This is a genomic window from Acinetobacter sp. M5A5_2a, from assembly GCF_053345265.1.
Genome location: NZ_JBKEZV010000001.1, coordinates 115,343 through 173,013, shown reverse-complemented (window position 1 = coordinate 173,013; position 57,671 = coordinate 115,343). Strand labels below are relative to the sequence as shown.

Annotated in this window: 56 protein-coding genes (2 of these 56 running past the window's edge); 18 read left to right on the top strand and 38 right to left on the bottom strand. The window is 37.5% G+C overall.

Annotated elements, in window-relative coordinates; genetic code table 11:
- On the bottom strand, positions 1–857 hold the 5' portion of the coding sequence (locus ACLBWE_RS00845; RefSeq protein WP_198078600.1) for an alkane 1-monooxygenase. 367 nt of this gene lie to the left of the window's left edge; the window shows 857 of its 1,224 coding nt (coding positions 1–857); its start codon is at positions 855–857; the stop codon falls past the left edge of the window.
- A 189-nt stretch (positions 858–1,046) separates the two neighbouring features.
- On the opposite strand from ACLBWE_RS00845, the gene ACLBWE_RS00840 reads away from it, so the two are divergent.
- The gene (locus ACLBWE_RS00840; protein ID WP_447600550.1) at positions 1,047–1,991 is read left to right on the top strand and encodes an AraC family transcriptional regulator; all 945 of its coding nucleotides are present in this window, start codon (positions 1,047–1,049) and stop codon (positions 1,989–1,991) included.
- Positions 1,992–2,039: 48 nt separating this feature from the next.
- On the opposite strand, the gene ACLBWE_RS00835 is transcribed toward ACLBWE_RS00840, so the two are convergent.
- From ACLBWE_RS00835 to ACLBWE_RS00825, 3 genes are all read right to left on the bottom strand, one after another.
- Positions 2,040–3,905 (bottom strand): SurA N-terminal domain-containing protein, encoded by a 1,866-nt coding sequence (locus ACLBWE_RS00835; protein ID WP_447600548.1) that lies wholly within the window; start codon positions 3,903–3,905, stop codon positions 2,040–2,042.
- A gap of 131 nt (positions 3,906–4,036) precedes the next feature.
- Positions 4,037–4,309, bottom strand: a complete 273-nt coding sequence (locus ACLBWE_RS00830) for an HU family DNA-binding protein (protein WP_001043034.1) — start codon at positions 4,307–4,309, stop codon at positions 4,037–4,039.
- 168 nt (positions 4,310–4,477) lie between these two features.
- Entirely contained in the window at positions 4,478–4,933 is a 456-nt protein-coding gene (locus ACLBWE_RS00825; RefSeq protein ID WP_005041005.1) for a phasin family protein, read from the bottom strand.
- Positions 4,934–5,141: 208 nt separating this feature from the next.
- On the opposite strand from ACLBWE_RS00825, the gene ACLBWE_RS00820 reads away from it, so the two are divergent.
- The 8 genes from ACLBWE_RS00820 to fdx all read left to right on the top strand — a co-directional run bounded on the left by ACLBWE_RS00820 (position 5,142) and on the right by fdx (position 11,253).
- Positions 5,142–5,789, top strand: a complete 648-nt coding sequence (locus tag ACLBWE_RS00820) for a hypothetical protein (RefSeq protein ID WP_005041007.1) — start codon at positions 5,142–5,144, stop codon at positions 5,787–5,789.
- A gap of 109 nt (positions 5,790–5,898) precedes the next feature.
- Positions 5,899–6,372, top strand: a complete 474-nt coding sequence (locus ACLBWE_RS00815) for an Rrf2 family transcriptional regulator (RefSeq protein WP_003651563.1) — start codon at positions 5,899–5,901, stop codon at positions 6,370–6,372.
- A 1-nt stretch (position 6,373) separates the two neighbouring features.
- Positions 6,374–7,591 carry an IscS subfamily cysteine desulfurase gene (locus ACLBWE_RS00810; protein WP_005041010.1) on the top strand — a complete coding sequence of 406 codons (1,218 nt, stop codon included), beginning with the start codon at positions 6,374–6,376 and terminating at the stop codon, positions 7,589–7,591.
- Between the two features lie 67 nt (positions 7,592–7,658).
- Positions 7,659–8,045, top strand: a complete 387-nt coding sequence (iscU, locus tag ACLBWE_RS00805; protein WP_003651560.1) for a Fe-S cluster assembly scaffold IscU — start codon at positions 7,659–7,661, stop codon at positions 8,043–8,045.
- Between the two features lie 30 nt (positions 8,046–8,075).
- Entirely contained in the window at positions 8,076–8,396 is a 321-nt protein-coding gene (iscA, locus tag ACLBWE_RS00800) for an iron-sulfur cluster assembly protein IscA (protein ID WP_003651558.1), read from the top strand.
- Positions 8,397–8,480: 84 nt separating this feature from the next.
- Positions 8,481–8,999, top strand: a complete 519-nt coding sequence (gene hscB, locus ACLBWE_RS00795) for a Fe-S protein assembly co-chaperone HscB (RefSeq protein WP_003651556.1) — start codon at positions 8,481–8,483, stop codon at positions 8,997–8,999.
- 38 nt (positions 9,000–9,037) lie between these two features.
- The gene (hscA, locus tag ACLBWE_RS00790; RefSeq protein WP_005041014.1) at positions 9,038–10,897 is read left to right on the top strand and encodes a Fe-S protein assembly chaperone HscA; all 1,860 of its coding nucleotides are present in this window, start codon (positions 9,038–9,040) and stop codon (positions 10,895–10,897) included.
- Between the two features lie 17 nt (positions 10,898–10,914).
- On the top strand, positions 10,915–11,253 hold the full coding sequence (fdx, locus tag ACLBWE_RS00785) for an ISC system 2Fe-2S type ferredoxin (RefSeq protein ID WP_003651552.1): 339 nt from the start codon (positions 10,915–10,917) through the stop codon (positions 11,251–11,253).
- A gap of 44 nt (positions 11,254–11,297) precedes the next feature.
- Here the strand turns inward: fdx and ACLBWE_RS00780 are convergent, their stop codons facing one another.
- From ACLBWE_RS00780 to ACLBWE_RS00745, 8 genes are all read right to left on the bottom strand, one after another.
- Positions 11,298–12,764: an adenylate/guanylate cyclase domain-containing protein gene (locus tag ACLBWE_RS00780; protein ID WP_004642669.1), complete on the bottom strand. Its 1,467-nt coding sequence runs from the start codon at positions 12,762–12,764 to the stop codon at positions 11,298–11,300.
- A 56-nt stretch (positions 12,765–12,820) separates the two neighbouring features.
- Complete coding sequence (locus tag ACLBWE_RS00775; protein ID WP_002117900.1) at positions 12,821–13,255, bottom strand: HIT domain-containing protein; 435 nt, start codon at positions 13,253–13,255, stop codon at positions 12,821–12,823.
- A gap of 201 nt (positions 13,256–13,456) precedes the next feature.
- Complete coding sequence (mfd, locus tag ACLBWE_RS00770) at positions 13,457–16,918, bottom strand: transcription-repair coupling factor (RefSeq protein ID WP_447600540.1); 3,462 nt, start codon at positions 16,916–16,918, stop codon at positions 13,457–13,459.
- A gap of 134 nt (positions 16,919–17,052) precedes the next feature.
- A complete protein-coding gene (locus tag ACLBWE_RS00765; RefSeq protein ID WP_045432652.1) occupies positions 17,053–17,409 on the bottom strand; it encodes a hypothetical protein in 357 nt (118 codons plus the stop codon).
- Positions 17,410–17,491: 82 nt separating this feature from the next.
- Positions 17,492–18,424 carry a Dyp-type peroxidase gene (locus ACLBWE_RS00760; protein ID WP_347018359.1) on the bottom strand — a complete coding sequence of 311 codons (933 nt, stop codon included), beginning with the start codon at positions 18,422–18,424 and terminating at the stop codon, positions 17,492–17,494.
- A gap of 133 nt (positions 18,425–18,557) precedes the next feature.
- Positions 18,558–19,340: a glutathione S-transferase N-terminal domain-containing protein gene (locus tag ACLBWE_RS00755; RefSeq protein WP_080758433.1), complete on the bottom strand. Its 783-nt coding sequence runs from the start codon at positions 19,338–19,340 to the stop codon at positions 18,558–18,560.
- Between the two features lie 21 nt (positions 19,341–19,361).
- Positions 19,362–19,868: a ribonuclease E activity regulator RraA gene (rraA, locus tag ACLBWE_RS00750; protein ID WP_056479683.1), complete on the bottom strand. Its 507-nt coding sequence runs from the start codon at positions 19,866–19,868 to the stop codon at positions 19,362–19,364.
- 12 nt (positions 19,869–19,880) lie between these two features.
- Complete coding sequence (locus ACLBWE_RS00745) at positions 19,881–20,546, bottom strand: nucleoside-diphosphate sugar epimerase (RefSeq protein WP_045432658.1); 666 nt, start codon at positions 20,544–20,546, stop codon at positions 19,881–19,883.
- 212 nt (positions 20,547–20,758) lie between these two features.
- Here ACLBWE_RS00745 and rpsT point away from each other — a divergent pair, with 212 nt between their 5' ends.
- Entirely contained in the window at positions 20,759–21,025 is a 267-nt protein-coding gene (gene rpsT / locus ACLBWE_RS00740; protein ID WP_003651535.1) for a 30S ribosomal protein S20, read from the top strand.
- A gap of 57 nt (positions 21,026–21,082) precedes the next feature.
- Here rpsT and ACLBWE_RS00735 read toward each other — a convergent pair whose 3' ends face one another.
- Positions 21,083–21,817, bottom strand: coding sequence for a histidine phosphatase family protein (locus tag ACLBWE_RS00735; RefSeq protein ID WP_004642661.1), 735 nt, complete (start codon positions 21,815–21,817; stop codon positions 21,083–21,085).
- Between the two features lie 57 nt (positions 21,818–21,874).
- Positions 21,875–22,732, bottom strand: a complete 858-nt coding sequence (locus ACLBWE_RS00730) for a 3'(2'),5'-bisphosphate nucleotidase CysQ family protein (protein ID WP_005041033.1) — start codon at positions 22,730–22,732, stop codon at positions 21,875–21,877.
- Between the two features lie 297 nt (positions 22,733–23,029).
- Between ACLBWE_RS00730 and ACLBWE_RS00725 the strand changes: the two genes are divergently transcribed.
- Positions 23,030–23,398 (top strand): hypothetical protein, encoded by a 369-nt coding sequence (locus tag ACLBWE_RS00725; protein WP_127491629.1) that lies wholly within the window; start codon positions 23,030–23,032, stop codon positions 23,396–23,398.
- Between the two features lie 58 nt (positions 23,399–23,456).
- Here the strand turns inward: ACLBWE_RS00725 and ACLBWE_RS00720 are convergent, their stop codons facing one another.
- The 7 genes from ACLBWE_RS00720 to ACLBWE_RS00690 form a co-directional block, all read right to left on the bottom strand.
- Positions 23,457–24,116: an SOS response-associated peptidase family protein gene (locus ACLBWE_RS00720; protein ID WP_447600535.1), complete on the bottom strand. Its 660-nt coding sequence runs from the start codon at positions 24,114–24,116 to the stop codon at positions 23,457–23,459.
- 106 nt (positions 24,117–24,222) lie between these two features.
- Positions 24,223–25,956: an ABC transporter ATP-binding protein gene (locus tag ACLBWE_RS00715; protein ID WP_447600533.1), complete on the bottom strand. Its 1,734-nt coding sequence runs from the start codon at positions 25,954–25,956 to the stop codon at positions 24,223–24,225.
- Positions 25,957–25,969: 13 nt separating this feature from the next.
- The gene (locus ACLBWE_RS00710) at positions 25,970–27,112 is read right to left on the bottom strand and encodes an ABC transporter permease (RefSeq protein ID WP_447600531.1); all 1,143 of its coding nucleotides are present in this window, start codon (positions 27,110–27,112) and stop codon (positions 25,970–25,972) included.
- A gap of 7 nt (positions 27,113–27,119) precedes the next feature.
- Entirely contained in the window at positions 27,120–28,058 is a 939-nt protein-coding gene (locus tag ACLBWE_RS00705) for an ABC transporter permease (RefSeq protein WP_003651522.1), read from the bottom strand.
- A gap of 12 nt (positions 28,059–28,070) precedes the next feature.
- Positions 28,071–30,083, bottom strand: a complete 2,013-nt coding sequence (locus ACLBWE_RS00700; protein ID WP_447600528.1) for a M3 family metallopeptidase — start codon at positions 30,081–30,083, stop codon at positions 28,071–28,073.
- Between the two features lie 20 nt (positions 30,084–30,103).
- Positions 30,104–31,924 (bottom strand): ABC transporter substrate-binding protein, encoded by a 1,821-nt coding sequence (locus tag ACLBWE_RS00695; protein ID WP_447600526.1) that lies wholly within the window; start codon positions 31,922–31,924, stop codon positions 30,104–30,106.
- 18 nt (positions 31,925–31,942) lie between these two features.
- On the bottom strand, positions 31,943–33,721 hold the full coding sequence (locus tag ACLBWE_RS00690; RefSeq protein WP_447600524.1) for an ABC transporter substrate-binding protein: 1,779 nt from the start codon (positions 33,719–33,721) through the stop codon (positions 31,943–31,945).
- Positions 33,722–34,503: 782 nt separating this feature from the next.
- Between ACLBWE_RS00690 and ACLBWE_RS00685 the strand changes: the two genes are divergently transcribed.
- The 5 genes from ACLBWE_RS00685 (at position 34,504) to ACLBWE_RS00665 (ending at position 39,796) form a co-directional block, all read left to right on the top strand.
- Entirely contained in the window at positions 34,504–37,179 is a 2,676-nt protein-coding gene (locus ACLBWE_RS00685) for a TonB-dependent receptor (protein ID WP_447600522.1), read from the top strand.
- 110 nt (positions 37,180–37,289) lie between these two features.
- Positions 37,290–38,006 carry an energy transducer TonB gene (locus ACLBWE_RS00680; RefSeq protein ID WP_447600520.1) on the top strand — a complete coding sequence of 239 codons (717 nt, stop codon included), beginning with the start codon at positions 37,290–37,292 and terminating at the stop codon, positions 38,004–38,006.
- Between the two features lie 40 nt (positions 38,007–38,046).
- A complete protein-coding gene (locus ACLBWE_RS00675) occupies positions 38,047–38,925 on the top strand; it encodes a MotA/TolQ/ExbB proton channel family protein (RefSeq protein ID WP_447600518.1) in 879 nt (292 codons plus the stop codon).
- 15 nt (positions 38,926–38,940) lie between these two features.
- Positions 38,941–39,363 (top strand): ExbD/TolR family protein, encoded by a 423-nt coding sequence (locus ACLBWE_RS00670; RefSeq protein WP_127491611.1) that lies wholly within the window; start codon positions 38,941–38,943, stop codon positions 39,361–39,363.
- 19 nt (positions 39,364–39,382) lie between these two features.
- Entirely contained in the window at positions 39,383–39,796 is a 414-nt protein-coding gene (locus ACLBWE_RS00665; RefSeq protein WP_347018373.1) for an ExbD/TolR family protein, read from the top strand.
- Positions 39,797–39,848: 52 nt separating this feature from the next.
- Here the strand turns inward: ACLBWE_RS00665 and ACLBWE_RS00660 are convergent, their stop codons facing one another.
- The 4 genes from ACLBWE_RS00660 to ACLBWE_RS00645 form a co-directional block, all read right to left on the bottom strand.
- A complete protein-coding gene (locus tag ACLBWE_RS00660) occupies positions 39,849–40,316 on the bottom strand; it encodes a GNAT family N-acetyltransferase (protein WP_447600515.1) in 468 nt (155 codons plus the stop codon).
- 98 nt (positions 40,317–40,414) lie between these two features.
- Positions 40,415–42,580 (bottom strand): malate synthase G, encoded by a 2,166-nt coding sequence (locus ACLBWE_RS00655; RefSeq protein ID WP_447600513.1) that lies wholly within the window; start codon positions 42,578–42,580, stop codon positions 40,415–40,417.
- A gap of 366 nt (positions 42,581–42,946) precedes the next feature.
- On the bottom strand, positions 42,947–44,089 hold the full coding sequence (gene zapE / locus ACLBWE_RS00650; RefSeq protein ID WP_003651500.1) for a cell division protein ZapE: 1,143 nt from the start codon (positions 44,087–44,089) through the stop codon (positions 42,947–42,949).
- A gap of 77 nt (positions 44,090–44,166) precedes the next feature.
- Positions 44,167–45,189: an AraC family transcriptional regulator gene (locus tag ACLBWE_RS00645; RefSeq protein WP_056479642.1), complete on the bottom strand. Its 1,023-nt coding sequence runs from the start codon at positions 45,187–45,189 to the stop codon at positions 44,167–44,169.
- Between the two features lie 121 nt (positions 45,190–45,310).
- Here ACLBWE_RS00645 and ACLBWE_RS00640 point away from each other — a divergent pair, with 121 nt between their 5' ends.
- On the top strand, positions 45,311–46,858 hold the full coding sequence (locus ACLBWE_RS00640) for a flavin-containing monooxygenase (RefSeq protein ID WP_447600510.1): 1,548 nt from the start codon (positions 45,311–45,313) through the stop codon (positions 46,856–46,858).
- Positions 46,859–46,907: 49 nt separating this feature from the next.
- Positions 46,908–47,819, top strand: coding sequence for a lysine exporter LysO family protein (locus tag ACLBWE_RS00635; protein WP_447600508.1), 912 nt, complete (start codon positions 46,908–46,910; stop codon positions 47,817–47,819).
- On the opposite strand, the gene pyrF is transcribed toward ACLBWE_RS00635, so the two are convergent.
- The 13 genes from pyrF to gspI all read right to left on the bottom strand — a co-directional run.
- Positions 47,816–48,514, bottom strand: a complete 699-nt coding sequence (gene pyrF, locus ACLBWE_RS00630) for an orotidine-5'-phosphate decarboxylase (RefSeq protein ID WP_005041069.1) — start codon at positions 48,512–48,514, stop codon at positions 47,816–47,818. The two genes, ACLBWE_RS00635 and pyrF, sit on opposite strands and share 4 nt — an antisense overlap.
- A 185-nt stretch (positions 48,515–48,699) precedes the next feature.
- On the bottom strand, positions 48,700–49,065 hold the full coding sequence (locus ACLBWE_RS00625) for a lipopolysaccharide assembly protein LapA domain-containing protein (protein ID WP_005041071.1): 366 nt from the start codon (positions 49,063–49,065) through the stop codon (positions 48,700–48,702).
- A gap of 25 nt (positions 49,066–49,090) precedes the next feature.
- Entirely contained in the window at positions 49,091–49,393 is a 303-nt protein-coding gene (locus ACLBWE_RS00620) for an integration host factor subunit beta (RefSeq protein ID WP_003651488.1), read from the bottom strand.
- 156 nt (positions 49,394–49,549) lie between these two features.
- Positions 49,550–51,223 carry a 30S ribosomal protein S1 gene (gene rpsA / locus ACLBWE_RS00615; RefSeq protein ID WP_005041073.1) on the bottom strand — a complete coding sequence of 558 codons (1,674 nt, stop codon included), beginning with the start codon at positions 51,221–51,223 and terminating at the stop codon, positions 49,550–49,552.
- Between the two features lie 111 nt (positions 51,224–51,334).
- Positions 51,335–52,015 carry a (d)CMP kinase gene (gene cmk, locus ACLBWE_RS00610; protein WP_447600504.1) on the bottom strand — a complete coding sequence of 227 codons (681 nt, stop codon included), beginning with the start codon at positions 52,013–52,015 and terminating at the stop codon, positions 51,335–51,337.
- Positions 52,016–52,025: 10 nt separating this feature from the next.
- Positions 52,026–52,466 (bottom strand): SRPBCC family protein, encoded by a 441-nt coding sequence (locus tag ACLBWE_RS00605; RefSeq protein WP_416657689.1) that lies wholly within the window; start codon positions 52,464–52,466, stop codon positions 52,026–52,028.
- Between the two features lie 67 nt (positions 52,467–52,533).
- Entirely contained in the window at positions 52,534–53,037 is a 504-nt protein-coding gene (tadA, locus tag ACLBWE_RS00600) for a tRNA adenosine(34) deaminase TadA (RefSeq protein WP_424609882.1), read from the bottom strand.
- Between the two features lie 5 nt (positions 53,038–53,042).
- The gene (locus ACLBWE_RS00595; protein WP_003651483.1) at positions 53,043–54,167 is read right to left on the bottom strand and encodes an enoyl-CoA hydratase/isomerase family protein; all 1,125 of its coding nucleotides are present in this window, start codon (positions 54,165–54,167) and stop codon (positions 53,043–53,045) included.
- The gene (gene ung, locus ACLBWE_RS00590) at positions 54,164–54,877 is read right to left on the bottom strand and encodes a uracil-DNA glycosylase (protein ID WP_005041081.1); all 714 of its coding nucleotides are present in this window, start codon (positions 54,875–54,877) and stop codon (positions 54,164–54,166) included. Before ung ends, ACLBWE_RS00595 begins: the two co-directional genes overlap by 4 nt.
- A 49-nt stretch (positions 54,878–54,926) precedes the next feature.
- Complete coding sequence (locus tag ACLBWE_RS00585; RefSeq protein WP_003651480.1) at positions 54,927–55,523, bottom strand: 6-pyruvoyl trahydropterin synthase family protein; 597 nt, start codon at positions 55,521–55,523, stop codon at positions 54,927–54,929.
- Positions 55,524–55,752: 229 nt separating this feature from the next.
- Complete coding sequence (gspK, locus tag ACLBWE_RS00580; protein ID WP_447600500.1) at positions 55,753–56,712, bottom strand: type II secretion system minor pseudopilin GspK; 960 nt, start codon at positions 56,710–56,712, stop codon at positions 55,753–55,755.
- Positions 56,712–57,467: a type II secretion system minor pseudopilin GspJ gene (gspJ, locus tag ACLBWE_RS00575; RefSeq protein ID WP_447600498.1), complete on the bottom strand. Its 756-nt coding sequence runs from the start codon at positions 57,465–57,467 to the stop codon at positions 56,712–56,714. Before gspJ ends, gspK begins: the two co-directional genes overlap by 1 nt.
- Positions 57,467–57,671: the 3' portion of a type II secretion system minor pseudopilin GspI gene (gene gspI / locus ACLBWE_RS00570; RefSeq protein ID WP_447600496.1), read on the bottom strand. The gene runs 176 nt beyond the window's last position; the window shows 205 of its 381 coding nt (coding positions 177–381); the start codon falls outside the window, past its right edge; it ends in the stop codon at positions 57,467–57,469. The genes gspJ and gspI overlap by 1 nt, the downstream gene beginning before the upstream one ends.

Sequence of the window (57,671 nt, the reverse complement as noted above, 5' to 3'; positions counted from 1 at the left end):
AATAAACCATAGTGCTCAATATAGTTAATAATTTCGAAAAGACTAATACCATAAAAAGCTTGGGTCGCTAAATATGGAATTGTACCTTTACCAAAGATTCCAATCATGGATCCATGAAAAGCAGCGGTCATTCCCCAGCCTTGTAATAATTCATTATCTGAAGACCAGAATTCTTTACCTTTACGTTTTAAACGATTTTTTTCAATTTCTATTGCAGATTTAAAAGAACCAATAACTGTACGTGGCCAGAACTCATAGAATGTTTCACCCATACGTGATGAAGCTGGATCTTCTGGTGTTGCTGCACGCTTATGGTGACCGTAAGGATGTTCAATACGGAAATGGTTATAACCTGTAGGAACTAAAGCAAGATGAGATAGAATATGGTCTATACGATCATGCTTATGACTTAACTCATGGGCTGTATTAATCGCAATACCATTGATTGCACCCATTGAGATACCAAGTAAAATCTTATCAATAAAAGATGTCGTTTTACGACTTGTTAAATAACATGCATAAACATTTGCAGCATACTGTAGAGGAATAAAGCTCTTCACAAGACGAGAATAATATGGATCTTTTTCTAAAAGCTTAATTTCTTCATCTGTCGGATTTCGAGCATCTTTCCCAATAATAGTATCAATTGCTGGAATCACGACATGTAATAAAAGTGGACCACCTAAAGCAAAGACTTTCTTTAAAGGGCGTGGACCAAACTGATAACCTGCTAAAATACCTAAACCGATAGCAGGTAAAGCAGGACTAATCATCCATAAAAAGCGTTTGCGATCTATTTCACGCATAGACGCAGGCACTGGCATAAGTTCTTGCTGAACATTTACTGGTGCATTCATAGCTATATTTCCTTTTTCTATATGTCTATATAGTTAAAGAAATAGTGTTTAGTTAACAGTAGTAACCGTCCAAAAAACCTATGTTAAAGTCTTTGGCATTTTCTTCCACTTTTCTGTCCTAAAAACACATGTTGATCTATTCTTGTAGCTCACTATAATTTTATTAAAATAATGATTGATCATTTAAATATGGATGCACTAAGTAAATTTTTTGATGATATTCACCTTAATAAGTCTGAATACATCTATTTAAAAGCGCAAGGAGAATGGGCTTTTAAAACACAAGATCAATCTGCTCTACTTGCTTATATTGTTTTAACTGGTTCAGTATATATACAACTTAATGCTTCAGAAAAAATAACTGCGACTGCTGGTGATATTATTTTAATTCCTTCTGGGAAAGCACATAGTGCGACTGACTCAAAATCAACAGCGAGTAAGTTGGTAGATTTTCTGGATATCACTTCGCTTTTTAACGGTCACAGACAAGACGCAATCGAGTTTGGTACTTCATCTCCAGATAATACATTATTGCTATGTTTACGTTGCCAAATCGATACTCATATGGCTGGGCCACTCATTAATGCACTGCCATCCATCATGCATATTCAGCATGAAAATCAAACCAACCCACCTGAATGGCTACAAATTGGACTCTATTTTCTAGCCATTGAGACTCAAAAAATCAGGCCGGGTCATGACAAAATTATTGATCATTTAGTCAGTATTTTGCTCATTGAATGTATCCGTGATCATATTCAACAAATGACAGATCAACAAAACTGGTTAAGTGCCTTAACTCATCCTGAACTGAGCAATGCACTATCTGCTATTCATAGCCAACCTGAAGTCACATGGACAGTTGAATCTTTAGCTGAACAATGCTGTATGTCACGTTCTAAATTTGCGAATATATTTAACAGTATTATTGGTGAGCCACCCCTCACATATTTACAGCACTATCGTTTTCGCTTGGCAAGTCAGTATTTACGCACAAGCAACTTATCAATTCAGCAAATTTCAAATAAGGTCGGCTATTCATCCGAAACAGCATTTAGTCAGGCATTCAAACGAATTTTTTATTTATCTCCTAAACAATATAGACAGCAATATATTGGACACAGCTTAGATTAACTGCCAATAAAAAAAGCGCCGAGGCGCTTTTTTTATTGAATCAAATTATTATTTAATTTTCGCATGTGATTTTAAATATTGACTGTAATCTTCTAATATTTGTTGACCACGCGATTGACGATAAAGTTGCTTTAACTGCTGTAACTGATCAGCAGGAATAGCATTCGCAGCAGATGAATTTATATTTGAAACAGCAACAACAACCAGCTCATTTGGTAAATTCGCTGTTGAAACAGACCACATACCTGGCTTAGGTGTAGCTGCACTAAATGCTGCACGCTCAATTTCACGCTTTAATCCTTGTGAACGACTAAATACGCCAGCCGATTCAAATGCTACTTTATTTTTAGCAACAACTTGATCTGCTGGTTGAGTTTTAAATTCAGCCAACATTGTAGCAATTTTTGCTTGAACAGCTTTACGCGCTTTTTCATCGATAACTTTTGCTTTCGCTTCATTCATCGCTTGTGCTAAAGGTTTTACACCAGCAGCATGATAATCACGTACTTTAACCCATACCGTATCACCATTCGCTAATTGAATATTAGATGATGTATTACGGTCACCATTTTTCACGTCATCATTAAACAATTTAATTTTAACGTTTGGATCACTTAAATATGGATTTTGTGTAAGTAAAGTTACGCCATTTAATGATTCAACTTTTGTACCTTTTACTTCTTGCACAACAGCTTCTAAAGAATCATTACCAACAATCGTTTCATTTAAACTATTTACGGTATCTGAATAAACAGTCGCAACTTTATTCTTTTCAACCTCAGCAGTTAAACGCGCCTTCTCTGCTTCGAATGAAGGGATTTGATTAGCTTGAGTTTCTGCCTCAATAATATGATAACCATATTGAGTTTTTACTGGTTGAGAAATTTGTCCATTTTTTAAGCTTACTACAGTTTTATCAAACGCATCGGAAAAAACACCCGGCGCATATGCTTCAACTAAACCGCCTTTTGCTTTCGAACTTGGATCTTCAGAGAACTGAGATGCAGCTTGTGCAAATGTAAGACCGCCTTGAATTTTCGCATATACTTCTTTAGCAAGTTTTTGAGCTGCTGCATCATCACGAGCATCTGTAGTAATTAAAATATGCTTCACAGTCCGTTTAGCATCTTTTTTCTGAGTTTCAACGAACTTGCTATATGCTTGCTGAAGTTCAGCTTCAGTTGCAGGAGCTGGTTTAGCCATCAGTGATGGAGACACAACAACATAATCCACATCAACAGAAGCTTGTTGTTTAAACTCATTTTGGTGTTTGTTGTAATAATCTGTAGCTTCTTGATTAGAGGCAGTTAAACCAGTTTTATAACCATCTAATTTAATACTAGCCAAATGTAATGTACGTTGTTCAGTTTGCAAATTCGCAATTTGCATTAAATCAACTTTACTTACCAAAGAGTAATCAGAAAAAGTTGAAGTTAGCATTTTTAAAGCATGATCTTGACGAAGGCTAGATATTAAGCCCTGACTTGTCATACCAATAGAACGTAAATAATTTTCATAGAGTTTTTGCGAGAATTGTCCATTCTCTTGCAAACTAGGCTGCTGAGCTAACATCTGCTCAATTTGAGTATCACTCAGTGAAATACCTAGTTTTTCAGCTTGTTGAATTAGTAAATTACGTGACACTAAAATATCGAGTGCTTTAGCCTGAATAACAGGCAAATTAAGTAAACTCTCATCACCTTTAACAGCAGCTAAATATTGTTCTTTGTAAGACTGAGTTAAAGTTTCAAGGTCTTTTTTAGATATTTCTTGGCCATTTACTGTCTTTGCAACATCAGCCTTGTTTCCCCTATTAAAATATCCTTCAATACCTACAAGTGCTAAAGGGGTCAAAAACAAAATTAGAAGGACTTTGCCGAGCCAACCCTTAATGACTGTACGAAACGATTCCATAAGTATTCCAATATTTTATTTCGAGGCGAATTTTAACTGAAAAACCACAATCAATGAATGAGCAATATTGGTCAATTCAGATTTTTAATAAAAAACGCGCCTATATTGGCGCGTTTAATCATCTTAAAAGATTAAGCTACTGAATCTTTAAGACCTTTACCAGCTTTGAAGCTAGGTACTTTTGTTGCTTTAATTTGAAGCTCTTCACCAGTTTTAGGGTTACGACCAGTACGTGCAGCACGTTCTTTAACACTGAAAGTACCAAAACCAACTAAAGTTACTGTGTCACCTTTTTTAAGTGCTTCAGTAATTGACGCAATTGTCGCATCGAGTGCCTTGCCTGCATCAGTCTTAGATACTCCCCCTTTTTCAGCAATTGCATCGATTAATTCTGATTTATTCATGAATAAAACATCCTCTTAATATCGTTTGTTTAAGGTCCAAGGCTATAGTTTAAAAGGCCATGACGCCTTTATAGCAATGCTTTGGGGGAAAACGCAATACTAGAGCAGGGCTTTTAGCGAAAATAAATGCTAAAAAACTGTTATATATTTGCTAAATCCCAACATTTTTTACTTTTTATTCAATTTTTCTTTCAACTGCTGGTTTTCTTCTATTAAAGCATCCACCTTAATATGAAGCTGTACCAAGAGCTGTTCAATGTGCTGTAAATCCTTCGGAGTCACCAATCCAATCCGGTTTAAAGAATGGTTAACACTGGTATCAAGAATTTTTTCTACTTTATCTTTTGTTTCAGATACAGATTCTTTTGCTTTTTCTGTGACCTTACCAACAGTAGTGTCTGCTAAGTCTCCTGTTTTAGATTCCAGTTCTTCACCTACTTTGACCAAAGAGTCAAATAGCTTATTACCTTCTTCTTCTGCGCGTGAAAAAGCCCCTAGCCCTGCTAACCAAATTTGCTTGGTATACTTTCTAAAATCCAAAGCCGACTTTCTTGAACCTCTTGATTTTAATTTGTTTTTTTCTTCTGACTCTTCTGTCGGGGTATCTATATTTGCATTATCCATTGATCTAAGCTCCTAATCAGATGAGAGAGATGATGACTGATTTGACCACAAAATATTTCTATAATATCAAAGTAAAGACTTGATCCATTTACAAAACTGTTCTACAAAGCAATTAAGTCGTGTAAATATATTTAACAGGACATTTATTAAAGTTTGGGATAGGATGTCCCATTCTTCGGTTAACTGCTATTTGTAAGGATAAACTTTTATGAGTGAAACGCAACAAAGACAAAAACATCCCCGTCTGTTGCTGAATATTGTTCTAATTATTTTAGAAACTTTCTTTTCATTTATTCTCACCCACGATGGTGTTCTTCGCTTGCAAGCGAAAAAGTTTATTTCAAACAAAACAACTATTCGTATCAATAGCTACCTTCCTTTTTTTGACTTTTATGTTCAATTTACAGAAAAGGGTTTGTTGTTCGATATCCACTCCTTTGACCGACGTATTGATCTTGAAATCAATAGTACGCTTATCGATTTGATTAAGATTTTCGCTTTTTCAAACCAGCGTAGTCTTAAGAACATGCGTATTGATGGTGATGAAGAAACGAAAAAAGAGTTATTAGATTTAATTTCTCATCTTACTCTGCCTAAACTGTTAGCTGACTGGAAGCAATGGTTTAACACACCAGATGATGAAGCTGAAACCCTTGCTTCACGTAAACGCATTGCTCCATTGCTTGAAAAAATTGATCAACAACGTTCAGAAATCAATTCACTTCATGTGGAAATCAAACAATATCAAAATCGAATTACTCGCTTACAACAACGTCAACGCAACATTAACTTAGGCTTTGGTATAATTAGCCTGATATTTATTGTTTTTTTCATATATAATTTGTGGGTTGCTTAAATTATTTTTCCATTTTGTTCCTGCACTTGAATTAAAAATAAAAAAACTTGACTATTTTAGTCGGGATTCATAAAATCCTATTATCTAGTCTTAACATGTGTATCGAATCATGCGCCTTACAACTCGCGGTCGCTACGCAGTGACTGCTCTACTTGATTTAGCTTTGCAGCCAACTGAACAAACGATCACGCTCGCCGAAATTGCCGCACGTCAATCTATTTCAGTTGCTTACTTAGAGCAGTTATTCGCTAAACTTAAGCGTCATGGGTTAGTTTCTAGTGTCCGTGGTGCAAATGGTGGTTATCATTTGGCTCGAAACGCTGATGAAATTACTGTGTTAGAAATTATTGAAGCCGTAAATGAAACCGTTGATGCAACACGTTGCGACCACAAAGCTAACTGCCAAAATGGTGCAATGTGTCTTACTCACGATTTATGGCAAGAACTCTCTCATCATATTGCCGACTATTTAGCAAAAATCTCTCTTGCCGACCTCATTAGCCGAGACAACGTTCAAACTGTTGCATTGCGCCAAAATGTGACTGGCACAGATTCAGCTCTTTTATCGGGTACAGGTATTTGATATGAAACGTCCAATTTATCTTGATTACGCAGCAACCACTCCAGTAGATCCGCAAGTTGCAGAACGTATGATGGAGTGTTTAACTTTCGACGGTACCTTTGGTAATGCTGCATCTCGTTCCCATGCTTATGGCTGGCAGGCAGAAGAAAAAGTTGAATATGCGCGTGAGCAAGTCGCAAATTTAATTAAAGCCGATCCACGTGAAATCGTTTGGACTTCTGGTGCTACCGAATCAGACAACCTTGCACTTAAAGGCGTAGCTCAATTCTATGCTTCTAAAGGCAAACACATTATTACAAGTAAAATTGAACACAAAGCTGTTCTAGATCCTTGTCGTGAATTAGAAGAACAAGGTTTTGAAATTACTTATTTAGAACCAGAACCACAAACAGGTTTAATTACCCCTGAAATGGTAAAAGCTGCACTTCGTCCTGATACTGTCCTTGTTTCTCTTATGATGGTAAACAACGAAATCGGTACAGTTACAGATGTAGCAGCAATTGGTGAGTTAACACGTGCCAATAAAACCTTCTTTCATGTAGATGCTGCTCAAGCTGCTGGTAAAGTTGAAATCGATTTATCTACCATGAAAATTGATCTTATGAGTTTCTCAGCTCATAAAATTTATGGTCCAAAAGGTATCGGTGCATTATATGTACGTCGTAGCCCACGTGTTCGTTTAAAAGCACAAATTCATGGCGGTGGTCATGAACGTGGTATGCGCTCTGGTACTTTAGCAACTCACCAAATTGTTGGTATGGGTGAAGCTTTTGAACTTGCTGGCAAAAGATTGCATGCAGAACAAGAACGCATTCGTAAACTACGTGACAAACTTTGGAATGGTTTACAAGGCCTTGAACAGGTTTTCTTAAACGGCCATCCAACTCAAAACGTTGCTAACTATTTAAACGTCAGCTTTAACTTTGTTGAAGGTGAATCTTTAATGATGGCACTTAAAGATGCTGCTGTATCAAGTGGTTCTGCTTGTACTTCTGCAACTTTAGAGCCTTCATATGTTCTTCGCGCATTAGGTTTATCTGATGAGCTAGCGCACAGCTCTATCCGCTTCAGTTTTGGTAAATACACAACTGAAGAAGACATTGATCATGTGCTTACAATTACCAAAGCCGCTGTTGAGAAATTACGTGAACTTTCTCCGCTTTGGGATATGTATAAAGAAGGTATCGATCTTTCTACAGTTGAATGGGCTGAACACTAATTCATTGAAATTAGTATTTTTACCCTCATATTAATATTAGGCTGACCCCGAGGTTTGGAGAAGCGACATGGCTTATAGCGAAAAGGTAATTGATCATTACGAAAACCCTCGTAATGTTGGTGTTTTAGATAAAAACTCTGAAAATGTTGGTACAGGTATGGTCGGTGCACCTGCGTGTGGTGACGTAATGCGTTTACAAATCCAAGTAAATGATAACGGTGTAATCGAAGAAGCACGTTTTAAAACTTATGGTTGTGGTTCTGCAATCGCCTCAAGTTCTCTTGTAACCGAATGGTTAAAAGGCAAAACTCTTGATGAAGCTCAAACCATCAAGAATATTGATATTGCGACTGAGCTTGCACTTCCACCAGTAAAAGTTCACTGTTCTGTACTAGCTGAAGATGCGATTAAAGCTGCGATTGAAGATTACCGCACTAAAAAATCTAAAGCGTAATTTGTTACCATTGTAAACGTTGGAGTTTTCATGATTCATTTAACTGAAAATGCTGCGACTCATATTAGCAATTACCTTAAAAATCGAGGTAAGGGTGAAGGCATTCGCGTGGGTGTGAAAACTTCTGGTTGTTCTGGATTGGCCTATGTTCTTGAGTTTGTAGACTCTATTGATGAACATGACCAAGTTTTCGAACAATTTGGCGTTAAGGTATTTGTAGATCCAAAAAGCTCAGTATATTTAGAGGGCTTAGAAATGGACTACGTTAAAAATGGCCTTAATGAAGGGTTCGAATTTAACAATCCTAACAAAAAAGGTGAATGTGGCTGTGGTGAATCTTTCACTGTCTAAGCTTTCTCCTTTCATCTCTCATTAAAACAGTGTCTTTTTATAGCACTGTTTTAATGTATTTAATTAATGTGGACCTCATTTCCAATGAATCATTTTGAGTTGTTCAATTTACCCGTAGCACTCGATATCGATTTGGCGAGCTTAAAATCTAGTTTCTTGAATTTGCAGCAGCAGTATCATCCAGATAAAGCTGAAGATAAAGATCAGGCGTTGATCAAATCAAGTGAAATCAATCAAGCTTTTAAAACTTTGTCGCAAGTAGATAGCCGCGCTGCTTATCTATTATCACTCAAAAAGCAAGATCACCACCTCGATCAATCCATTAGTGATTTTGAGTTCTTACAATCAGCTTTAGAAATTCGTGAGCAGCTTGATGAAGCAACTTCACAAGAGCATCTGACCACACTTAAACAAGAAGTGTTTCAATGGATGGATGGCCTAGTTCGCGAATTTAAAATTGATTACGCAGATGAGGACTGGGGCGAAGCTCGAGATACTGTACGTAAATTACGTTTCTTTCAGCGCGTTCTTAACGACATTGAAAAAGCAGAAGATCAAATGTTGGATGACGAAGACAACTTTGATTTAGACGACGATTTTTAATTTTGCTTTTTCCAAATTATATTCAAGGGATTTAACTCATGGCACTTTTGCAAATTGCTGAACCGGGTCAATCCAGTGCCCCACATCAACACCGCATTGCGATTGGTATCGACCTAGGAACAACACATTCTTTAGTTGCGACAGTGTTATCAGGCAAACCTAAAGTACTCAATGACGAAAAAGAAAGAAGGCTCCTTCCTTCTATTGTGCACTATGGAAATGATGCAACTCACTATGGTGAAGAAGCAAAGCCTTTCCTTATTGCCGATCCTAAAAATACAATTGTTTCCGTAAAACGTTTTATGGGTCGTTCAAAAGCAGATATTAAATTTCAACACCCATATGAGTTAGTGGGTTCTGAAAATGAAATGCCAGCTTTTGAAACACGTGCTGGTCGTAAAACCCCTGTTGAAATTTCTGCTGAAATTTTAAAGCAATTAAAAGACCGTGCTGAAGCTAGCTTACAAAATCCAATAAATGGTGCAGTGATTACTGTTCCAGCCTATTTTGATGAAGCTCAGCGACAAGCAACACGTGATGCTGCTCAGCTTGCTGGCTTAAATGTATTACGTTTATTAAATGAGCCAACCGCCGCTGCTGTGGCTTATGGTTTAGACCAAGAAACTAATTTAGCTACAGATCATAACTATGTAATTTATGATTTAGGTGGTGGTACTTTCGACGTATCAATCTTGCGTTTCTCACAAGGTGTCTTTGAAGTATTAGCTACAGGTGGCCACACTGCTTTAGGTGGTGATGACTTAGATCGTCTCATTGTTAAATGGGCCAAAAAGCAGCTCAATATCGATACTCTTAACGATGAAACTTATGCAGTATTTATTGTTGCTGCTCGTCAAGCAAAAGAACAACTATCTACACAAGAATCAGTTCAGTTAAAACTACTTGAAAACGTACTAACACTTGATCGTCCAACTTTTGAAAGCATTATTCAAGTTGCTTTAGATAAAACAATCAGTGTTTGTAAACGCGTTTTACGTGATGCGAAACTTGAGTTAACTGATATTCAGAATGTTGTTTTAGTTGGTGGCTCTACACGTTCTTATGCTGTTCAGCAAGCAGTTCGTAATGTATTTAATCAAGAACCACTTTGTACGATCAATCCTGATGAAGTAGTTGCAATTGGTGCTTCTATCACGGCTAACCAGCTTATTGGTAATAGCCAAGATGGCTCATTACTTTTAGATGTCACTCCTCTTTCACTTGGCTTAGAAACCATGGGTGGATTAGTAGAACGTCTTATTTCACGTAATACCGCTATTCCAGTCGCTCGTCGTCAAGAATTCACAACTTATCAAGATGGCCAAACTGCCATGCTTATTCATGTTGTTCAAGGTGAACGAGATTTGGTAGAACATTGTCGTTCATTAGGAAGATTTGTCCTTCATGGCATTCCTCCAATGACTGCTGGTCAAGCACGGATTGAGGTTACCTTTCAGGTAGATGCTGATGGTTTACTTACAGTTTCTGCTCGTGAAACAACTTCAGGTGTACAGGCTCAAATTGATATTAAGCCATCTTATGGCCTATCAGAATCTGATACTGAACGCTTATTAATTGAAGGTTTCCAGCACGCAGAAGAAGATAAAAATCTGCGTCATTTAAAAGAAACCAAAGTTGAAGCCCAACGTGAACTTGAAGCTTTAGAACAAGCTCTCAAAGTTGATGCTGATTTACTCAATGATGAGCAGCTTGAAGCGCTTAAAACTGCTGAAAATTTGCTAAAAGTACAGCTTGAAGGCAATGATATTCAAGCAATTGAAAAAGCTGTAGAACAACTTAAAGTACATAGTGATGCTTTTGCCGCACTACGTATGAATCGACATATTGACCACGCCTTAAAAGGTACAAAACTTGAAGATTGGTCAAATTCAAACTAAAGGTATAGGTGATCAATATGCCCCGCATTAAAGTACTTCCTCATGCTCAGATCTGCCCTGAAGGCGCAGAATTTGAAGTCGAACAAAATGCAAATCTTTGCCAAAGTTTGCTTGATCGAGGAATTAAAATTGAACACGCTTGTGACATGTCGTGTGCTTGTACAACTTGTCATGTAGTCGTTCGCAAGGGCTTTGACAGTCTAGAAGAAATGGATGACGTTGAAGCAGATCTTTTAGATCGGGCTTGGGGTCTTGAACCAGATTCTCGTCTCTCTTGCCAAGTGAAGATTGTTGATGAAGATTTAGAAATTGAGATTCCTAAATACACAATCAATCACGCTTCCGAAAATCATTAAAATAAAAAAGCTGCTTTAAAAGCAGCTTTTTTTTACTTCATGTTTTAAACTTGATCTTGTTGATCAATTTCAACTGGCTTAACTTCATCTTCAAGTCTTAACCGTGCAATGCCTTGAGTATTAATTAAAGTTTGTTGAACTTTAAGTCGTTGAACCATTTTCTCAAGTACTTCTACCAATTCTGGATATTCATAATTTTGTACTTCTTCTAAATTAAGTACTAAATGAAAGCCTTTATACTCATAGTCAAACCATTGTTGATGATCCGACTTATTCCCCGTGTACTTCTCCATCACCTGCCATGTCTTTACTGCACCTTGAATACCTTTTAAGTAAATTGGCGTTTTGGGAGCACAAAGAAAATCACTTTTGATTATTTGATAAGTATCATCCGAAATTAAGATTTCATCTATTTCAGCAGCATATTGTAAACGAGCTGCCAAATTCACATCACGACCTACAATGGTATAAGCCATACGATGCGTTGCCCCATAATTTCCTACGTGGCAGTAACCGGTACTAATTCCCATACGAATGTGCAAGGCTGAATAGCCCATTTTTTTCCATCGTTCACGTAACAATTTCATTTGCTGACGCATAGCGATTGCCATTTCTACACAGGCTTTAGCATCTTGTTCTACACCCTGAGAATTCGGATCACCAAAAAATATGAGGATAGCATCCCCCATAAATTTATCGACAGTAGCTTCATACTGCTTCGCAATTTCCGTCATATGGCTTAAATAATCATTAAGCAAAAATGCCAAATCATCAGGAATCAATGTTTCTGATAACTCTGTAAAGCCCTGAATATCAGAGAAAAACACAGTCATTTTTTTTCGTTTATATTCAATTTTTGCTTCCGCTTCACCGCGCATAATAGACTGCCACAACTGTAGCGGTGCATAACGACTTAACTGATTAGCAAAAGCAATATAGCGCGTCATTTGATCATAGTAATGTTGGCGCTGCTGACTGATTTTTTTAACCCAACGATGTTGGTAATAATTTCCAATGGTGATAAACATGACCAAACCTAAGAGTGTAATTACAGTTAACTCTTGGCTAGTCGGTTCAAAATATGTATAAAAACCAAATAGGAAAAAAGTACTTAAATAAAAAATAATCGCGCCTAGCAAGCTAGTCAAACAAATGACTGCGAAAGAAATACGACTATTAATTGCAGAATAAAATAATGCAAAAAGTGCAATAAATGTAGGCACCAAATTAAGATGCAGACCCGCTAAGGTAACCGCCACAACAATTGCATCAATTGCAAAAAAAACACTTTTTTGTGTTTTCTTATCAAATTGGTATTGAAGCCAGTGCTCTAACTTTGAGCTAATAAAAAGCAAAAATAGGAAGAAAGGTGGAACGTAGATCTGATAATTTGTATTAGGTGAGGTAAAAGCATAGATCACTAAAATTAAGGACAGAATTGAATATCCCATCAAGCGATGAAAATATGCAAACTGCTTAGGCTCTCTATCGATAAACCTCTCTAATTGCACCCTGTCCTCCATACCTCAATGTAGCCACATTCATATAAATGTGGCATTGCATTGATTTAATCCATGCGCCAATCAAAAGGCATATCACCTTGACCACGTAAAGCAAGCATAAGGGTTTGACGCATGTGAGCCAGTACATCATTTGTGTATGGAACAGCAGGTGTGCCCCAAACTGGCTTAGGCCATGCAACATCATTTTGATAACGCACGACGTGATGGAAATGCAACTGAGGCACCATGTTACCTAGAGCTGCAACATTCATTTTATCAGCACGGAATACTCGAGATAGCTGGCTAGACAACCAACTTGATTCGCGTAAAAACTGCTCTTGATCAGCTTGGCTCAATTCATATAATTCTGTGATTCCCGGCACACGAGGGATTAAAATCAGCCACGGGAATTGCATATCATTCATTAAACGACATGTTGAAAGCGGGAAATCGCCTACAAAAAAAGTATCTTGAGCAAGTTGTGGATGCAAACTAAACATATCTTTTATAAATGACAATAAACAATAATGGCTAATACTATCACATCAGTTTTGATGTGAGTATTGCTAGTGTCTGGTTTGATTACAAATAACAATGATTTTATGCACTTATTCACCACTCGATCCGATAAATCATGCATAAAACCATGCTATCAACTTACATAAAATTCACATGCAGTAAAAAATGCTTCAAAACATCATTTATACATGTATTTCAGTTAATAATTTCGCTAACAAATCGTTAATGAACTGGATACGTTTTTCATGTTCTTCAAGCTGAACCATAACCTTCAAACGCTGCCCACCATCCATGCGGTAATAGGTCGGATTTTTTTGCATTAACTGAATAATACTGATGGCTTGAACTGGAGTATCCGGTGAAAACTCTATATTACCGCCTTGTGTATTGATATCAATTTTGGTAATACCCAACTGCTCTGCTTTCAATCTAATTTGATGAACACTAAATAAGTGTTTTACAGATTGTGGTGGAACACCAAAACGGTCAATTAACTCCATACGGATATTGTCGAGTTTTTCTTGAGTATCTGTATTACTAATACGCTTATAAAACAACAAACGCTGATGAACATCACCTAAATACTCATCTGGAATAAGTGCTGGAATATGTAAAATAATTTCTGCAGTTAATGACAAAGGTGCATCAAAATTCGGCGTTTTGCCTTGCTGAATTGCCTTAGTGGCTTTCTCAAGCATTTCCATATACAGACTATATCCGATTGCCTGCATTGAACCACTTTGTTGCTCACCTAAAAGCTCACCCGCACCGCGAATTTCTAAATCTTCTGTAGCTAGCATAAAACCAGCACCTAAAGTTGAAGCACGCTGGATTGCATCTAAACGCTTCTCTGCATCACCTTTTAAATGTTTTATAGAAGGAACCAGTAAATAAGCATAAGCTTGGTGGTGTGAGCGTCCCACACGACCACGTAATTGATGTAATTGAGCTAAACCAAGTTTGTCAGCCCTTTCTATCAAAATTGTGTTGGCATTTGGAACATCAATTCCGGTTTCAATAATGGTTGAGCATACCAATACATTAAATTCTTTGTGATAGAACTGCTGCATGACTTGTTCAAGCTCTCTTTCTCTCATTTGGCCATGAGCTACTGCCACACGAGCTTCAGGCACAAGAACACGGATGTTTTCAGCAGCCCTTTCAATCGTATCGACTTCATTATGTAAGAAGTATACTTGGCCACCACGTAGTAATTCACGCAAGATGGCTTCTTTAATAGAAGCTTCCGTATGTTCTTGTACAAATGTTTTAACTGCTAAACGACGGGCTGGTGGAGTAGCAATGATAGATAGATCACGCATTCCCGAAAAAGCCATATTTAAAGTTCGTGGAATTGGTGTTGCGGTAAGCGTCAACATATCGACATCTGCACGCAATGCTTTGATACGCTCTTTATCACGCACACCAAATCGATGTTCTTCATCGACCACCATTAGGCCCAAGTCTTTAAATTGCACATTTTCTTGTAAAAGTTTATGTGTTCCCACCACAATATCCACTTTACCAGCAATTAAATCTTCAATATTTTTTGTATGGGCTTTATTTGAGCCAAAGCGTGACAACACTTCTATACGCACAGGCCAATCAGCAAAACGATCTTTAAAAGATTCATAATGTTGTTGTGCAAGTAAAGTTGTAGGTACTAAAACAGCAACTTGCTTACCGTTTTGCACAGCAACAAACGCAGCTCGCATTGCTACTTCAGTTTTACCGAAACCAACATCGCCACAAACAAGTCGATCCATAGGTCTAGCTTGTTGCATATCGTGAAGCGTGGCTTCAATAGCATTCGCCTGATCGAGCGTTTCTTCGTAAGCAAATCCACTGGCAAATTGCATATAAAGCGATTGATCGAGTTCAAAACCAAAACCAGGTTTTGACTGACGACGTGCTTGGATATGTAACAATTCAGCTGCAACATCATGAATTTGTTCTAAAGCTTTGCGTTTAGCTTTACTCCATGCATCACTTCCAATTTTATGCAGTGGAGCTAAATCTGGGTCTCCACCACTATAACGACTAATAAGATGCAAATTAGTCACAGGCACATAAACTTTTGCGCCTTCAGCATAATTTAGTTGCAAGAATTCATAATCTTGCCCTTCAATTGCTAAAGTAACTAATCCTGCATAGCGCCCCACACCATGATCAATATGGACAACAGGAGCATCAATACTTAATTCAGTCAAACTGCGAATTAAGAACTCTTCTGAAACTTCTTGCTGACGTTTACGACGACGCTGAACTACCCGATGTTCATATAACTGATTTTCTGAAATAACCGACAATTGGTCTGTTAAAAGTAAACCACGGTCTAGCGGTGCATTTGTAATAGCAATCGCAAACTGACTTGTCTGAAATTGTTCAAAACTGTCTACGCCTGGGATATCTCCTAAACTGGCACGTAAACCATCTCTTAAGCTTTCACGTCGACCTGCACTTTCTGCAACCAACAAGACCGGATGATTTGCTTCATCAATATATTTTTTGACTACCGCGAATGGTTTTTCTTTTTTTGGATCAACTGGTAACTTGGGTGGCTGCTCTACCTTAAGATTTAAAGCGCCAGCTTTTTCTTCAACTATTTCTGCGCTCACCAACATACGCGGAAATTGATTTAAAGCACTGAGCACATGATTTGGAGCAATAAATAATTCTTCAGGAGGAAGAATTGGTTGATCTACGTTATGACGCCTGTCTTCATAACGACGAAAAACTTCTTTCCAAAAATTAGTTAAATCAGTATCTATATCATTGGTTGTAATTACAATGCAATTCTTTGGGAAGTACGTTGTAAGTGTACTTTGCGATTGCATTTGTGCTTTATCAAAAAACAATGGCAAATAAAATTCAATTCCTGGTGAAGCAATTCCCTCTAGGACATCTTGATAAATCGGGTTTTTCTTAGGATTAGCCGTAGGGAAAAGTTCAGAATACCGATCTCTAAAAATTGAACGGGCTTCTTTTAGTGGAAATTCTTTTGCTGGTAAAACTGTAAAACTTTTTAAAGGCTTCGTTGTTCTTTGCGTTTCTGGATCAAAGAATTTTAATGTATCAATTTCATCATCAAACAGATCAATACGAATAGGCGCTTCTTGCCCTGACGCAAAAATATCCATAATACTGCCACGTACAGCAAACTCACCATGATCATAAACAGTGTCTACCAAATGATAACCGGCTTGTACTAAACGTAACTTTTGCTGTTCTAAATCGAATTTCTGTCCAACATGAATATCAAAGTGTTCACCCAAAACCCATGAATACGGTGCAACTCTTTGAGCTAAAGTACTTGCTGAAATGAGCAATACACCCTTCTGAGGCATATTAGATAAAATTGCGAGACGTTCTGAAACAATATCTTGATGAGGCGACAAGCGATCATACGGCAAGATTTCCCAATCGGGAAAAATTGTCGGTTTTATGCCATAAAACTCAAGTTCACTTTCTAATTGAGCAACATGTTGGTTATTTCTGGCGACTACAACAAGTAAAGAAGGATGCTGAACAGCAATTTCTTTAAATAATAATGCAGCAGATGAACCTAATAACGACCCCACCCAACGCTTTTCACCGGCTTTGAGCTGTTGTAAATTCAATTGAGAGATTTCTTGTTGAAACATGTATATGGCTTTTATCAGCTAAGAAGATATGAGCCTAATAGTAGCATGATGTTTTTAGTGAAATGAGTTATTTTTTTGAAAATCAAACTACTAGTTAGCTCTACTTTTTATATTTTTTAATCAATCAACTATGATTATTTATCACGCAAAAACAAAACGTAATATTGATTTAATATTTGTATAATCGCTTTAAGCTGAAGTAGCTTTTCTTGTGTATTTCCTAATCTTTCTACATAACGTTGGGTTGCGATTTCCAGATCAATCTTTTCATTAATTTGTGGAGTAATTAGGAATAATTTCTGAAGATTATCAAAATTTTGCAATTTACGGTTTGAGAAATACTCAAGATGTTCTGACCATTTCTCATTAATCAGCACATCCTTGATTATAGGACCGCGTTCAGAATCAAATTTTAATAGATTCTCTCGCAAGTAAATTTGTTCTGGTGTTTCTTTTGAGCCTTGAAAAAGCTGCGTTATCTTTTTAAACATTTCATCACATCATATTAATTTTCAATTCAAGCAATGGAAGTAATCTAGTTACTTCCATCATTTAAGCCTTTTAGTTTAACGACTAGTCATCACCTAAATCATCAAGAAAATCGACCGTTGGTACAAAAAATAAGGTACCAGTCTGAGCAGTACTAAAGTCAAGCAACCGATCAAGATTGCCCTGCTCATTTCCCAAGAACATGTTTTCAAGCATTTGTCGGGTTGTACTAAATTTACGCGAGTAACCAATAAAAAATGTGCCATATTCATTTTTTGAAGGATTTGAGAAAGGCATATTAGCTCGCATAATTTTAAGCTCATTACCTTCTGCATCATGCGCTTTACTGACTACATTATGTGCAGTTAGTGGCTTTTCATCATCACCTAACTCAATATCATTGAACTTTTTACGGCCAATCACTTTTTCTTGCTCTTCATCACTCAATCCACGCCATTTTTCCATGTCGTGTGTATATTTCTGGATAAAAGCATAACTTCCCCCGATAAAGTCAGGATCTTCATTGCCCACTAATGCCCATTGCGCTGCAATAACTGGTTCTGGATTCTCTGTCCCATCTACGAAGCCAATAATTGCCCGTCCATCAAAATAACGGAAACCATGCACTTCATCAATTGGATAAGTCACTTTACCAAGTTGTTGATTGATTATATTACCCAGCTCATAACATAAAGCCTGACGATCAGCACGAATATGAAAAAATAGATCACCAGCTGTTGAAACAGCCGTGTATTTCGGCCCTTTAATTTCTTTAAATGTTTCTAATTCTTGAGGCTTCGTTTGCTCTGGAAATAAGATATCCCATGCATTTGAACTAAAACCTAGTGTGGCATTAAACTTACTATCTGGATAACGATTAGTTAGACTTCTAGTTAATGCTGAAAAATTACTAGCAAAATCTTTTACTTTTTCTATTACAGAATCACCTTGAGTGAGTCCCAATACGATAAATAGTGCATTTTCACCAGGACTGCTCGTTACAGGTTGAATTCTCATACATTCCATAAAATATGCCTTATTTGGGTATTTAAACTCTTTAATTTAGCATATTCATGTTCTTATGAAATCTGATCTTTCTAAGAGTTTAAGTAAATTGACTTAAACTCTTACTAAAGCCTATCTTAATTAATCAACGACCATATTGCTTCTTTAAATATTTTACGATTTGAGCAGACTCAAACATCTTCACTCCCGTATTTGGGTCTACCAAATAAGGTACCTGCATTTTACCTTGCATAACAGGCAATATTTTTTCTCGTTTTCCACCTTTTAGAGGCACATATTTACCCGGTTTTAAGCGAAAAATAGCTGGGCCTTGATCTTGCCATCTTTCTTTTGCAACATTATGCAGAATATAAGGAAGCTCCAACTCACAGAGTAGACTTCTTACAACTCGTGAATAAGGACTTGCCTCAAAACTCCATAACTCAAGTTTTTGTTCAGGTACAGCTCTATTAATGATTTTTTTATTTATCCAAACTCCCCGAGCACCATTTAATATGGTCCCAGCAAATGCAGCATAAGGGACGTTTGGGTAACTCGAAAATTTCTGAGGCGTCTTCCCAGTCTTACCGTAGTGTTTAAATAAATGATGAATAATTTCTTGTGACTCATATAAGTAGTCACCTGTATTTTCATCTACTAAAAAAGGAAACCGTAATTTGCCACCTTTTTCTTTTACGACCGAACGATGTTTTGTCCCACCTTTAGGACATGGATAAATTTCTACATCCAGATTTAAAAGTGTAAGGACTTCACGGACACGACGGCAAAATGGTGAACCTTCAAATTCATATAACTTCAAGGCTTTTACAGGTTGCTGAGGAAATGCGGTACCTGTTACACCCCGACCACCTTCAGCAATTGCAGAGACAACTGCCTGTAATACTTTAATTTGATGATTCACCATCATGCGATCCTTTATAAACTGTGATTACACTAATTTTTCTTTTGAAATCACAATTCCATTATTATCAGCATAGATATAATCGCCTGATTGAATTGTGACACCACCAAAATACAAAGTGGTATCTACTTCGCCAATGCCTTTACGATTACTTTTTTGGGGAATTGCTGCCAATGCATGTATACCTAAATCAAGGCTAGCAATGGCATCGACATCGCGTACACAGCCATAGATTACGACACCATTCCAGTTATTTTTAACTGCCGATTCTGCAATCAGGTCACCCATAAGCGCACAACGCATAGATGCACCACCATCTACAACGAGTACCTTATCTGTACCATCTGTTGCCAATAACTCTTTTACGCGCGAGTTATCTTCAAAACACTTTACTGTTACAACCTGTCCCCCAAAAGTTTTACGCGCTCCATAACTTTGAAAGAACTTTCCATCCATTGAGGGAATTACAACTTGTAAGTCTTTTTCAGGGTTATCATCTAATAAATCACATGTTACAAACGGTACTGTCGACACTTCCATTCTCCCTTATCGAGTTTTCTGTATGCTCAGATTATCATATCGTTTGAATGCTTCAATTTGCGTTAGCGCCGCTACGACCATGGTATGAGCCAATTGCTCCGCCGTCACAGGTTTATATTTGAATGGTTTTTGCCATTTATTCTCAATAAATTTAAATAGACTTTGCCCCAAATCCTCTATAAGCCGTACATCACTGCGCTTACCAATCAGTAAAGAGGGTCTAAAAATAGATAATTTTTCAATTCCCAAACTCTCAATATAATCTTCCAACTGTCCTTTCACTTTATTGTAGAAAATTGGTGAGTTTGCATTTGCACCAAGGGCACTCACCAATAAAAGGTGAATATGTTTATCTTGTACCAAATCTGCCAAATGGGCATTGATTTCATAATCTACCGCGTAGAAGCCTTGCTTTGAGCCCGCATTTTTTAATGTTGTTCCCAGACAGCTAAATGCATGGGTATAACCATTCACATCTTCATCATTCAACATTAAGAAATCTTCTATGATGAGCTGGTTAACTTTGTCATATGTATTAAATACTTGAGATTCTTTTCTAACCACCAGCGTAATGGCTTCAAATTCTGGAGCCTGCTGGAGCTTTTCAACAAGTGCTAATCCGACCAACCCTGTTGCGCCGAGCACAATCGCTTTTTTCTTACTTGCTGTCATTTTTTATCCATCCCTCTTTAACTTTGTTTTAAATTTAACCTTTTCTTACCGTTTTAACAGCCCCTAAAACAGCTTAAAACGTTCTCAAGGCTTGACTTCACGGTGTCTATTCATCACAATATGGCACTTGTTTACGGGCTGGTGATGGTTGCACCAGTTTACTGGATTGACCACAGCCCGCCCAGACCAACTTATTTTCAAGGAGTGCAAGAGTGGCAAACTCTGCTCAAGCTAAAAAACGTGCGCGTCAAAACGTTACTGCACGTAAACACAACGCAAGCTTGCGTTCTATGGTTCGTACATACATCAAACGTACTTTAAGTGCAATTGCTGGTGGTGATCATGCTGTTGCTACAGAAGCTTACCAAAAAGCTGTTCCTGTAATCGACCGTATGGCTGATAAAGGCATCATCCACAAAAATAAAGCTGCTCGTCATAAGAGCCGTTTAAATGCTCAAGTTAAAGCGTTAGCTAACTAATTAAAGCATGTAAAAAAAGCCCAATAGGGCTTTTTTTATTATCTATCATTTTTGAGCTTATAGCGTTTTTCCAAATTTGGCTACATTTAGCTCATAGGCCTTACCTCTCCAAATCCATTTTAATTTGCAATTTGGAAATTCTTCGCCTTCAAACCATACAAATAGGCCTTCCATCATTTCAGGCCAATCTTCTTTCTTAATTTCATTTTCACCAGAAATTACAGCAACAATTGCAGCAATAATAGTGTCATGGCTGACAGCTAAACTAAGCCCACCTTGAGTTTTAGGATGCGTATGATAAATAAGCTCTAGTACATCTAAAACACCAGTAATTGGGTGTTTCATACCAGGTAATGCATTATTTACAAAACTATTAATAAAACCCAAAGCACCTTGCTTTTTAAAATAAGGGGCAGCTTGTTGTATGTCTAGTACAAAACTCCCTGGCTCAACCAGTAATCCTTGCTCAATAATTTCAATCGTATGTGTATTAAATTCAGGACTTACGGCATCAGCCCCTTCGATCATGAGTGCAGCCGTATCGACACAACGTTGTATTGGACTTGAAATACAATGCTGAATAACACGATCTGTATTTTTAATTAAATAGTTACCCCATGCCTGCGCAAGCTCACGCCCTTGAGGAGTGAGTTGGAGGTCATATCCAGCTAAGCCCTGCCCATCCACAAGTTCTCTTAGAGAATGACGCGTAAATAAGGTTACAGGAGTTGAAGCATCGGGCAATAAATCAATTGCTTCAAACATACTTTTAGGCAATAAATCGAGTGCCATTTTTATCTTGTCATCTTTTTTCAATACTTTGCCACTATAACATGTCTGGCATAACTCTCAATCAATAACACCTGCTTGGGCTAATGCTTCAAATGCTATTTTTTTGCTTTCCTGATCACGAAATGCGATAAAGCCCTTATTTAAAACCGTGTGTCTCTGATTATATTCAAAAGGTTTTCCATCAAGAGTAAGTAAGCCACCGCCTATACTTTCCAACAAACCTTGACCAGAACTTGTGTCCCATTCAGAAGTTGGATGAAATCGCGGGTAAATATCGATTTCACCTTCTAGCATCATGCAGAATTTGTAGGCACTTCCAGCTTCTCGTCGAATAATGCTATGTTTTTCTTCAATAGGTTGAATAAATTTTTGATATTTCGGGTTTTTACTGCCATGACTAAGTCCTATTTGAATAGGCTCATCTGGCGAAAACGAAGTTATTTGATATTGATACCACTGTTTTTGAGTGAAACTATATTTAAAAGGTAAATCTTGCAGATATCCCAAGTACACGACTTGTTCACATGGCACAGCAATAACTGAAAAGATCGTTTCTTTACCCTTAATCAAACTTAGGTTGATCGTAAACTCATCACGCTCATGTATGAATTCTTTAGTTCCATCAAGAGGATCTAACATCCAGCATGTGGACCACTCATGCCGAGCACTATAATCACTTTCTTCAGACAAAACCGGCAAGTCTGGCGTAATCTCTGCCAAGTGCTTTAATAAGAAAAGGTTCACTTTTAAATCTGCTTGAGTTACAGGTGAATCATCTTGTTTTTCGTGAATAGTAAACTCATAACCCGCAGAATAATTTTGATATTCTTGTAATAAAATCTGGCTCGCTTGTTCCAAAACTGGAAGAAGCTGATTAATCAAAGTATCTTGTGGACGCGTAGTTGTTATAAACATAAATATGCTCTACATAGTTTCATTTCTATTATAGGTGAATTATGAACAATTCAGTATTCGCCAACAGTTTGATTTACTAAAATAGTCATTTATCTTAATCATTAGGTAAGCGCTGCTTTCTGTGCATGCTATATAGCTAATATGAATAATTATAGTGTTTAAAAAAGCCTTTATTTTGTACAAAAAACAATCTATAAGTTATGAAAAATAAACAACTTAAATCAGATTTATCCATTTCCTTTTCATATATTTCTTGTTATGTTCAATCACACAATAACAAGATGGAAGAAAGCGCACATGATGCTATATGGATATCATTTCTCGACAATAGAACATAACTGGGAAGAACTCACGCCCTTAAATGAGTTCCTACAAACATTTGCAGACGATGATGGTGATGTTTCAACAAGAGATAAAGAGTCTCTCAAAGAAATCATTGCGAAATCAGATACGGCTTTAGCTTTAGCAAGAGAAATGGGTTGGGATGGTAGTTACACTGGATGTCCTTATCTATTCTGGTTACCAAGTAAAAATAGCCAGTCTTTTGAATATGGCTTTGTATTTAAACAGACATCAGACAATACCACTTTTGTGATTTCACCAATTGAGTTGAGCTATCTAGCTCAAGATTCAGAAGTGCAAACATTAAGTAAAACTATTGAATAAGCAATATAGGTTATTGATTCAGATTTGATATCAATAACCTCATCTTATTTTAGATAGATTAGTCAAACATGCTTAACTGTGGTGTAGGTTTTATAATTTTTTCTTTTGGTACATGCGAGCATTCAAATTCTTCAACTGGAAAACCTTCGATAAAGCTTGAAATATCAGGTGATTCCAAACTCAACCACTCTTCTAATCGGTCATGTGGAATCACAATAACTGATCTTTTGACATCTCCAGGCTCATGAAAATCTTTCATCATAGGATGATCTATAGCATCCATGGTCAACATACTTGCAGAACGAATAATCGTTTCATTTATTTTGCAAATTTCATAGATTGCTGCAATATAAAAAGCCTGTCCATCTTTACGGCGTACACCCCACCGCTCAGGTTTATCATTTATATATTTACTTTCATAGAATTCCATCACCGGAATCACACCAAACTTACATTTAAGTGCAGCTTCTTGAAAACTCGGTTTTTGGAAAATCGTTTCATGACGGGCATTGTAAGTATGTTTTGCTATGTTTGTATCTTCAGCCCATTTGGGAACTAGGCCAAACATGACTTCACGCCACTCAAGACCTTGTGGTAATTTAAATAATAGTGGCATTGTCCCCGCAGGGTAAACCTCTTCAGCATAGCTAAAGCCAACCACAGGCAACTGGAGTTGCTGCAATTGGGCAAGAGTTAAAGGTTTAAAGTTGGCACACATAGCAAGAATAAACTACAGTATTTTAACTCTCTTATTTTATAAGCATTTAGCCTATAAACCAAATAAAAAGGCACTCGAAAGTGCCCTTAACGACATAACTTTACGCTTATGAAATGTGTTGAATCCCTTGAGGAATCGCCTGCAATAGACGTTTAGTGTAATCATGTTGAGGATGTGCATAGAGCTCATCCGAATTGGCAATTTCAACAACTTCACCATGATTCATGACCATCACCTGATCAGATATATATTTCACAACAGATAAGTCATGTGAAATAAAGATATAACTGAGTCCAAACTCATCTTGTAAGTCTTGTAATAAGTTAAGTACCTGTGCTTGAACCGAAACGTCTAGTGCTGAAACAGATTCATCACAAATCAAAATTTCAGGTTTTAGGGTTAAACAGCGTGCAATCGCAATACGCTGACGTTGCCCCCCAGAAAACTCATGTGGATAGCGATAATAAGCTTGCTCAGGTAAATTCACTCGCTCAAGTAATCCAAGCGCAATTTGTTTACGTTCAGCATCATCTTTACCAATGTTATGAATTTGCATGGGTTCCAAAAGAATCTGACCAACTGTAAAGCGTGGATTAAGAGAAGCATATGGGTTTTGAAAGATAATCTGGATTTTACGTTGATATTTAGCAAACTCTTTCTCAGTTAATGAAAGAATATCTTTTCCTTCAATGAAAGCTTGCCCACCTGAAGCTTCATGTAACCGCATGAGTAGTAGTCCAACGGTTGTTTTACCTGAACCGGATTCACCGACTAAACCTAAAGTTTTTCCTTTAGCAAGTTTAAAAGAAACTCCTTTTACGGCCTGAAACTCTTCTTTACCAAATAAACCTTTACGACTATAAAAGCTTTTTTTCAGATCTTTTACTTCTAAAATAATTTGCTCATCACCATTTAAGCCACGTTTGCGCTGCGGAATTTCCGAAGCATCAAAACTTTTCTCAATCAAGATGTCGTCTTCTTGGCACATAAAATCACTGGTCACAGGTAATCGATAAGGACGCTGTGATATTTGTGGACGACAGTAAAGTAATGCTCGGGTATATACATCTTTAGGTTGCTCAAGAACCTGTTCAGCAGCGCCTTGCTCTCTAATTTCACCATGACGCATCACAATGACTTTATCTGCAATTTCACCGACCAGTGCCAAATCGTGAGTAATAAAAAGCATCGACATTTGACGGCGCTTACGCAACGATTCGAGTAAATCAATAATCTGCTTTTGAATTGTGACATCAAGTGCAGTGGTTGGCTCATCGGCAATCAGTAGTTTAGGTTCACAAGCAATCGCCATTGCAATCATGACACGTTGCTGTTGACCACCTGAAAGTTGATTTGGATAGGCATTAATTTTAGTTTCAGGTGAAGGAATGCCTACTTCTTTAAGTAGCTCTAAAACGCGTTGTCGGGCTTGTTTACGGTTCAATCCCATATGCAAACACAACACTTCTGCAATTTGATTACCAACTGTAAAAACTGGGTTTAAAGATGACATCGGCTCCTGAAAAATCATGGCAATGTCTTTACCACAGATTTTCCGCATCTCTTTACGAGATAAACTGAGTAGGTCTTTGCCTTCAAATATAATTTTACCTTGATCATCAATTTTGCTTTGCCCTACAGGCAGTAATCCCATAGTTGCCAAAGAAGTTACCGATTTACCACTACCCGATTCACCGACTAAAGCAACTGTAGTATTTGCTGGAATATCAAAAGAAATTCCTTTTACGGTTTCAATATATTGCTTATCTTCACCTTTAAAACTTACCCGTAAATTTTTAACATGAAGCAACGGCGCATTCTTATATTCTTGTTCTATCATTTGGACCTTCCTCTTATTTTAGCTTTGGGTCTAATGCATCACGAAGTGCATCAGTAAACATTGAGAATGCCGTAACCAAAACAGCCATTGCGACAGAGGCTGCGACTAACTGCCACCATTTACCTAAAAGAAGTTCACTTTGTGCTTCATTTAACATACTCCCCCAAGACACCACACCTACTGGTACACCAAAACCCAAGAAACTCAAAATGACTTCAGATTTAATAAAAGAAACCACCAAAATCGACATTTGGACTAAAGCGATATGGCTGACATTTGGAAAAATATGAATGAACATACGGCGGAAATGTCCAACGCCAATTGCTTTAGCTGCAAGAACGTACTCACGTGCAGTATGTTTCATATATTCGGCACGAATTAAGCGATAAACGCCTGTCCAACCCGTTAAACCTAAAATCAGAACAATAGATAAAATGCCTTTTTGTTGAAGCACGGCAGCAATAGCAAGCACTAATAATAAATATGGAATTGAGGTGAAAATGTTGTAAAACCAGTTGAGAATATCATCCACCCAACCGCCAAAATATCCTGAAATTGCACCTAAAAGTGTACCAATGCCTACCGCAAGTAAAGCCGATATCACCCCAACAATAATTGAAGTTTCAGCCCCTTTAATTGTTTTCTTTAAAACGTCTTGTCCCCACTTATCAGCGCCAAACACAAGTGTGCTTTTAAGCTCGGCTTGCTGGTCTAATAAATGTCCGCCAAGTTGCTGATCGATCGCTTTCATATCATCGGCTAATGGATCAACTACACCATAGTAATCAATCGCATCCCCTGAACTCTTGCTTTGTTTAATCTGCGCATTCAGTTTTTTGATAACATCTTTTAATGGATCGACTGGATTTATCGGTAATTCCTCGTCAACCGCCGCTGCATTTTGTCCAGCATCTGTGGTCTTATCTGCACCTATAAATGTGGGTGGTGCATAACTCACTGCAACTTCCTTATTCCAGTCAGATGCAATCACACCCGTCATTGATAGAATCAAGATAATAAAATAAAGCAATACAATCGCTAGTGATGACATCGCAATTTTGTCAGCCCGAAGACGTCGCATGGCAAGTTTCCACAGGCCAGATGAATGAGATTCGGCTTTTGTTTGTTCTTTTCTTTTTGATAAAACGCTCAGCATAGCCCACCTACTTCAACTGTACACGTGGATCAACCACTTTGTAGACCAAATCGGCAATCAGGTTAAAAATCATGGTTGCAGCTGCGATGTATACTGTAATTGCCTTAATAACAGGAAAATCACTTCGTTCAACTGCAATAATGACCTCTCGACCAATACCGGGAATACCAAAAAAACGTTCAATTAAAAATGCGCCTATGAGTAATGCAGGTAAAGTTGACATCACGTCGGTAATAATAGGAATTGAAGCGTTACGCAGTACATGTACACCTAAAATTCGGCTTTCACCTACACCTTTGGCACGTGCTGTTCGAACATAGTCCTGATTAATTTCATCAAGCACAAAACTACGATATAAACGTAAGGTTGGTGCAATACTCACAACTAACATGATTAAAATTGGAAGTAAGGCAAATTTAAATAAATTCTCGGTAAAGGTGTCACTCCAGCCTTGTACAGGAAACCAACTGAGCTGATAAGCCAAAACATATTGAAAAACAATAATGTAAACTAAAATACTAATTGACATAGCAATAGTACATAGCATCATGACCATACGGTCGGTTAGAGAACCTCGTACCGCTGCAACAGCCAATGCTAAAATAATTGAAATAACGGTTTGTAAAATAGTGAGTGGAATTAAAAGCGTTAATGACGGCCCTAATCGAGTTAAAATAATTTGGGAAACAGGTTCGCCAGTACTCCAACTCGCACCATAGTCAAAAGTCAGAATCTGCTTAATGAAAATCCAGAGTTGAACATAATACGGCTGATCAACACCTAGCTGTTTACGAATGTTTTCGATTTGCTCAGGATTAGACATCTTGCCTGCTAAAATATAGGCAGGATCTCCACCGACCCAGTTAAAAAGAATAAAAATAAGTAAGACTACTCCCAACATGGTTGGAATCATCTGCCATAAACGCCGAATAACATATGCCAGCATAGTGATAATTCCTTATTTAACCCGTTGTCCGGTAATTTCATTAAAGAACGCTTTATTGTCAGGCTCACGACCAAGAAAATCTTTCACTAGCTCAGCAGCTGGTTTTTGGCTACCCTGCGATAAAATCGTTTGACGGTAACGTTGTCCTACTTGCGGATTATTGAGGTTATCGCCATAAGCAGAAAGCATGTCTAAAGCCAAAACTTCAGACCACATATAGCCGTAATAACCTGCTTGATACCCACCCATCAAATGCCTAAACTGACCTGGAAATTCAGTTGTTGGTACATAACCTAAGGCTGTAGTGGCTTCCATTTTTTGCCAAGTTTCCAAAGGTTTTACTTTTAAGGCATCAGCAGTATGCAATGACATATCGTACTGGGCATAGAGTGTCTGACGTGCATAACGCAAACCACGTCCATAGTTATGCACGGCTTTTAAACGTGCAATTAACTCATCATCAACACGTGGACATGCTGGATCACAATAATCGGCAACTTTAGATAAGGTTTCTTTACGGCGTGCCCACTCTTCATACATTTGAGACGGGGCTTCTACAAAATCACGTTCTACAGATGTTCCTGACTGACTGGCATAACGTGTATTTGATAAAATGCCATGCAAGGCATGACCAAACTCATGAACAAAAGTTTCTAGCTCGTCACTATTTAAACCTTTGCGGTTAAAATTGGTGACCAATGCTGAAACTGGTAATCTATTGGTTAAAGTGCTACCACCGTATACTCCCCAAACCGCGGCATGACCATATTTCCCTTCACGAGGGAATTTATCCATATATAGGCCGCCAAGAAGCTTTCCTGTCTTTTTATCAACTACATCGTAATATTCAACTTCGTCCTGCCATGCTTTTACTTTGACAGGTTTAAAGTCAATACCGTAAAGGTCAGATGAAATGGCAAACAACCACTTTTGAGCAGCTAAAGTTGGGAAATAATCACGAAGTTTTTCCTGATCAATCTGATATTTACTCTTACGAAGTTTTTCACTCCAGTAAGCTTCACTCCAACGTGTTATCTCAGTTTTATCTAATGGCGTTTTTAAAGTTTGCGCTTTAAATGCTCGGAGTTCTTCGACTTCTTTACGTTCAAGGGGTGCTACTGTTTTTTGTACGTCTGCCAAAAAATGGTTTACAGCATCAGGGGTTTTAGCCATACGATCTTTTAAAACCCAATCCGCATAGCTTGCTTTTCCAAACAATTGTGCCAACTCATAACGCAAATCTATTGCCTGCTTGAGTAGTTTTAAATTTTGCTCAGTACCACGTCTTGTAAAAGCAATCTGATATCTTTTTCGGGCATCATCGTTATCTGCCAACTCCATAAATGGCCGATATTCTGGATATTCAAAACCAACCAAATAATTTCCTTTCGCATTCTTTTTCAAACCTGAAATATAACTTTCTGGTAAACCCTTCATCTCTTCAGGAGTAAACTCAAGTTTTTCAGGGTTATCACGAACGTTACGGGCATATTCTTGTTCTAATTTAGTCAATTCATCCAGAATAGCTTTCATTCTTGCGCGTTTTGTAGGTTCAAGTTGAACACCTGTATCTTCAAATTGGCTCAAAATATCTTGACGATATTTTTTATCAACAGGGTCCGTTGCTTGTGTATTTTTAATCAAGTTATATAGCTTGGGATTTTGAAACATATCAGTGTGAAATTGATTAATTTTGATTTCACAATCTTCGGCTGCCTTACGCAACTTTGCATCTGGGTCTACGTTGCTATATAAGCTTATCGGACCTGAAAAATCTTCAAAATGAGCAAAAATTTTATCCCATTTTGCTAAAATAGGTGCCGCTGCTGCGTTAGCATTAACAGGTGTTTTCTCAAAGTCTGTAATCTGTTGCTGAATTTTTTTTAAATTAGAATCACACCATGTTGGAAGCTGCTTTGCTTTAAGTAGTGGTAATGTACTACGAGTTGTTTCAGCTGAAGCGTATTGGTTTATACCTATAGCCAACATACATAACGTTGTCATTTTTAGTGTTTTATTCTTCATCATATCTCCAGATTTTTCATTTAATGATTAGATTTAGTATTTGTATCAATATCAAAGTACATCCACTCAGCATGTAAAATTGGATGCTTTTTATAGCCAATGACACGCGGCTGGGCCAACATATTTCGGTAGCGGGCATAGGACATCTGCACAGGCATATAGACTTCTAATAAACGCGTCATTTTTCGATAAAGTGCATCCCGTTCAGAGCCAGCTTTCATTTGTTGGGTTTGGCGATACAACTGGTCAAACTCTGGAATCGGACCACAAGACCAGTTCGTCATATGCGTATTGGGACCATAAAAATTCTGCATAAAATTATCCCCATCTGGATAATCAGCAATCCATGCAGACGCACCAAACATACCTTCACACTGTTTTTGCGCTCGAATGAGGTCTGCAAAAAGCATTGGTTTAAACACCATTCGAATATTCAAACTATCAAAGTTTTTTTTCCAAAGTTCAGCACTTTGTTGACCAATACTGTCACTACGAGCCATATATTCAATGACAAGGGGCTTCCCATTTGGTTGAGTGCGCCAACCTGATGCATCTTTTTTATAGTGATATCTATCTAATAGTAAATTTGCTGCTTTCACCGAATATGGCGTACTGGTTCTATACTGAGGGTCATATCCCACTACACCGGGTGGAACTGGAAAATGTAGACGCTCGGCATCATCATTTCTTACTAATTTAATTTCTTGATCTAGTGAGCGAGACATTGCAATTGCACGGCGTAAAGCAATTTTTTCTTTACTCATTCCCCCAACAACCGGATTTTTAAGGTTCCAATAAATATAGCTAATTTCAGGATCAACAATACGAGATAAATGCACACCTTCTTTAGCCAGCTCAGGTCTTAATTTACCGTCTTTAATCGCCTTCGCGACCAATTGCCCTTCAAGCTGAAATATATCAATCTCACCACGCTGAAATGCCAGCCATCGTGATTGGTTTTCTTCCATAACCTGAATATCGATTGTGCCTATTTGAGGCATTTTTTTACCTTTAAGGCGTTTTACAATTGCCCCATCCTCAGGGCTACTGGCTGCAAAGTTCCAAGTAAAGCCGCGATAATCGGGATTCGCTTTTAGAACAATGCGCGAAGCTGGCACCCACTTACTCAGTACATAAGGGCCTGTACCTACAGGATGTCCCATGACAAAACCAGCTTTATCCTTATATTTTTCTATTACTTCACGTGCTACTGCACCTGTCGGGTCATGTGCCAGTAATAAAGGAAAGTTATAATCTGGTTTAACTAATCGGATCACTAAGGTGTATCTATCTGGTGTTTGTAAACCACTTACCTTTTGGTCATAGTTAAATTTTCCAGTTTTATTGGCTGCGTTTATTAATGCATCCATACCTTCGATTTTGTTCTCTAACAACCAGCTATTGGGAGAACGTAAATTCGGATCCAATAAGCGCTTAAAAGAATAAGCATAATCATTGGCTGTTAATTCTCGTGGTTTACCTTTAAAAACAGGGTCCGGTGTAAAATAAATACCTTTTTGAATGTGAATGGTATAGGTCAGACCATCGGCACTGACTTGTGGCATAGTTGTAGCAATATGAGGAACTAATTTTGCGGGCCTTGCTAAATAGTCATACGTATATAAAGTTTCAAATATTGAAGTGGTTACATGCGCCGAATATAAATCATGGATATAAGCTGGGTCGAAACCTGTTTCAGCTGTCGGGAATACATAACGTAAAACTTTATTTGGGTCGGCTGGGCTTTTCGCAAAAATACTTGTAGATCCAGTTAATGCCATGCTGGCAAGTAACAAACCGACACCACAATGCTTGAGCTGTTTTATTAAATTTTCAGTCATATTTATCTTTATCTAAAATTATTTTTTAACAGGAGTAATATCAAGATATTGCCAGTTTGTATTCATCATCGGGTGAGGTTTAAACCCCTGAACTTGCGGCTGTATCAACCAATTACGAATTCGAGTTACATGAATAATCCACGGATTATCAGCCTCAATCTGGCGGTTAAGCTTTTCATAATATGGAAGACGTTGTTGGGGTGGTAAATGAGTGGCTTGATTATAAAGAGCATCGTATGTTTTAGACTGGTAACAAGCATGGTTTCCTTGCCCAGCGTTTGGACCATAAAGTAATTGTGCAAAATTTTCTCCTTCAGGATAGTCAGCAATCCATGCTCCACTCCAAATCATATATTTACATTGAGTTGCAGCTTTTAAATTATCCGCAAAATTACTCACCTTGAAGTCAGCGCGAATGCCAATGGCATCCAGATTTTTTTTCCAGAGTTCAGAATGAATAACCGATGCTGAGCTATTTTCATTATTAATTTTTAAAACCAAAGGTTTCCCGTTTGGTAAGTTTCGGTAACCATCAGCCCCTTTTTTATAACCATAATGATCAAGTAGTTTATTGGCTAATAGCGGATTGTATCCTACGCTACTTCTGTACTTCGGGTTATATCCATTTACACCTTCAGGTATAAACATTTCTGCTCTAACAGCTTGCCCTTTGTAAGCCTGTCTTATACTTTCTTTTTGATCATATGCCAAAGTAATTGCTCGACGAAGAGCTATCTTGTCTGGGCTAAAACCGCCAATCACCGGATCACGCATGTTCATCATCGTATAGGTAATTTCAGGTTCTTTATTAGGGAAATGCTTAATTCCTTTTTTTTGAAAAGACGCTTTAAGTTGTCCCTTATCTAAAGCTTGCGGAACAGCATCTGCTGTAAGTCTATCAAAATCTAATTGACCTGACTGAAAAGCCAACCATCGAGACTGTTGTTCTTCAATAATACTGACTACAACTTTACCAATTTGCGGCATTTTCTTACCGCTCATTTCTTTAACAAGCTGGTTATCCCACGGCGTTCCTGTTGACTTAAAGTTCCACACGAAACCCCGATAATCAGGATTGGCAACCAGCTCGACCTTACTTCTTGGTACATATTTACTTAACATGTAAGGTCCTGTACCTACTGGATGCATGCCAATACGGTCACCGTAATAATCAACAACCTCCTTAGCAACTCCACCAAAAGATATATAGGCAAGAATATAAGGAAAATTAAAGTCTTGCCGAGTTAAGGTGAGTTGCAGAGTATATCGATCAAGCGCTTTTACTCCTGCAATGGGTGCAGCGTAATCAAACTTTCCAGTTTTCTTTGCTTGAGCTACAACCGCATCGGCACCTAACAATTTCCCATCAATAAATGAAACAGAAGGTGCCCTATTTTCAGGATCTAAAATGCGTTTAATTGAATAAACATAGTCTTCGGCTACCAATTCACGGCGTTTGCCTTTAAAAGCAGGGTCATTGGTGAAGTAAATACCTGGTTTAATTTTAAATGTATAAACTTTACCGTCTTGTTCAATCTTAGGCAGGCTTTCAGCCGTATAAGGAACTAACTGCACAGGACGAGCTAAATAATCATATTTAAGTAATGGCTCGAAAATAGCTTCTGCAATACTGCCACTATAAAAATTGGTGGTTTTAACCATGTCAAAACCATCATCAGGCGCTTCATAAGCAACATGTAATATTTTGTTTGGTTGTGCAGGCGTTTGGGCGAAAGCACAAGAAACTGATGTAATAGCCAGACTTAAAATGGCGAGCTTAAAAATTTTTAATTTCAAGTTCCTACCTACTTAATTAATATTTTAAAGATATTATCCTTTTGAGTAACATCTAAATCCGCATAAGAAAAGTTCTTTCTCAACGGACTACTTTCTTCTTTGTAAATTACTAACCGTTTTATTCAATCTTTTATTTGATCAAATGGAAAAAGCTAACAATAAAATTAGAAAGCTGTAACTATCTAATATAAAGCGAATTTCATGCCATATTTTGTGATCAAAAATAATCCATATAAAAATATTTAAAATTTACATTTTAATTAGGCACTTAAAACTTCTGGGACTATATAAATAAAAGTAAGTTTATGCCAAATATTATATTTATATAACGTATCCATCATTAACCTATAATGCACAATTAAAAGTCATAAATGTTTCATTCTAGTTCAGAAAAAATCGTTATTTTTCACAAAAAATAACAGATCAAACATTTGATTTATAAATAGAAGTATATGAAATTATCATAATGTTACGTTATACAATTACATTTAACAAAGTTCTAAAAAGATACAGAAATCGATATCTAATACATGAAGATTCAAACAATGATTATTTTTTATACAAATAAATTTGAAACTTTTCGCCAACTCATTATTTTTTTCCAAATAGAAAAATAATTTGTTTGATTCCACCCTCTGAATTACAGCCTCAACCATAATAAAATCAATATTTATCAATATTTTGCATAAACTAAAAAAAGAAAAATATATAGTTGGCACTTGCTTTGCTTAAACACTTTTCAGCAATATCGCTAACTACAACAAAAAGGGATCAAATCCACGATGAAAAAAAAATACAATGTTCGATCTCAGGTAACCCCCAAGATCGGCAAAACAATTCTTAAATTAAGCACCCTTAGTTTAAGCATGATGTGTCTTACCCTGGCACAAGCAGCAGAAACCGAACCATCATCAACATCTGAAGACAAACCAGTCAAAGTCATAAAAGTTGCTGTGACAGGTTCATCAATTAAAGGAGTTGCTGCTCAAAGCGCTTCACCCATTACTGTAGTAAAAGTTGATGAAATTTTAAAACAAGGGGTAACTACAACTGAAGAAGCCTTAGCCAAAATTAGTGCAAACCAATCGAACTTTGTTACTGCCAGTAACGTCGGTGCAAGCAAAACAGCAGGCTCGGCGGCAAACCTTAGGGCTTTAGGCGCCAATAAGACACTTGTTTTACTGAATGGTCGACGACTAGCTGCAAATGCATATGATAGCGGCGTCACAAACTTGAATATTATTCCACTTGCAATGTTAGACCGTATTGAGGTTTTACGTGATGGTGCCTCTTCCATTTATGGAACAGATGCTATTGGCGGGGTAATTAACTTCATTACCAAAAAGCAGTTTACAGGACTTAATCTGACCGCTGGATATCAAAAACCAGAACAAAAAGGCGGTGAGCAGCAAGACTATAGCATCTTTGGTGGCTTTGGTGATTTAGACGAAAATGGCTATAACGTTTTTGGCGTTGTGGACTATCGCAAAGGTGATGATGTCATGGCCAAAGACCGTAAGGTCAGTCAGCGTGGAGGGATATTACCCGAATTAGGTGTAAATAGAACCAGTAGTGGTTCCTTTCCAGCCAATGTCCCTGGTTTAGGTAATCCCTATGCAGCTACGGGGTGTGGTAATGACCCTCTAGTAGCGAGCACCGATGGTGAAACTTGTAGATATAACAGTCAAGCAGTGATTGGAATTGTTCCAAAGACAGAAGATATATCTGTAATGGGTCGAGCTACTTTTAAACTGAACGATAACTTTAATGCGATTGCAGAATATTTATATGCAAGAAGTGAAGTCACTACTTCAGTTGCGCCAGATGTATTTTTTGATTTGACGCTTGACCCTAGCAGTAAATATTATCCAGGAAATGGCATAACTCCGGCCCTAGCAGGCGCTACTGGAACTATACCTCTATATCTGCGTTCACAATCGGGTAATCGGATAAGTAATAGTATTAACCAATCACATAGATTGTTTGCTGGTATTGAGGGTGAAACTCATGGTTGGGATATTAATTCAGGAGTTACCTATGCTCATAGTAGTGCATCGGATGCTATCGTAAGTGGCTATTTAAACTTTGATAAAACACAAGAAGCTTTAAACAATGGTATTTTAAATCCATTCGGACCACAAAACCCTGAAGATGCTAATGTATGGAATGAGTTAGGAGTTGAAGGTAAATACTTAAAAGCTAACCTAGATACAACTACCGTTGATTTCACTGCAAGTCGACCTATATTTAAATTACCAGCTGGAGACGTCGGTTTTGCGGTTGGAGCAAGCTATCGTTATGAAGATTGGACTTCAAAAGTCGTTACTGATGTTGCCCGAGTGGCACCTAGTACAGGTGTCGATCCTGATGAACCAGTAAATACTGGAGATCGTAATATTAAATCGGTATTTACCGAATTTCATATCCCACTTCTTAAAACTTTAGAAGCTCAAATTGCCGCTCGTTATGATGACTACAATGATTTTGGCGATACATTTAATCCGAAATTTGCACTTCGTTGGGAACCTATTAAACAGTTAATGTTCCGTACAACTTATAGCACAGGTTTCAGAGCGCCAACACTTTGGGAAGTTAATGGTGCAAATTCAGTCACCAATACAGGTGCGTCATATAATGATCCAGTGCTCTGCCCTGGTGGAGTTATTCAACCAGGGGGACAAAAAGAACGTGATTGTAATATGCAATTCGATAGACAAAATGGGGGGAATAAAACTCTAGATCCAGAAGAATCAAAGTCTTTTACTGCAGGCTTAGTATTTGAACCAATTAAAAATTTAGCCTTTACTCTTGATTACTTCAATATCGAAGTCGACAAGCAAATTGCAACACTTTCAGAAACTGCTATTTTTAATGACCCTGTGAAATATGCAGACAAATTTGTACGTAATCCTGATGGCTCATTAGATTATATTATTACAACACAACAAAATTTAGGTGGAATTAAAACTTCAGGTTTCGATGTCGGCTTAAGCTGGGTTTCTCCAATGACTGCTACAGGTCGATTCGGTTTCAACATTGATGGTACATATATAACAGATTACAAATACCAAGCCGAGCCAGATGGAGAATGGATAGGTGTTGCTGGGTCATATAGCAGCTTAGATTATCAATCTATTATTCTGCGATGGAAACATACTGCAAACCTAAATTGGAATTATGAAAACTGGGCTTTAAACCTACAACAAAACTTCTCTCGTGGGTACCAAGATCAAAATTCTAACGGCCAAAACCATAGAGTCAGTGACTATACAACATACAACATTTCAGGCACCTATAAAGGCTTTAAAAATCTAGAAGTCACAGCTGGTATCAAAAATATTTTTGATGAAGACCCTCCTGCTTCTAATGTAATTGATAACTTCCAAATGGGATATGACCCACGTTACGCAGATCCTTTAGGACGTACGTACTTTGTACGAGGTACATATAAGTTCTAAATGGTTGTTCTGCAAACATAACTCTCAACAGTTAGTTTGCAGAACAAATACCCATTCTTAGTCAAACAGTTATTTAAAAAAATTGTTTGTCTACAGTTTCAGGAGTAACTATGGGCATGACTTTTACAGACATAGAAAATAAATCTGCAAAGCGCCTTATTGGTATTGCCGCAGTGCTTTTTCTGCATCTTCTTGTTGCCTATATTCTGATGTCAGGTTTAGCAAACAATATTCAAAAACCAGCAGAAAAACCTGTGGAATTACAAATTATTCAGGATATTAAGCCACCGCCTCCTCCAAAACCAGAGGAGCCCAAGCCTAAGGAAAAACCTCCTGAGCCACCTAAAATGGTAGAAAAGGTAGCCAAAGTACCCGAGCCAGTGAAACAGGTCGAAAAAGCGACACCTGTACAAAAAGTGACTCCAGTAGCTCAACCGACTAAAGTTGCCCCAACTCCAACTGCTGCACCTAGCACTCCATCACCTAGCCCAGTAGCAGCACCTGCTCCAGTGGCTGCTGCTGCAACACCAGCACCAAAACCTGCGGGCGTAACTCGCGGTGTTTCGGAAGGTTCAGGAGGCTGTAAAAGACCTGAATATCCACGTGAAGCAGAAATGAGTGGTGAACAAGGTACTGTGCGCATCCGAGTTTTAGTTGATACCAATGGCAGTGTTATCGAAGCAAAGGTGAAGAAGTCGAGCGGTAGCAGAATCTTAGATAAGGCGGCAACTAAAGCCTACAGCCTATGTACGTTCAAACCTGCAATGAAAGATGGCGTGCCTCAGCAAGACTGGTATGAAATTGAATATCCATTTGTAATTGAATAAACAATTGAATTAGCAAGAAATTAAAAATATTGGAGATCATATGATGAAAAAATCAACTCAACACCTAGTACGCTTCGCTTCTGCAAGTTTAATCGCAGCATGCTCTTTACTTCCATTAAGCTCGGTTTTTGCAGAAGAAACGAATACTCCTGTTGCAACAGCAACTACTGAAGCCACTTCAAATGCAAATACTCCAACTCCACCACCAAAGCCAGCAACTAGCGAAACTGTTAAAAATCCCTATGGCCTAGAAGCGCTTTGGCATGAGGGAGATTTAGTTGCTAAATCTACTTTATTTATATTAGTACTCATGTCGATTGGTACGTGGTACATCATTATTTCTAAATTCTTACAGCAAGCTAAAGTAAAGCGCCAAGGTAAAGAAGCAGAGAAAAGTTTTTGGGAAGCAACTTCACTAGATAATGCAGCCGACAATCTAGAGCAAAGTAGTGCATATCGCTTTATTGCAGAAAAAGGCATTAATTCAACTAAATCACACGGCGGCTCTTTACTTGAACGTATTGACTTTAATACATGGGTAAGCATTTCAATTCAACGCGCAATTGAAAAAATACAAAATCACTTAGGTGGTGGTTTAGCTTTCTTGGCAACAGTTGGATCAACGGCACCATTTGTGGGTCTTTTTGGTACGGTTTGGGGAATTTATCACGCATTAACAGCTATCGGAATTTCAGGTCAGGCATCTATTGATAAAGTTGCTGGTCCTGTCGGTGAAGCTTTAATTATGACAGCTATTGGTCTTGCAGTCGCAGTACCTGCTGTACTTGGTTACAACTGGCTAACTCGCCGCAATAAAGCAGTTATGGAAAATGTCCGTTCGTTTGGTTCAGATTTGCATGCGGTTTTATTAAGCGGAGAAATTAATACCAATAACTCCATTAACCGCAGCATTAAATAATCAGGAGTAAACATTATGGGTATGAGTGTTGGCTCTGAAGATGATGATGAAATGATTGGCACAATTAACACGACGCCTCTCGTTGATGTCATGTTAGTTTTACTTATTATTTTTCTTATTACGATACCGGTAGTTACACATACGGTTCCTGTGAAACTGCCAGAAGAAAAAAATACTCCGTATGCAACAACACCTGAAAATATTCAACTTTCTGTAAACAAGCAAGGAGATATTTTTTGGAACGAAAGTTATGTGCCTAATAAAGAGCTATTGCTGTCAAAACTCCAAGCAGTTGCACAAAAAAGACCTCAGCCAGAGGTACACATTCGTGGAGATCAGCTTACCCATTTTGAGGCAATAGATCAGGTTATTAGCACGACCAAACAAGCCGGTATTGGCAAAATTGCTTTTGTTACTAGCCCTCCAGCCTCCCCGTAATTAACTTAAGGAGAATTTTATGGGTATGAATGTCGGCTCAAATAATGATGATGACGTGATGTTAGAAGTCAACATGACACCTCTTATTGATGTCATGCTGGTACTCATTATTATGTTTATTATTACCATACCTGCGCCAAACAACGCGATTAATATTAATTTGCCAAATGGTACACCGCCACCAACAAATGAAAAGCCACCTGAAGTCATTGATGTTCGTATTGATTCAGCTGGCAAAGTATTTTGGAATAACCAACAGGTTTCTGACCGCAAGGCACTAGAGACTTTATTTCAAGGTGTTGTTGCCAAAAAAGATCAAGACCAGATCAAACTTAAACCTGACCAAATGGCTGAATATAAAAACGTAGCAATGGTCATGGCTACAGCACAGCGTTTAGGTGTCACTAAAATTGGAATTGTGAGCAATAACTAATATTGCTTTTAAATCTATTTAATTCTATTAACTCCTGCGCTAACTTGAATCTTCAGTTAGCGTTTTTTTTTGAAGGGAAATAATTCAACTCTAAAATAATATCGCCGCATTCATCATGTTCCCCAGTTTCTATAAAACCCATTTTTTTATAAAGTTTATTAGCAGCGCGATTAGATGATTTATACATAGTTCGAATGCGTTTAGCTCCTTTTGTGAATATTTCATCAATCACCATTTGCAAAGCTGCGGTACCATAACCTTTGGCTTGATTATTTGCATCAATCATAAAGCGAAACAACCAAAACAATGTCTCATCAGGTGGATCAATTTCGACACAATACATTAAGAAACCAACGACTTCATCATCAAAACAGATCACTCGTGGACAGTAATGTTCTTCCACTTTAGACTCAGCAATAGAATATACATTTGGCGCAACATAATCTTTTTGAGATTCATCCAATGATAATCTTGCACATTGAATCCAATTCTCTCGATTGAGATTTTTTAAATTAATCAAATTTAAAACCTTTTAGCTATAAATCTACTTTCTATAAGCACAAAATATACCGAAAATAAAAAAGCCTCCGAAGAGGCTTTTTTTATGACAGGTTAAAATTAGTCACCTGTATAACCTTTTAACTTTAAACGAGCAGCGTGTAGTAACGGCTCAGTATAACCAGAAGGCTGTTCACAACCTTTAAAGATGAGGTCAGAAGCTGCTTGGAAAGCAATATTGGTTTCAAAGTTAGCTGCCATTGGTTTGTACAATGGGTCATTCGCGTTTTGCTCATCAACAATTTTTGCCATGCGTTTAAGCACTTCTTCAACTTGTTCACGAGTCACAATACCGTGACGCAACCAGTTCGCAACGTGTTGAGAAGAAATACGTAATGTTGCACGGTCTTCCATCAAGCCCACGTTGTTAATATCAGGAACTTTCGAACAACCCACACCTAAGTCAACCCAACGAACTACATAACCCAAAATACCTTGACAGTTATTTTCAAGTTCGTTGTTGATCTCTTCTGCTGACCAATTTGTTTCTGGTGCAAACGGCGGAGTCAACAAGTCGTCTAATGACAACATTTCTTCAGCTTTTAACTGATCTTGACGCGCTTTTACATTAACTTGATGGTAATGCATCGCATGAAGTACCGCACCAGCCGGAGATGGCACCCAAGCACATGAGGCACCCGCATTTGGATGTGCAGCTTTAGTTGCCAACATATCTTTCATGCTATCTGGTTTTGGCCACATGCCTTTACCAATTTGTGCTTTACCTTGTAAACCTGACTTCAAACCAATTGCAACGTTACGGTTTTCGTAAGCAGCAATCCATTTTTGTGTTTTTACAGCTTCTTTACGAACAACTGGTGCAGCTTCCATTGACGTATGAATTTCATCGCCAGTACGGTCCATGAAACCAGTATTAATAAAGATAGTACGGTCTTTTGCAGCAGCGATACAGTTTTTCAAGTTTACAGATGTACGACGTTCTTCATCCATAATACCGATTTTTAATGACTTCGCTGGTAATCCAATGGCCTGTTCAGCACGTTCAAATAACTCTACAGCAAACGCAACTTCTTCTGGACCATGCATTTTTGGTTTAACAATATACATAGAACCTTTGCGAGAGTTCTTGTTTTCGTTTTCACTACGAATGTCAGCAACTGACAACAATGGTGTTACCAATGCATCCATAATTCCTTCGAAAATTTCTTCCCCATCTACTAAAATAGCTGGGTTAGTCATTAAATGACCTACGTTACGAAGTAACATAAGTGAACGACCATGAAGTTTTGTTGTACCACCAATTAAGTTTTTAATTTCGCGGTCTTTATTTAAATCACGAACAATCGTTTTACCATTTTTCTCGATAGATTCTTGAAGCGTACCCTTCATTAAACCTAACCAGTTACGGTAGCCTTCAACTTTTTCTTCAGCATCTACCGCAGCAACAGAATCTTCTAAATCCTGAATTGTAGTTACAGCTGCTTCAAATGTTAAGTCTTTAACACCCGCTAAATCAGTTTGACCAATTGGGCTAGTCGCATCAATTTCGATAATGACATGAAGGCCATTACTTAGAAGTACAACTTCTGTAGGATTTGCTTCTTCACCGTTGAAACCAACGAACTGAGCTTCATGAGCTAAACCTGTTTTTGAACCATCTTTCAAAGTTACAACAAGTTTATTTTGCTCAATCGCATATTTTGTTGCATCTGCATGCGAACCTTGCGCAAGCGGAAAAACTTCATTTAAGAAATTTTTAGCGAACTCGATAACTTTTGCACCACGTACAGGATTATATCCTTTACCTTTTTCAGCTCCGCCTTCTTCAGAAATTACATCGAAGCCGTAAAGTGCATCATATAAAGAACCCCAACGAGCATTTGCTGCATTTAAGCAATAACGTGCATTACGTACAGGCACAACTAACTGCGGTCCTGCCAATAATGCGATTTCTTCATCAACGTTTTCAGTTGTAATTTGAAAGTCTTCAACTTCTGGCAATAAATAACCAATTTCAGTTAAGAATGCCTTATAAGCACCTAATTCAAATTTATTGTTACGGTGCCATTCATCAATTTTTGCTTGTAATTCATCACGCTTAGCCAATAATGCTTTATTTTTTGGGCTAAGATCGACAACAACTTGCTCAAAGTTCTTCCAGTAAGTTTCACTATCTAAACCAGAACCTGGTAAAGCTTCATTTTCGATAAAATCGTAAAGTTCTTTAGCAATCGCTAACTTGCCTTTTTGAATACGTGCAGTCATTGTCTTTCCTGAAGTTGCTACTTTTTATACCAAGAGAATCCTAGTATACCGATTTAAATTAAGCTGAATACTAATATCACATTCCTAAATAGTAAGCATTTTTCCTTGTAAAACTATTGACAAAGATAAATTTTTCTATATAGAAAATATTAAAATTCTAACTAGGATTCCCAACAATTTATTCAATATTTAAAGATACTGAAACTAGACTTTTTGTTAACAGACAAAAAATTTCACTATCTTATTTTTCTAAAGCGTATTTAGTTATATCAAACTTTGCAGCTTGAAAAAGCACTATTTAACGAAATTTATCTATTTTTGTTGTAAAAAAAGCGCCCTATATAGAGCGCTTTTCATATCTATTTTTTATGCGTTTTTAGCTTCATCAATATGGCGATGTTCTGAATGCAAATATTCATCAGATTGCATTTCTAATAAACGCGAACGAGTACGCTCAATTTCAAATGCTAACTTTTCACCTTGATAAATATCAATAATACTATCTTGAGAAGTTAAAAGTAATTTTACTCCACGGTCATAAAACTCATCGACTAGATAAATAAAACGACGTGTGCCTTCAGACAAGAAATCTGTTAAATGAGGAACATTACTCACCAGAACCGTATTATAGATATTTGCAATTTCAATAAAATCTGCTGGGCTACGTGGTTTAAAGCAAAGTTCAGAAAATTCACACCACAATACATCTTCTGTATGCCCTAGAGTCTCAACAATACGATTATTGATTACAATAGGCTCTTGAGAATGAGCTTGTGTATGAGTTAATGCACTAAAACGTTCCGACATCCAGTTTTGGACTTCATTACTTAATGGTGATTTAAATAATTGAGCTTGTTTTAATACGCGTAAACGATAATCCACACCTGCATCTACATTTAAAATAGCGCAGTTCTTTTTAACCATTTCAATTGTTGGTAAAAAGCGGTCACGATGAATACCGTTTTTATATAAACCATCTGGTGCAATGTTTGATGTTGCAATTAATGTCACACCACGAACAAACAATTTTTGAAATAAATCACTTAGAATCATTGCATCTGTTACGTTTGATACAAAGAACTCATCAAAACAAATAACGACTGCATCTTTATAAATTTGGTCAGCCACGATTTCAAGTGGATTACGTTGGCCTGAAAGCTTATTTAGCTCTTTATGAACATGTTGCATGAAATGATGAAAATGCATACGTGTTTTACGACGAAACGGCACTGACTCATAAAATTGATCCATAAGCCAAGTTTTTCCACGACCTACTCCACCCCACATATAGACACCTTTAGGTGATGTTTGGCGGCGAAAACGACGGAAAGCTTTTTTAGAGGCTTTATAACGGTTTAAAAGTTCTTTCCATACGCGATCTAATTCTTGCACTGCCTGTGCTTGCGCTTCATCTGCCATAAACTGGCCTGAAGCTAAAGCCTCAGCATAGCGTTCTGCTGGGGAAGAAGGTGAGAATGCAGTACTATGAGAAGATTTTAAATTTAACATATCGTTTTATTTCAATTTTAACTGATAGGAGTATAGCGAACATTTTGTTCAACCACATTAGCTTTTAGCATCAAGAATTACGACGATGACTCTTTGCCATATTGTCTAGGACTCTGTCCAAACCATCGTTTAAATGCATGATTAAACGCCGCTGGTTCAGAATAACCGAGCAATTCAGCAATAACTTCTATTGAGTATTCCCTATATTCCATAAGCTTTAATGCCTTATTCTTGATGATTTGTTCACGAATTTGCTTATAACTCGTATTTAACTGTTGCAATTGATGCCTTAATGTCCTTTCAGGCATTTTCAATGCAAAAGCAGTTTCCGCCATGCTCGGGATAATACCTTGTTGCAACTCAAGATAATCTTGCACACATTGTATGATATGTGGAGTTTGGTGATCTTGTTGATTTAATCTTGTTATTTCTGTAATACATTTTGATTCATAAATACGATGTGTAATGATATCCGCTGAAGGAATCTTAATTTCAAGCACATCCTTACTTAGGCTAAATGCTGCATATTTACCATTAAAGTGCACATCATCGCCATAGTATGCAAAATAGCGAGATAAAGTATCTGAGTCAGTTGGTTTTTCAAACGGAAGTTCTATACGCATAGCGGGCATTTGTAATCCCATCATCGTATAAATATCTTGAATAAATTTATAAGTTCCTGAAACTTCGCATTGGGCCCGCAACTTGCCAATTTGTGTTTTCAAATCAACAGGCAAATAACTTAAAATTGTACGCTCATCAGTTTCATATAGGCCTAAAGCACCAAATAAATGAGTAAGTTTTTGATACTTTATCCCTTTATTTAATGCAGTTTGAACATCATTACTTGTGACAAGCAACATGAGTAATGGTCCATAACCGGCTAAAGCATAATGCTGTCCAATAAATAGGCCCTTTTCAGGCTCAACATTTTCACTAATAATTTGCTGAATATCCCATTCTAGGCGATCATGAATTGTGGAACTCGGATCTAAAGCATCAACCTTAATTCCTATACCAGCCAAACGTGAGTCGACATCAATGCCTGCATTGCGCATTCCTTGAATTAAATACATTAAACCAAGTATCGACCGTTTCATTCTTCTATCAATTTCCCTAGACTCAAATGTTTTACTATAAACAAGAAAGAAAATTAATTGCCGAATCTATCAATTTTTACGTCGATACAATCATGTTTAAACTGGTTAAAAAACGTTAGTCTTGCCTGCAATCCTCCTTTTAGCTTATGCAGGGTTTCCAATGCTAAACGCAAAGCAAGATGCTATTCAAAAAACTAAAATCGCTATTATTGGTGCTGGATTTGGTGGCCTAGCAATGGCAATCCGCTTACTGCAAAATCAACAGCAAGACTTTGTTATTTTAGAAAAATCAAATGATGTTGGTGGAACTTGGCGAGAAAATTGCTACCCAGGCGCGGCATGTGATGTTCAATCTCATATGTATTCTCTTTCTTTTGCACCTAAAACTGACTGGTCAAAACGTTACGCTGAAGCACCAGAGATTTTTCAATATATTCAAGATATTACAGAAAAATATAAGATTAAAAATTACTGCAAGTTTAACCATGATGTAAGCAATATCCAATATGATGAAGCACGTCATGTATGGACTCTAGACTTTAAAAATCAGCCTTCGATCGAAGCTCAATTTGTAGTTTTTGCATCAGGCCCGTTGCATATCCCGCAAATTCCCCATATTCAGGGTATCGAAAAATTTAGAGGCAAAGTTTTCCATTCATCACAATGGGAACATGACTATAATTTGAATGGTAAATCAGTTGCATCTATTGGTACAGGTGGTAGCGCAATTCAATATATTCCGGAAATAGCTGGAGATGTTAAGCAACTCTATGTATTTCAAAGAACGGCAGCATGGGTAATACCACGAGATGAACGCAAATACTCAGGTTTGAGTAAAGCATTATTCAAATCTTCCAATATTTATCGCCAAATTCATCGTAGTCGTCTTTATTGGAGTAATGAGTCACGTGTTGTACCGATTGTTCAACCTCAAATTATGAAATATGGTCAAAAGTTGGCAGAAGCTTTCATTCGCTTCCAAGTTAAAGACAAGGAAGTGGCTAAGAAACTCACACCGGACTTTGTGATGGGATGTAAACGTATTCTTATTTCAAATAAATACTTCCCTACATTTAACCGTAAAAATGTTGAGCTAATAACAGATAGCATTCAAGAAATTAAAGAAAACAGCATTGTCACTAAAGATGGTAAAGAACGGCCTATTGATTGTTTAATTTACGGCACAGGTTTTATTACTGACCCACGTATTTACTTAAAACATTTCACTTGTATTGGACGCAATCAAATCGAGTTAAAACAAGCATGGAAAGATGGTGCAGAAAGTTATTATGGCATTATGACTAAAAACTTTCCCAACCTATTCCAATTGGTCGGCCCCAATACAGTATTAGGTCATAATTCAGTTATTTTTATGATTGAATCTCAAGTAAATTACATTTTACAGCTCATTCAACTTGTAGAGAAGTCTGGTCAAAAAGCAATTGAGATCAAACCAGAAGTTCAAGATGCTTTTAACGAGCGGGTTCAAACTCAGCTTCAAGGGACTGTGTGGCAAGCTGGAGGCTGTAGTAGCTGGTATCAATCTGCCGATGGAAAAAACTTTTCGTTATGGCCCACCTATACATGGAAGTATTGGTTAGAGACGCGTAAAGTTAATCCAAAAGATTACTTACTCTTAAATAAAAGCTCACAGAGCTATGCAGCTTAAAATGTTCAAGACATAATAGGTGGGTTAAAAACAATCCACCTATTATTATATGCAATCCTTTTATCTTATCATTCAAATTTTTTTAGCACTTGCTTTTGGCTATTTTCTAGCACCTAGACTATCTCTAAATATCCGACAGTTTATTTTTAAAATACTACCCTATTTTTCTTATATTCTCTTAGCAAGTGTGGCTTTAGAATTAACACTAGCACTTGATCAAATTAAGAACCCTTCTGCGATACTTCCACCAGCTATAATCATTGCACTTACCACATCTTTTGGTTCTTTTTTTACGTGTTTATTGGCTTATACAATTTTTGATAAACAAAGTGTAAAAGGAAAAATCTCACTTCAACTTTTTGTAAATGCTTTAAAGAATATTGCAAAAGCCTTTCTTGCCTTAGGCGTCGGTGTTCTATTGGGAGCTATTGTCACTCAATTCAATTCACATATGGCATTTAATAGTTGGTATTTATTATTACTGTTTATTTTCTTAATTGGTATTGAACTTGCCTTCACTCATTTCAACCGTACGTGGTTAAGCTGGAAAATTTTAATTGTACCTTTAGCTGCTTTTATAGGGTCATGTATTGCTGGCTTCTTAAACTACTTTTTGCTTAACAAGCATTTTGCACTAAACGAAACATTAGCATTAGCACAAGGTTATGGCTGGTACTCAATGTCAGGGATCTTATTTACGCAATTACATTCGGCAGAACTAGGTGGCATCGCGCTATTGACTGATTTATTTAGAGAAATTGTTGCTATATTTTTAATGTATACCATGGGATGGCGTTTTCCTCGCCCTGCTATCTCAAGTGCTGGCGCAACGTCAATGGATGTTACCTTAGCAATGGTAAAACAGTCATGCGGTACACATTATGTACCACATGCCATGATGAGTGGCTTATTATTAAGCCTACTCGCCCCGTTATTAATTAGCTTATTTCTAAATTTTTAGGCAATTGAAGCAAGAATAGATTTCAACATTTCTGTTGGATCTTCTGCTTTAGTAATCGGTCGACCAATGACCAGATGTGTAGAACCATCAAGCATAGCCTGCTTTGGAGTTACAATACGTTTTTGGTCGTCTGCATTAGAACCCTCTGGGCGAATACCTGGTGTTACCAAAGAGAAGTCTTGCCCAATTAATTCACGAAGAATCTTAGCTTCTTGAGCAGAACAAACTACCCCATCCAAGCCACTTTCTTTAGTGAGTTTAGCTAAGCGCTTTACATGCTCTACAGGTTCAACATCCAAACCAATATCTTTTAGATCTTCTCGACCCATTGATGTGAGTACTGTCACAGCAATAAGCTGGGTTTGATAGTTACCTGCTTTTAAACGCTCCACACAGGTTTCCATCATTTTACGGCCACCTGAAGCGTGAACATTTACCATCCACACTCCTAAATCAGCTGCTGCACAAACAGCCTGAGCGGTAGTATTTGGAATATCATGAAATTTAAGATCAAGAAAAACTTCAAAATTTTGTTCTTGAAGTTTTTTTACAACAGATGGGCCTTCATGAGTAAAAAGCTCTTTACCCACTTTTACACGGCATAAAGTAGGATCAAGTTGTTCAACAATTTTTAAAGCGTCATATTGGCTTTTTGCATCTAACGCAACAATGATACTCAAGAGACTTTCTTCCATCACATAAAATCAGCGTCATTATAATAGACAAGTCATCAAGTAATAAAGGAATGTATAAGGAAGGCTTTCAAATTTAGAGACAATAATGTCACGGGGACTAATTTTTAGAAAAATAAAAAGAAGAAAACACTGATAAATTAAGGAATATACTACTCTTTATTCGTGAATAAAGAGTAGTGTTCGAATTATAGCGGAGTAGAGTTTTTATCTTGAGGATAAACATCTAAAACGGTTTTTTCATGTCTTACATTTGCAGCGGCTTCTGCTGCTGCTAATTGAGCACTTTGAATCTGTTCTTTTCTCAAATGGTCAATATCTTTACGAAGACGTTTAATTTCCCAGCTTTGTTGAAACACTCTGAAAACCTGTACACCTAGCAAAAGACCGACCACCGTTCCAAGCACTAATGTGAGTAGCAATAATAAGCCTAATCGCATAGCTGGAACTTGAGTAAATAGCAAATCAACAGATAGCTCTGTTGGATTTTGCAATACAAGGGCTAAAGAATAACCAAATACAACAATAAGCAATGCAATTAAAATATAACGCATAGGCACCCCACTTATAAATTTTTATTTATTTTCCGGATTCGTTGACTGCATCACGCAGTGCTTTCCCGGGTTTGAAATGTGGAACAGCTTTAGCTGCCACTTCAACTGATCTTCCTGTTTTAGGATTGCGACCAACTCTTGGATCACGGTGGTGTAAAGCAAAGCTACCAAAACCACGGATTTCAATTCGATTATCAGTTGATAGTGCTTCTATCATTTGATCAATCATAATTTTAACCGCCTCTTCCACCAAAGGTTCAGCTAAGTGTGGGTTTTTTAGCGCAATGCGTTCAATCAAATCAGACTTATTAAGAGCTTCAGTAGTCATCTACGACCTCGTTATTTATTGCTACTCTATGTCGTCTGATAATAACCTGTTTAAATACAAAACGGTAGCGCAGTATGTTGAATACTAGGCTACCGTTTACAGTAATTTGTATAAAAAGTACAATTCCGTTACATGAAACTGTACTTTGTTAACCTATTACTTCATTTGTGCTTTAATCAAGTCACCAATAGTCTTAGGACCATTTTCTTGACTTGTTGTTGCTGTACGTAAAGTAGCAACTGCTTCTTTCTCTTCAGCTTCATCTTTTGCTTTAACAGACAAGTTGATAGAGCGAGATTTACGATCAACGTTGATGATTTTCGCTTCAACTTCTTGACCAACTTCTAAGAATTTAGTTGCATCTTCAACGCGGTCACGGTTGATTTCAGAAGCTTTAAGAGTAGCTTCTACTTCGTCAGCTAACTTAACAGTTGCGCCACGAGCATCAACTGCAGTTACAGTACCTTTAACTAAAGCACCGCGTTCGTTAGCAGCTAAGAAATCATTGAACGGATCGCTGTTCAATTGCTTGATACCAAGGCTGATACGGTTACCTTCAGCGTCTACAGACAAGATAACAGCTTCAACAGTGTCACCTTTCTTGTAACGACGAATAGCTTCTTCGCCTTGCTCGTTCCAAGAAATATCAGACAAGTGTACTAAACCGTCGATACCGCCATTCAAGCCGATGAAGATACCAAAGTCAGTGATAGACTTGATAGTACCAGATACTTTTTCGCCTTTCTCATGAGCTTTAGCAAACTCTTCCCATGGGTTAGCACGAGTTTGTTTGATACCAAGGCTGATACGACGACGTTCTTCATCAACTTCAAGAACCATAACATCAACTTCATCACCAATCTGAACAACTTTAGATGGGTGGATGTTTTTGTTAGTGTGGTCCATTTCAGAAACGTGAACTAAACCTTCAACGCCTTCAGCGATTTCAGCGAAACAACCGTAGTCAGTTAAGTTAGTTACACGAGCTTTAACGATAGAACCTTTAGGGTAACGGCTCATGATCGCTAACCATGGATCTTCGCCTAATTGCTTAAGGCCTAAAGATACGCGGTTACGCTCACGGTCAAATTTAAGAACTTTAACAGTAACTTCTTGACCAACTTCAACAACTTCTGAAGGGTGCTTGATACGTTTCCAAGCCATATCTGTGATATGGAGAAGACCATCAATACCACCAAGATCAACGAATGCGCCGTAATCAGTAAGGTTCTTGATTGTACCTGTAACTGTTTGACCTTCTTCAAGTTGAGCAAGTAATGCTTCACGGTCAGCAGAAGATTCAGCTTCCATAACAGCACGACGAGATACAACAACGTTATTACGTTTAGCATCAAGTTTGATTACTTTAAACTCTAACTCTTTACCTTCAAGGTGAGTAGTGTCACGGATAGGACGAGTGTCAACTAATGAACCTGGTAAGAATGCACGAACAGGACCGATGTCAACAGTGAAACCGCCTTTAACTTTACCAGAGATAACACCAGTAACGATTTCGCCATCTTCAAAGATTTTTTCAAGTTTAGTCCAAGTTTCAGCACGCTTAGCTTTTTCACGTGATAAAACTGTTTGACCCATACCGTTGTCAAGAGCTTCAACAACTACGTCAACAGTATCACCAACCTGAACTTCAAGTTCACGTTGTTCATTTAAAAATTCAGCACGGTCAACAATGCCTTCAGACTTTAGGCCAGTGTCAACAGTTACCCAGTCGCTATCGATGTTTACAACAACACCTTGGATGACTGCACCCTTTTCAACGTTGAGGTTTAATTCACTTTCTTCAAAGAGGGCTGCAAAAGATTCGGTCATGATATACCTGATAAATTCCGCGGTCTTGGATCAGACAAGGCCGGTTTAGTTAAGTATCAACATAGTCTTTATAGACTGATCAAGCTATGCGTCAACTGATAATTCTATTTGCTAAATGGTACGGCTATTGACATACTCAACCATTAACTTAAACACCTGATCGATCGTTAATTCCGAACTATCAATGATATAAGCGTCTTTGGCTGGCTTGAGCGGAGCAACTTCTCGCTCCATATCTCTTTTGTCACGCGCCTGTATATTAGCTAAAATGTCGTTTATTTTAGCATCTAGGCCCATGCCCTGCAACTGTTTTACTCTTCGCTCAGCACGCGACTCAGCCGAAGCAGTCAGATAAATTTTCGCATTTGCTTCTGGAAAAATAGCTGTTGCCATATCACGGCCATCTGCAACTAAGCCTGGATTTTGTGCAAAAGCTCTTTGTCGCTCAAATAATGCCTGTCTAAGCTCTGGAATTGCTGCAACTTTCGATGCATATTCACCAACGCGTTCTGTACGAATTGTTTGAGATACATCTTTGCCATCTAGAAAAACTAAAATCCCGGCTACGGAAGTTTCAAATTTAATATCCAGTTGACGTGCATATTGAATGCATTCATCGAGCTGACTGTCTAATTTCTCTAATAAATCGTGTTTATGTAATGACAACCCTAATAAACGATATAAGGCACCAGAATCGAGTAAATGATATTGATAATGTGCTGCAAGTTTTGCGGCCAATGTTCCTTTACCCGAACCACTCGGACCATCAATAGTAATAATTTGAACTGTCATTGAACTCTCACTAAGAAGCAATTGCTTTAGCTAATCTCGAAAAGCCTAGTGTAATGGCTAGTTTTAGCTGTGCAAGGATTAATTTACTCACCACTGGAGCTTTTGCTGTTAACTCGATGCGGTATGTAACTAAAGTTATATAGGGGGTAATTTCAGAAAACTCGATTCGACCTAAATGGTGTTTAATCAAAGGATTGTCTATTAATTTATATTCAATGCTTTTATTTTCTTCAAGCAATGTAATTTCTTCTTTAATTGGTTTGATTGGACCAAATCCCATACGACGAACTGAACCTAAACCATCCGGTCTTTTAGAATCTGCTGAGTCTTTCACACGTACAACTTGTAATGGTGCAAAAGCAGTATTGTAAGTTGCATGTTTAGAAAGCAGATTAAATACGTCACTAAGAGGAGCATTAAATTCTTTTTTTACGGTAATTACATTACGCATTGAATATTCCTTATTAAAAAACATGGCAGTAAAATTGCGTTAGTTTGCCATAAGCTCATGTTACTTTTTAATCATTTAAGGACGTTTTCTGTTGTTTTTCTTGTTTCTTTTGCTCGCGTCTTTGTTTAAAAAAATGACTGAGTTGTTGGGCACATTTTTCTTGTAAACAACCTTGTTGAAAGGTAAATCGATGATTGTAATAACCATCTTGTAGTAACTGACGAGCACTTACCAATGAACCTGCTTTAGGTTCTGTTGTACCAAAAACCACATGTTTGATTCTTGCATGTACTAATGCACCTACACACATTGTGCATGGCTCAAGAGTGACATATAAGGTCGCATCGTCAGGTAATCGATAATTACTTAATGATAAGCATGCTGCACGTATAGCTTGAATTTCTGCATGTGCAGTTGGGTCTAACAAACTAATTGGAGCATTATAGCCAGATCCAATCACTCGATTTTGGCTTACTACAATCGCACCAACAGGAATTTCACCCTGCTGTGCAGCTAATTCAGCTTGCTCGTAAGCAAGCTGCATCCAATATTCATCACTATATTCAGTCATGTATTTTAGGTGATCACACCATGTTGTCTAAGCAAAGCATTCCAGCTATCTATTGAGGTAACTGGTGGACAATCAGCTAATATACCTCTTAGGCTTAGGTCTTCACATGGTTTCCATTCTGGTGATAAATCTTTATCAACCAAGCGTGCACGGACACCTTCTACAAAGTCAGGATGACGAATTTTCCACTCAGAAATCTGAGCTTCTAAATCAAAGACCTCATCCCAAGAATGTATTTGTTTACCCCATTGCCAAAGCAACCAAGTAATTGCCGCAGTACTAGGAGATCCTTTTTGCAAGTTCTCACTCGCTTGGCGGAGCCAATCACTGCTAGCATCACGCAAGCTAACAATAGCTTGGTAATCTTGTTCAAAATTAAAACCACGGCAAACGCTATGAATCACATCTAGCGAGTTTTGCAATGGACCTGCCGCAACAGGACGATGCAAACTATTTAAAGTATCATCAATTGCGCGAAAATCCCCTGCAGGATAATGAGCCCAATTAATATTTAAAACTTTTTGCAAAACATTATCACGCTGTGCTTCACAAATATGTGTTGCCCAACCGATGCTATATGCCCCAGCGGCTGTCATGATTGAACCAGTTAAACCAGTAAACAAACCTACTGGACCACGATCTGCCAGGAAACGGCTCGCCCCAACATCTGGATATAAACCAATATTAATCTCAGGCATTGCCAAACGAGAATATGGGGTTACTAGACGGAATGGTGCTGCCATAAACAAGCCCAAACCACCACCCATAACATAGCCTTCACCCCAAACAACCACAGGTTTAGCATAATTATGTAAGAGTAAGTCTAAAGCATATTCTTGCTGAAAAAATTTATTCGCAGTATCTACTTCTTGATTTATAACAAGTTGACGCAATTTTCTAACGTCGCCACCTGCACAAAAAGCTTTTGGTGTAGTTGAATCTAACCAAATTGCTTTAACGCTCTCATCATCACGAAAATCTTCAAATACACGTAATAATGCCGTTACGATTGATTCATCTAAAGCATGCAATGATTTAGGACGATTCAAACGTACTATACGCCAGCCGTTTTTTGCTTCTTCAACCACCAAGTCCGGGTGATAGTTATTTACATTGGGAGAGTTCATCATGCGTCCAATTGCCAGTCTATGGGCTCAATGCCATGTTGTTTCAAATATTGATTTGTTTTTGAGAACACTTTGCATCCAAAAAAACCACCTCTATTTGCAGCAAGAGGTGATGGATGTGCGGCGGTTAAAACCAAGTGTCTATCTCTATTTATACGTTGTCCTTTGCGCTGTGCATAAGCACCCCACAAAATAAATACCACATGTTCTCTTTGCTCATTCAAAACATCAATGACTTCATCAGTAAATGCTTCCCAACCTTGCTTTTGATGTGAAGTTGGCTGCCCAGCTTCAACAGTAAGCACGCTGTTCAGTAAAAGCACCCCTTGTTTAGCCCATTTCGTTAAGTCACCATGGCGAGGAGCTGGAATACCCAGATCTGTATGCAATTCATGAAAAATATTACGTAAAGATGGTGGTAATGCAATACCTTTTTGAACAGAGAAACTTAATCCATTCGCTTGGTTCGGTCCATGATATGGATCTTGTCCCAGAATAACGACCTTCACATCAGCCAATGGTGTCGTATTTAGAGCACTAAAGATTTGTTTACTCGGTGGATATATTATTTTTTGTGCTTGCTTCTCTTGAAATAAGAAATCGCGCAAATTATCCATTTGAGGACTTAACAAAAAAGGTGCTAAAGATATTTTCCAGCTTTCTTCTAATTGAACTTTACTGAGTTTATCTTGCTGTTGCTCAGTTAATTGCATTAATGTCATCCTAGATCAATTTTCAATTCTACAAATAGAGTAATTCGATTTACACTTCGACTTGCAAATCAACTTGAGGATTATTAAATTTCATCCCTTTTTTCAAGTCTTCATACATTTGCGGATTTGCCCACTCTATCTGAATTTGTTCTGAAAAAACAATTCCATCAAGACTTAAGATACCCATTTGTTCGTTTTGAATATCTTCAATAAAGCTTTGAGCATATCCAGTATCGGTCTCATGAACAATAACTGAATAAACCTCAACATCACCTTCCCCATTTTGAGTGATTGTTGATTGCAAAACTTGCTGAGCTAAATAAAAGAAAATACGAGAGAACTGTTCGGCTGAGGGTGAAACCGGTAAAGAAATCCAGCGAGCACTAAAAGTCTGACAAGCATCAATATATTGAGAATCATCTTTTTCCCAAAAACAGATTGCATGATCAAAGCTATCAATAAGGTCTTTTATTACCCCTTTTAAAAGCCCAAAATCATAAACCATTTGTCCATGATCTAATTTCGAAGCTTTAAGCAATAATTCGACTTTATAGCTATGTCCATGAATTGATCGCTTACAACGATCCGATGTACAGTTACGTACAACATGTGCATTTTCAAACTTAAATAACTTGCGAATTAACATGTGCCAAATCGATCATTCCTTCTAAGAACATTATTATAAAGCAAAAGACAAAAACTTCGCACCACTTTTCAATTAGAAACAATTAGCGAAAAGTATGATAAGACTTGTGAAGAAATATTGAAGATAAACATATGGAAAATTTATATTTATTCTATTATGTCCATTAGAGAAATTCATAAAAACGGCTTTCCAACAATATGATCAAAACAAATAAATTACAATTTTTCAACTAGTTAAATGGTGACATATTTCTAGAATAAACATAAACCTGCTTATCATTACGCATGAGCGCACTTGTAAATTGTCTTTTTCTATTATTAAGCATGACCTCAATTTGTGCTTGAAAAAAACTCGACTTTACATCTAACAGGCTATTCACCTCAGTTCTCTTTTGAGTATCGACTGTTGAAAAAGCATTCAATTGCCATAATTCATCAACATTTTGAAAGAATTTTAAATTTTGTTGGCGCATTTGAAGTTCTTTTTCTACCGCCCCTACATCCAATTTTTGATCAATACTCGCTAAGACTAATGGTGAAGCGGTATTAATATTCACTTTTGTATTCTCGGGTAATGCCGAAATATAAGGGGCAATTAAATCATATTTCTTGCCGTCAAAACCTCTTACTAATTTCAACTCTTCAATGCGATGAAATTTAGCGTTTGAAGCTAAATAGCTAGGATCAAGGCCTTCATAATAGCTACTTTCTGCTCCCATAGGTCCAGATGGTTCTTCATCTGGATCTTGCCAATCGATAACTGCTTGACTTAACTCTGCTGGCAAGCCTACACGTACAAGTAAGCGCTCAAACCAGCTTTTGGCAGCTTCATTTACCTTACCTTCATTGGTTGTTAAATTGTTTAAGTTAAATTTGCCTGACTCGTCGATTAAACGCCCTGATACAGATCCATCTTCTATTGGAAAAGGTGGCATTGGCTGTGCCCATGTTTCCTTTAAATGATCAACGCCACCTGCATTGTTTGCATCTTGAATTAATAACTCAGAAAAAAAAGCTTCTGCACTTTTGGCATAAAGTAGTGACTGATTTTGACGCATCAAATAACCAGTGTTTTCCATCGTATTGGTTTGATGCTTTGCAATAGAGGCAGCTAAAATTGTAGCCAATGCAACCATAATTAAAATTGTGAGCAAAGCTACACCTTGCTGGCTCTTTTTATAGTGCAACATTATGCTCCTCCTTGTTTGGAGAGCGATAAATTCCCTTGGTTTAAGCTATAAATCCACTCATAACTTACACCAGCAACTGTGAGTTGTATTTTTATTCCTTTCGGCAGTTTTCTAAACTCTTCTGGCTTTGTGGGATCAATATTAATTTCTGGCCACTTTGTCACTTCTTGTGGCGTGAGCACCATAATTTGAAACTGTTCAACTTGACTCAACAAAGTGCTAGATAAAGGTTGCTCTCTGTTTGAAGTATTTAAATTGCTATATTTAAGACGATAAAGCTTTTTTTGATCAGGATCATATCGATATTCAATACGCTCAAAAGGTGATAACCCTTGTTTTAAAGGATCAGTAACACCAGCCTTACTAAAATAGAGTACTTGGTTATCAAGCTCTAAAGCTGGATGAAGCTGTCCCCCTTGATTTGCCGATAAAGGTATAATTTGTAATGTATCTCGCAAAACTTGTTGATATGCATCTTGTAATTCAAATAGCTGCACTTCATGTTGAGCATTACGATCACGGACTTTTAATAAATAATCAAAAATCTTCCAACCTAACAAAGATAAAACAGCAAAAATTGCAATTGCGACTAAAAGCTCAACTAAAGTAAATCCTGAGTGAGGATTAACAAAGCGACGCTTTGTCCGAGCGCAAGACGAAGAGCTGTGCTCGGAGTAGCCTCTCATTACCCCTTCCGATCGTGCCGCAAGACGTGAAGCTGTGCTTCGAGAGCGAAAATATTTATTTTTTATCATTATTTTGCTTTTATTGGATAATTAAAAAATACCAAGTGGGTAACACCATTTTGAACTTTTCCTTTATCAGAATCATATAAGCTAATTTGCAAATCTACTTTCTGAACATTCGGGCTGACTGTAGATTCAGCAGATTTATCAATCTGCCAAGTTTCACCTTGAGAAGTAACCTGCTTACTTTGAGTACCTTGAAGCCATTCTTGA

Coding starts and splice junctions, on each gene's coding strand:
- ACLBWE_RS00840 (WP_447600550.1), top strand. CDS start 1,047: ATGGATGCACTAAGTAAATTTTTTGATGATATTCACCTTAATAAGTCT.
- ACLBWE_RS00835 (WP_447600548.1), bottom strand. CDS start 3,905: ATGGAATCGTTTCGTACAGTCATTAAGGGTTGGCTCGGCAAAGTCCTT.
- ACLBWE_RS00830 (WP_001043034.1), bottom strand. CDS start 4,309: ATGAATAAATCAGAATTAATCGATGCAATTGCTGAAAAAGGGGGAGTA.
- ACLBWE_RS00825 (WP_005041005.1), bottom strand. CDS start 4,933: ATGGATAATGCAAATATAGATACCCCGACAGAAGAGTCAGAAGAAAAA.
- ACLBWE_RS00820 (WP_005041007.1), top strand. CDS start 5,142: ATGAGTGAAACGCAACAAAGACAAAAACATCCCCGTCTGTTGCTGAAT.
- ACLBWE_RS00815 (WP_003651563.1), top strand. CDS start 5,899: ATGCGCCTTACAACTCGCGGTCGCTACGCAGTGACTGCTCTACTTGAT.
- ACLBWE_RS00810 (WP_005041010.1), top strand. CDS start 6,374: ATGAAACGTCCAATTTATCTTGATTACGCAGCAACCACTCCAGTAGAT.
- iscU (WP_003651560.1), top strand. CDS start 7,659: ATGGCTTATAGCGAAAAGGTAATTGATCATTACGAAAACCCTCGTAAT.
- iscA (WP_003651558.1), top strand. CDS start 8,076: ATGATTCATTTAACTGAAAATGCTGCGACTCATATTAGCAATTACCTT.
- hscB (WP_003651556.1), top strand. CDS start 8,481: ATGAATCATTTTGAGTTGTTCAATTTACCCGTAGCACTCGATATCGAT.
- hscA (WP_005041014.1), top strand. CDS start 9,038: ATGGCACTTTTGCAAATTGCTGAACCGGGTCAATCCAGTGCCCCACAT.
- fdx (WP_003651552.1), top strand. CDS start 10,915: ATGCCCCGCATTAAAGTACTTCCTCATGCTCAGATCTGCCCTGAAGGC.
- ACLBWE_RS00775 (WP_002117900.1), bottom strand. CDS start 13,255: ATGTTTAGTTTGCATCCACAACTTGCTCAAGATACTTTTTTTGTAGGC.
- mfd (WP_447600540.1), bottom strand. CDS start 16,918: ATGTTTCAACAAGAAATCTCTCAATTGAATTTACAACAGCTCAAAGCC.
- ACLBWE_RS00765 (WP_045432652.1), bottom strand. CDS start 17,409: ATGTTTAAAAAGATAACGCAGCTTTTTCAAGGCTCAAAAGAAACACCA.
- ACLBWE_RS00760 (WP_347018359.1), bottom strand. CDS start 18,424: ATGAGAATTCAACCTGTAACGAGCAGTCCTGGTGAAAATGCACTATTT.
- ACLBWE_RS00755 (WP_080758433.1), bottom strand. CDS start 19,340: ATGATGGTGAATCATCAAATTAAAGTATTACAGGCAGTTGTCTCTGCA.
- ACLBWE_RS00745 (WP_045432658.1), bottom strand. CDS start 20,546: ATGACAGCAAGTAAGAAAAAAGCGATTGTGCTCGGCGCAACAGGGTTG.
- ACLBWE_RS00735 (WP_004642661.1), bottom strand. CDS start 21,817: ATGGCACTCGATTTATTGCCTAAAAGTATGTTTGAAGCAATTGATTTA.
- ACLBWE_RS00730 (WP_005041033.1), bottom strand. CDS start 22,732: ATGTTTATAACAACTACGCGTCCACAAGATACTTTGATTAATCAGCTT.
- ACLBWE_RS00725 (WP_127491629.1), top strand. CDS start 23,030: ATGATGCTATATGGATATCATTTCTCGACAATAGAACATAACTGGGAA.
- ACLBWE_RS00720 (WP_447600535.1), bottom strand. CDS start 24,116: ATGTGTGCCAACTTTAAACCTTTAACTCTTGCCCAATTGCAGCAACTC.
- ACLBWE_RS00715 (WP_447600533.1), bottom strand. CDS start 25,956: ATGATAGAACAAGAATATAAGAATGCGCCGTTGCTTCATGTTAAAAAT.
- ACLBWE_RS00710 (WP_447600531.1), bottom strand. CDS start 27,112: ATGCTGAGCGTTTTATCAAAAAGAAAAGAACAAACAAAAGCCGAATCT.
- ACLBWE_RS00705 (WP_003651522.1), bottom strand. CDS start 28,058: ATGCTGGCATATGTTATTCGGCGTTTATGGCAGATGATTCCAACCATG.
- ACLBWE_RS00700 (WP_447600528.1), bottom strand. CDS start 30,083: ATGAAGAATAAAACACTAAAAATGACAACGTTATGTATGTTGGCTATA.
- ACLBWE_RS00695 (WP_447600526.1), bottom strand. CDS start 31,924: ATGACTGAAAATTTAATAAAACAGCTCAAGCATTGTGGTGTCGGTTTG.
- ACLBWE_RS00685 (WP_447600522.1), top strand. CDS start 34,504: ATGAAAAAAAAATACAATGTTCGATCTCAGGTAACCCCCAAGATCGGC.
- ACLBWE_RS00680 (WP_447600520.1), top strand. CDS start 37,290: ATGGGCATGACTTTTACAGACATAGAAAATAAATCTGCAAAGCGCCTT.
- ACLBWE_RS00675 (WP_447600518.1), top strand. CDS start 38,047: ATGATGAAAAAATCAACTCAACACCTAGTACGCTTCGCTTCTGCAAGT.
- ACLBWE_RS00670 (WP_127491611.1), top strand. CDS start 38,941: ATGGGTATGAGTGTTGGCTCTGAAGATGATGATGAAATGATTGGCACA.
- ACLBWE_RS00665 (WP_347018373.1), top strand. CDS start 39,383: ATGGGTATGAATGTCGGCTCAAATAATGATGATGACGTGATGTTAGAA.
- ACLBWE_RS00655 (WP_447600513.1), bottom strand. CDS start 42,580: ATGACTGCACGTATTCAAAAAGGCAAGTTAGCGATTGCTAAAGAACTT.
- zapE (WP_003651500.1), bottom strand. CDS start 44,089: ATGTTAAATTTAAAATCTTCTCATAGTACTGCATTCTCACCTTCTTCC.
- ACLBWE_RS00645 (WP_056479642.1), bottom strand. CDS start 45,189: ATGAAACGGTCGATACTTGGTTTAATGTATTTAATTCAAGGAATGCGC.
- ACLBWE_RS00635 (WP_447600508.1), top strand. CDS start 46,908: ATGCAATCCTTTTATCTTATCATTCAAATTTTTTTAGCACTTGCTTTT.
- pyrF (WP_005041069.1), bottom strand. CDS start 48,514: ATGGAAGAAAGTCTCTTGAGTATCATTGTTGCGTTAGATGCAAAAAGC.
- ACLBWE_RS00625 (WP_005041071.1), bottom strand. CDS start 49,065: ATGCGTTATATTTTAATTGCATTGCTTATTGTTGTATTTGGTTATTCT.
- ACLBWE_RS00620 (WP_003651488.1), bottom strand. CDS start 49,393: ATGACTACTGAAGCTCTTAATAAGTCTGATTTGATTGAACGCATTGCG.
- rpsA (WP_005041073.1), bottom strand. CDS start 51,223: ATGACCGAATCTTTTGCAGCCCTCTTTGAAGAAAGTGAATTAAACCTC.
- cmk (WP_447600504.1), bottom strand. CDS start 52,015: ATGACAGTTCAAATTATTACTATTGATGGTCCGAGTGGTTCGGGTAAA.
- ACLBWE_RS00605 (WP_416657689.1), bottom strand. CDS start 52,466: ATGCGTAATGTAATTACCGTAAAAAAAGAATTTAATGCTCCTCTTAGT.
- tadA (WP_424609882.1), bottom strand. CDS start 53,037: ATGACTGAATATAGTGATGAATATTGGATGCAGCTTGCTTACGAGCAA.
- ACLBWE_RS00595 (WP_003651483.1), bottom strand. CDS start 54,167: ATGATGAACTCTCCCAATGTAAATAACTATCACCCGGACTTGGTGGTT.
- ung (WP_005041081.1), bottom strand. CDS start 54,877: ATGCAATTAACTGAGCAACAGCAAGATAAACTCAGTAAAGTTCAATTA.
- ACLBWE_RS00585 (WP_003651480.1), bottom strand. CDS start 55,523: ATGTTAATTCGCAAGTTATTTAAGTTTGAAAATGCACATGTTGTACGT.
- gspK (WP_447600500.1), bottom strand. CDS start 56,712: ATGTTGCACTATAAAAAGAGCCAGCAAGGTGTAGCTTTGCTCACAATT.
- gspJ (WP_447600498.1), bottom strand. CDS start 57,467: ATGATAAAAAATAAATATTTTCGCTCTCGAAGCACAGCTTCACGTCTT.